This window comes from Euzebya rosea, from assembly GCF_003073135.1.
Taxonomy (GTDB): Bacteria; Actinomycetota; Nitriliruptoria; order Euzebyales; family Euzebyaceae; genus Euzebya; species Euzebya rosea.
The window spans coordinates 115344-171188 of sequence record NZ_PGDQ01000009.1 but is presented as its reverse complement, the minus strand read 5'-3'; the positions used below and the strand labels follow the sequence as shown (position 1 = coordinate 171188).

Genomic DNA, 55845 nt, shown 5'->3' with positions numbered 1-55845 from the left:
CGGAGGACCTGGTCATCCGCCTCGAGGACGAGGGAGTCCTCGCCCAGGCGTAGTCCAGACGCGGCGGCCTCTGGACCTGGGTCCCGGGGTCGTCGGTCGCCGTGTGACTTGGTCGGCCCCGAGGGTGGTCGATGCCACCCGGGGTTGGCCACCGTGTGCGATGCCCACCCCGTGCGGGCCGCCAACGCACACGAGGGTGCAGGGTGGGTGGGATGCTCCGCGCCCACAGGCGTCCATCGCACACACCCTCCCCGTCGCCGCTCAGGCGGGCCTCGCGAACGCTCCTCCGTCGCGGGCTCGGGTCCTCAGCGGAGTGCCAGCTTCCCCCAGGGGGTTGCGCTGACGCTCCACCCCCTTCGACCCCCACACTCCGCCTCCGGGCCTCGCGAACGCTCCTCCGTCGCGGGCTCGGGTCCTCAGCGGAGTGCCAGCAACCAGTTGCCGCGTTCGGCGAAGCCGGCGCCGCGGTAGGCGCGGATGGCGGGCTCGTTGTCGTCGCGGACGTGCAGGCTGATCACCGGCAGGCCACCGTGGAGCAGCTCGGCCGAGAGGCGCTGGACCATGCCGGTGGCGATCCCGCGGCCCCGCCACTCCGGGTCGACGTAGACGCCCGCGATCTGCGCACCCCGCCGAGTGGAGTACAGCGACAGGTCCAGCTTGGCGACGGGCCGACCGGCACGTTCGACGACCCAGGTCATCCCGCGATCCACCGACTCGCCCATCCGGTGACCCACAGCCACGCGTGCGCTGCCGCCGAGCGGCGGCCCCATCCGGTCCTCGACGTGCAGGCGGCAGGCGAACTCCTCCAGCCACGGCAGGTCCTGCCGGGCCCCGCGCCGGAACCCCTCCACGTCGGCGAAGCCGTCCATGCGCTCCACGGTCATGAAGCGCTGGATGCGCACCTGCGGCCGACGGCGCCACCACGACCGACCCATCGCCAGGTCCAGCAGGGCGCTGGTGATCGCCTCGTCCCCGATCATGATCCGCCAGCGGGACCGCTCGACGAACGGCGCGAGCTCCTCCGCCCCGTCGGGGTGGCCGGCCGGCAGCACCGTCCCGGTCAACCCGAGGTGCACCACGGACCGCGGCGCGTGATCGCCCCACACCACGAACCGCTGGCTCTCGTGGCGGTCCAGCGCATCGAGCAGGTAGTGGTGGCGGGGATCCCACATGCCCGCGGGCAGGCGACCGAAGTCGCGCTCCAGGGCGTCGACGACCGCGGGTACCCCCGACAACCGCAGGCGCACTGCGGTGGGACGGGCTGGGGTCGTCGTCACAGCACCACTTCTACCCGGCGAGCGGGACCAGCGGCAGGCCCGGGTCGGCATCGATCGTCAGCGGCGACCGTTCACCGGCCACGAGTCGGTTGTATCCCGCAGCGGCGATCATCGCCCCGTTGTCGGTGCAGAGGACCGGCTGGGGCAGCAGCAGGCGACGGTCCGTCCGCGCACAGCCGTCCGCCATCGCCTCGCGCAGCCGCCCGTTGGCGGCCACACCCCCGACCAGGGTGATGGTGCCCACGTCATGGGCCTCCGCCGCCCGCAGGGTCTTGGTGACCAGCACGTCGACGATCGCCTCGTTGAACGACGCGGCGACATCGGGCATGACGATCTCCTCCCCCACCGCCTCGCGTCGCCGCAGCTCGCGGATGACCGCGGTCTTCAGGCCCGACATCGAGAAGTCGAGGGTCCCGTCGTTCATCATCGCCCGGGGGAACGCGATCGCCGTCGGGTCACCCGTGCGGCCCAGCTTGTCGATCTCGGGCCCGCCGGGAAACGGCAGCCCCATGAACCGGGCGATCTTGTCGAACGCCTCGCCAGCCGCGTCGTCGATGGTCTGGCCGATCGTCTCGAAGCGCCCCTCGGCGTCCAGCAGCACCAGCGAGGTGTGCCCCCCGGAGACGATGAGGCTGATCATCGGCGGCTCGAGGTGGCCGAACTCCAGCTGCGTGGCGCAGACGTGCCCCTCGAGGTGGTTGACGCCGATGAACGGCAGGTCGTGGGCCAGCGCGATGGACTTGGCGGCGGCCACGCCGACCAGCAGCGCCCCGACCAGGCCCGGCCCCGCCGTGACGGCCACGCCCTCGACGTCGGCGTAGGTGGCCCCCGCCTCGACGAACGCGCGGTCGATCGCGGGCAGCATCATGTCCAGGTGCGCGCGGGCGGCGATCTCCGGGACGACCCCACCGAAGGGGCGGTGGTGCTCGAACTGGGTGCCGATGACGTTGGAGCGGACGGTGGTGCCGTCCTCGACCAGCGCCACGGCGGTTTCGTCGCAGGACGTCTCGATCCCGAGGACCAGCATCAGCGGACTCCTTCGAGGGTGGTGGTTCGGACGGGGGACAGGGCGGCCCTGAGGCGGTCCAGCCGGGCGGCGCACTCGGACCCGTCGAGGTCGTGGGCCCACATGATCAGGGCGTCCTCACCGGTGGCGGCGTAGTAGCCGGGACGCACCCCGACCGGGGCGAAGCCGAAGCGGGCGTACAGCCGCTGTGCCGGCTGGTTCTCGGTGCGGACCTCCAGCGTGGCGGCGGTGGCCCCACGCGTCCGCGCTTCCTCCATCAGGGCCACCATCAGGTGGGAGGCGATGCCACGGCGGAGGTGGTCGGCGGACGTGGCCAGCGTGGTGACGTGCATCTCGTCGACGGCCACGAGGATGCCCCCGAAGCCGAGCACCTGCCCGGCGTCGTCGACGGCGACCCGGTAGGCACGCGTCGGCTCGGCGAGCTCGGCCCGGAACAGGCCCTCGGTCCACGGCTGGGGCTGGACGGCGTGCTCGATGGTGAGCACCACCGGCAGGTCGTCGGCCTCCATCGGCCGTACGGTCACGGCGGTCACGCGCCGGCCGTCCCACCGTGCAGCGCCCCGCGCTTGGCCCAGTTGATCTGTGCATCGGCCTGGCGGATGTAGGTGGGGGTCAGCTCCTCGGGCCGGCGGGTCTCCTCCCGGAGGAACCGCGGCAGCGCGAGCTCCACCAGCGCCTGGGCGGACGGGTGGGCCGAGCCGACGCCACCGATCTCCGCGCCGACGCTGGCCAGCAGCCCGGCGTGGGCGATCGCGCCGTCACCGACGCACAGCACGTCCTCGCCGATGGCCTCGAGCTCGCCGGCCAGCGTCTCGGGCCGTCCCGTGCGGAACTCCGTCACCCGCTGGACGCCGCCCGGGGCGCAGCGGTACAGCGCCCAGAACAGCTCACCGCGCTTGGCGTCGATGACGCTGCAGATGACCCCGTGCGCGTGCCGGTGCGGGAAGGCGAGCAGGTCGAGGGACGCAAGCCCGACCACGGGCAGCTGGCGTGCGTGCGCGAACGCCTGCGCGGTGGCGATGCCGACGCGCATGCCGGTGAACAAACCGGGGCCGAGCGACACCGCGACGCCCTTGACGTCGTCGGGGACGAGCTCGGCGGACCGCAGGCACCAGCTGATGGCCTCGGTGACGAAGCGGCCGTGGGCACGCTGGAGGTGCGGCAGGCCGCTGCCGAGGGAGGTGGAGGCGACCACGCCCTGTTCGGTGGCCAGGCAGACGCTGGCGGCGGGAGTGGAGGTCTCGACGCCGAGGACGAGCATCAGGCGTCTCCTTCCTGCGGGGCCCAACGGCGCAGCCGCGGTTCGAGCTCGGCCAGCCGACGGGTCCACGACGGGCCGTGGGATCGCAGGACGATCCGACGGGGTTCGGGCTGCCAGTCGCCGGCCGAGGCAGCGCTGGCGGCGCCGACGGGGTCGAGCTCCGGCAGGTGCAGCTCGACCTCGAGGTGATCGGTCGGCAGCAGCGGGGCCATGGCGTCGCCCCACTCCACGAAGGTGACCCGCTGGTTGTCCAGCGCATCGCCGAAGCCCAGGTCGAGCACCTCCTGCAGGCTCTCCAGCCGGTAGACGTCGAGGTGCAGCAGCGGCAGCCGTCCCTCGTACTCCTTGCGGAGGATGAAGGAGGGGCTGGTCACCCGTTCGGTGACCCCGAGGGCCTTCGCCGCCCCCTGCACGAAGCAGGTCTTGCCGGCCCCGAGCTCACCGGTCAGCGCGATCACGTCCCCGACGACGGCGGCATCGGCGAGGATCCCGGCGACCTCGTGGGTCTGCGCAGGGGCGGTGGTGATCAGCTCGAGATGACGACTCAAGGGGAAGCGCGCATGGGGTCGAAGGCATGTGCATGCGGACGGTCAGTGTAGTCACCGCGTCTCGTGCGACCCTGCGGACAGCACGACCGACACGACACGGTCGCCCCACCATCCTTCCGCTGACATCCCCACACCCTCCGAGGAGCCTCCTGACATGTCCCTGCTCGAGCTGACCGAACCATCCCCCGGCGTCCGGCTGCTGACCCTGAACGATCCCGAGCGCCGCAACGCGATGGGCTTCGAGATGGCCGCGGAGATGATCGCGACCGCAGCCGAGCTCAAGGTGGACCGCGACGTCCGGACGCTCGTCGTGACCGGTGCCGGCAAGGGGTTCTGCGCCGGGGCGGACCTGCCCCAGCTGTTCGGGGAGTCCGACCGCTCGGTGCAGCAGGTCCATGCCGACCTGCAGGGCTACTACCGGGCGTTCCTGGCCATCCGCGAGCTGCCGTTCCCCACGATCGCCGCGGTCAACGGGGCAGCGGTCGGGGCCGGCCTGAACCTGGCGATGGCCTGCGACATCCGGCTGACCGGCCCGTACGGCAAGTTCGGTGCCACGTTCTCGCGGATCGGGCTGCACCCGGGCGGCGGCTGCACCTGGTTCCTGGTCAGGGCCATGGGCGCGTCGAAGGCGCTGCGGACCCTGCTGCTGGGCGACATGCTCGACGCCGAGGCCGCGGTTGCGCACGGGCTGGCCGAGGGGCCCCACGAGGACGTGGTCGCCGAGGCCCTGACCCTCGCAGGCCGGTTCGCCGAGGTCGACCCCCAGCTGGCACGACACATCACGAAGGCGGTCGACCTGGCGGTGGCCACCGACGACCTCGACGCGGTGCTGGAGTACGAGTCGTGGGCACAGGCCGCCTCGGCGTCCTCCGACCAGCTGAAGGCCTGGGTCGGTCAGTTCAGCTGAAGGCCCGGGTCGGTCAGTTCAGCTGAAGGCCCGGGTCGGTCAGTTCAGCTGACCGAGTCGGGGCCGGGCACAGGGGCCGGCGGGACCGCTCAGGCGTCCTGGCCGGCCTCGCGGGCGAGCGCGGCGTTGCGCATGCGCTTGCCGATGAAGGGCAGGAAGATGAGGGCGACGAACCCGATGAGGGTCAGCAGGCCTCCGGGCCCGATGCTCGGGGTGAGCAGCGCGAGGTAGAGGCCGACCAGCAGCATGCCGACCGACACGAACGAGATCACGGTCGTGACGGCCTTGATGCGTCGTTCGGCCTCGACGCTGGCGTAGGGGTAGTCCTCTGGGAAGTCACTCATCTGTCGTCCTTCTGCGCGGCCTGCATGGCCGCCAGCACGTCGTCGGGGACCGCCAGGGGCTGTCCGGCGGCGGCGCGGACGGCCGAGCGGATGGCCTCTGCCACAGCCCGGGCCGCCAGGGTGGCGACCAGGTCGGAGGCGTTGGGCACCTCGCGGGCCTGGGTGGTCAGCAGGAACAGGGCGTCACCGTCGAAGGCGGTGTGCGCCGGCTCGATGGTACGGGCGATCCCGTTGTGGGCCAGATCGGCCGCCCGTGAGGCCTGCGCCTTGGTCAGGGCCGCGTCGGTGACCAAGCACCCGATGACGGTGTTGGCGCGCGGGGGCGGGGCGAGGTCGGTGAAGGGGTACCCGTCGATGTCGTTCGGCGTTCCCCGTTCGGGACCGGCGAGGAACGTGCCGTCCTCGGCCAGCACGTTGCCGAGGGCGTTGACCGCCATCAGCGCGCCGACCGTGACGCCGCCCCCGCGGACGACGGCCCAGCCCTGCCCTCCCGGACGGATGTGCTGGAAGCCGCTGGACTTGGCGACGGTGCAGCCCGCACCCACGCCGACCCGGCCCTGGTCGGGGTCAGCGAACCTGGCCGCCTCGCAGGCCGCCCAGCCGCTGTCGGCGTCGGGACGGTCCGCGCCACGCCGGTGCAGGTCGAACACGATCGCCCCGCCGACGACGGGGACGGGGGTCACGAAGCGGTCGTAGCCCCGGCCATGGGCCTCGCACCAGCGCGCCACCCCGTCACCGACGGCGAGGCCGAACGCCGAGCCCCCGGACAGGAAGACGGCGTGGCACTCGGTGCCCTGCCCGCCGGGACCGAGCGCCGCAGCCTCACGCGTGCCGGGTGCCCCGCCGCGGACGGCGCAGGCACCCATCGACCCCTTGGGCGGCAGGACGACCGTGCAGCCGGTGTGGCCGTCGGGGTGTGTCCACGAACCCACGGCCACGTCGGGCAGGCCCAGGGCCATCAGCTCGTCCTCGAGGTCGTGCCGTGCGGCGTGATCCCGACCGGGATCAGTCGAACAGCGTCCTGACGCGGTCGGTGTCCTCGGTGCCGATCAGCGGGCCGAGCCACGCCGCAGCGCGTTCGGGGTCCGCAGCGATCTGCTCGAGGGTCTCCAGGCGGGCACCGGCCTGCAACGTCGTGAACGACGGGTGGGCTTCGGCGACCTGGCCGAGCTCGGCCTTCATGTGGGGGTGGAGGCGGGCCAGGTGGCCGACCAGCAGCCCGTACGCGCAGGCACGGGCGGCCTCGGCCTGGGGCTGTGCGGTCCATTCCGGGCTGATCCGGCTCAGGCGGGGGGCCACCTGTCCGGCGACCTCGTCCAGCCAGGCCTCGACGTCCTGGGCGACACCGGCGCGGCGGTTGGCGACCAGGTTGGTGTCGCCCGGCTCGTCCTCTCCGATCGTGGCCTGGTCGTCGGCGGCAGCCTCGGCAGGGGTCGAGTCGGCGGCAACCTGCTCGACGGGCGTCGCGCCGTCGCCCTCGGCCGACACCTCGGCGGCCGGCTCGGCGTCATCGGCGGCAGGTGCCCACGCGCTGTCGTCGGCACCCGCATCGGATGCCGCCGCGTCGTCGGCCTGCTCGGCGTCGCCGTCCCCGGGCGGGTCCCAGTCGGTCTTGCCGTCGGTGGACACGTGTCCGGTCCAGGCCTCGCCGTCCCAGTAGCGGAACTGGAAGCGACCGGAGGGGTCGGGATACCAGTCAGCGGCTGGCGCGTCTGACTCACTCACGCGGATCTCCTCGGGGGTGGTGGGGCTGGGCGTGCCCGCAGGCTAGCGCCTCGGGGCTCGGCGGGCGTCCGTGGGGACGCAGTCGGCTGACAGCGTATGGCACGGGCGCCGATCACAGACGTCGACGGCACGCGGTCCGGGCGAGCCGAGGCCATCATCGGCCGCGCCGCCGAATCATCAGCTCGCGGCTCAGCATGTCCCGCACGGGGTGGGCACGGCCGAAGGTCCAGTCGTCCACCCGCTGCACCGCGATGGCGTCGCGGATGGAGGAGGAGACGATCAACTCGTCGGCGTCGGCGAGCACGTCGACCGGCCAGGTCCCGTGCAGCACGTCCAGGCCGTGGGCCATGGCGATGTCGACGAGGGTCCGTCGGCTGATCGACGGGACGATGCCGAGGTCCTCCGACGGCACGTGCACGACCCCCCGCGCCACGAACACGACCCCGAACGTGGGGCCCTCCAGCACGTGGCGGTCGGGCACGGAGTACAGCAGGGCGTCGTCGGCTCCGGCTTCCCTGGCGCGACGTGTCGCGGCCATGTTGGGGCCGTAGGACATGGTCTTGGCGCCGGCAGCGGCGTAGCCGTCACGTGGGCTGATCCACGGGCCGGGCTGCAACGACAGCACGGTCGGATCGGGACGGACCGGTTGTGGGGCGAGGGTCAGCACCCGGGTGCCGCTCCCGGTCACGTAGATCCGCAGCGCGGCATCCCCCGGCGCGCGGGCGAGCAGCTGGTGGACCTCCTCGGCGATCAGCTCGAGGTCCGCGGCGGGCAGGGCGCTGGCCTCCAGCGACGCGGCCAGCCGGGCCAGGTGGTCCTCGAGGCGGAAGGCTCGACCGTCCCACACCCCGATGGTCTCGAACGCACCGTCGCCGCGGGCAACGCCGTCGTCGGTCAGGGCGAGGCGAGCGACGGCCAACGGCATGGCCACGCCGTCGACCACGGCACGACCCTCTGTGTCCCGCGTGTTCATGGTGGCAGAAGGCTACCCGGTGGTCACCCTCGGTCCGGAACCGGACGGATGATGGTGCCGACCCGTACCGACGCCGGCTGGGTGGGGAACGCGCTCAGCCCGACCCCGAAGTCCGCGGGAAGCGGCGCCATCAGCCCTGCGTCGGCGCCGTCCACCGTCAGGGCAGCCCAGGTCAGCGCCCGCCAGTCGTCGGCCCCGTAGAACTCCTGCTGGCCGCCGGGGGCCACGCCCGCCGCCCGGACCCCCTCGCCGCCGCCGATGACGTGCCCGACGAACGGCCGGGCAAGGCGGTCCTCCAGCGCGATCCACCGTGGGCTGCGACGCAGCACGCGGGGCCGCAGCGCGAACAGCCACGACCGCCAGTCCCGCGGCGCGAGGGTGGCCGAGAGCTGCAGCGGGCCCGCCGACACCCGCAGCGCGTCCCGCAGGAGGCGGCCCTCGAGGGGGACGACCCGAACGGTGTCGAAGGCGTACAGGCCTGCGACGTAGTCGGCGACGTCCTGCCGGGGGGCGAGGAGGATCCGCTCGCCGTCCGGCCGACGCCACATGACGTCGACGAACATGCCGAGGGGCGAACGGGCCCAGGCGCCGACGACGACGGACTCGCCTGACGCGAAGCCCGCGGCGGTGATGGCGCCCTCGAAGAGGTGGTCTCCAGGTGTGGTCACGAGGAGGACAGTCCTACCCCATCGGGGAGGAATCCGACCCCTCGCCGTCGAACCCCGCACCGACCCCCTCACCCCTGGAGCACCACCATGATCCGAAAGACGATCGCGACCGCGGCCAGCGCCTTGTTGGTGATCGGCCTGCTCGGCGCCGCCCCCGACACCGGCTTCGACCGCCAGCAGGCGCCCGGCGTGGGTGACACCGACCTGTTCAACTTCGAGCACGTCGGCAACATCACCCTGGCCAACATCCCCGAGACCCAGGCCAGCAGGAAGGTCGACAACCAGGGCACCGACGTGGAGTTCTTCACCACACCCGTCACCCTCGACGACGGCACGGTGGAGGAGCGCGACTTCGCCGTCGTCGGCGACCACTCCGACGGCATCGGCATCATCGACATCACCGACCCCGAGAACGCCGTGGTCGCCGACTACATCTCCTGCGCCAACCCGCGCAGCGACGTCGGCGTGTTCCAGTGGACCGAGGACGACGGCACCCTCCGGACCTTCGTCGGTTCCAGCCGCGAGTCCGGCGCGCTGTGCACCGAGGCCGGTCCCGAGACGACGTACGAGTCCGACGACGGCAACCCGCTGACCAGCGAGGCCGGCGGATTCTCGATGTTCGAGGTCACCGACCCCTACGACGCCCAGCCGTTCGCCCGCGTGCGCATCGGCGCCGGTGGCGCCCACAACTTCATGTTCCACCCCACCGCCCCCGTCGCCTACGCCTGGAACGGCGAGATCGGCGGCGCCGAGGTCACCTCCATCCAGATCGTCGACATGAGCCCGTACTTCGTCGACGGCGGCGACGTCACCGACATCCGCTCCTTCATCGGGCCCGAAACCATCGGCAGCCCCCACGACGGCGAGCTCAGTCCCGACGGCTCGATCATGTACGTCGCCAGCGAGGTCGACTACCTGATCTACGACAACACCGACCCGCTCGACCCCCAGCTGACGACGGCGTTCGCCCCCAACGAGGGCACGTACGCCCACGGCTACTTCCCCTCCCCCGACGGCGCCATCGCGGTGACCAACAACGAGTCCCTCGCGCTGGGCGGCTTCTTCGCGGACCGCTCGGGCGTGTGCCCCGGTGAGGGACTGGCCTTCTACGACACCTCCATCGCCGGTGCCGCGGTCGGCCCGCTCAGCTACTACGTGCCACCGGTGCAGGGTCAGACTCCCGACCACCGTGCCTGCACCAGCCACTTCGGCCGCGTCGCCCCCAACAACCAGGTGATGAGCGTCGCCTGGTACGTCCTCGGCGGCCGCGTCGTCGACTTCGCCGACCCGACCCTGCCGGTCGAGATCGGTGCCGCGACCATCTCCCTGGAGGACTCCGAGTCAGGCGCCTATGGGACCACGGCCGGCCGCACCGCCGGGACCGAGGCCTGGAGCGCCAAGTTCTACAAGGGCCCGTACATGTACGTGGGCGACCAGGGCCGCGGGTTCGACATCTTCAAGTGGACCGGCCCGGAGGAGTGCGGCAACCCCTTCGACGAGACGTGGGACTCCGACTGCTTCATCGAGAACGGTGACTTCCGCCTGATCATCGACCCGGCAGCCCCGACCGCTGCGCCGGAGGGGACGACCGTCTTCACCCCGGCGATGGTCTCCGAGGCGCTCGCCGTCGTCACCGACGAGGACGGGACCCTGCGGTTCTCCTGCCAGGTCCGCTGACCGGACCTGCCTCGACACCACGATCGTCCGGCCGCCCCTCGGGGCGGCCGGACACGTTTTCGGGACCGACCGCCGTCAGTCGGGAAGGACGATCGGGTCGAACGCGGCGGTCGGCATCTCGGCCCGACCGCTGTCGAAGCCATGCCACCAGCGCACCGACTCCGCGCTGATCGTCCGCCCGGAGATCCGGCCGCGAACGGCCACACCGGCGACCTCCGTCGGGCGGAACCCCGGGTCGTGGTCAGTGACGACAACCGCCGGCAGCCCGGTCGGCACCGACTCGCCCGCGGGGAGGTCCAGGGTGAAGCCCGGCCCCCAGATGGCCGGCAGGACGCGCAGGTGCTCACCGTCACGGACGCCGAGGACGACTCGTCGCTGTCCCGACAGCAGCCGCCGCACCTCCGGAGGGACGGCGGTCGGCAGGCCCGGCGCGATGCCCGGACCCATCGTCGGCGCGAGGATCGGCTCGGGATCGTCGACGGTGATCCGCAGCATCACCCGGCGGGCGGGCATCCAGCGGGAGGGGATCCGGGCCGCATCCACGACGTAGCCGGCGATCGACGGGGCCTGCTTGACCGCCAGGGCAGCCTGCGCAGCGGCGAGGGTCGCCCCGTGGGTGGCCATGGCGACCACGTCGGTCGGGCGGAAGATCCGGGCCCTGCCGCGCAGCACCGCGCCGGACGCGCCATCGTCGTCGGCCCCGACCAGCACGGCAACCTCCGGACGGTCCTCGATCCGCTCGACCTTGGCCGAGGAGCCGGAGGTCGAGCACCACAGGTGCCGACCGTCCCACCAGAAGGCCATCGGGGCCAGCACGGGTCCGGTACGGCCGTGCCAGGCCAGCGTCATTCGCTTCGCGTCGTCGAGCAGTCGTTGGTCCACGGCCCTACTCTGCCCGGTGAACCCTGACCCCTACCGCCCCCGCGGCGAGGAGACCCCCTCATGTCGGACCACCCGTTCGTTGCCTTCAACGTGCTGACCGTGCCCGAACCCATGCGAGAGACCCTCGAGGACCGCTTCGCCAAGCGTGCTGGCGAGGTCGAGAAGATGGACGGCTTCGAGCACTTCGAGCTGCTCCGCCCGGTCGGCGGCACCGACAAGTACTTGGTCTACACGCGCTGGAAGTCCAAGGAGCACTTCGACGCGTGGGTCAACAGCATGCAGTTCGGCAAGGGCCACGCGCAGGCGTCGCAGGACGGGCGCGAGGGTGGCCCCGCAGCGAGCGGCTCGGAGGTCTGGAGCTTCGAGGCGATACAAACCGCGGACGCCGCTGGCGTCACCCAGCCCGCGGACGCCGCTGGCATCACCCCGGACGCCTAGCGGGATGGCGATGGACGCCCTCACCGCCATCGCCACGCGCCGGTCGGTCCCCCGGCTGGTCGCGCCCGGCCCCGACGAGGTCACCCTCGAGCGGCTGCTGCAGGCAGCCGTGGCCGCACCGGACCACGGTCAGCTGCAGCCATGGCGCTTCGTGGTCATCGAGGGCGATGCCCGTGAACGCCTCGGCGAGGTGTTCGCACGAGCCCACGCGGCGCGCGAACCCGGCGCCGATCCGGGCGCGCTCGACAAGACGGCCTGCAAGCCGCTGCGTGCGCCCACGATCGTCGCCGCGGTGTCGACCCCCCTTGCCGCCGAGGAGGCGTGGAACGGCAAGTCGGTGCCCGCGTGGGAGCAGGAAGCCGCCGTCGCTGCCGCAGTGCAGAACCTGTGCCTGGCCGCGCACGCGATGGGGCTCGGGGCGATGTGGCGCACCGGCTGGTTCGGCGATGCCCCGGAAGTCCGTGAGGCGCTGGCGCTGCGCGAACAGGACCGCATCATCGGGTGGGTCTACCTGGGGACCATCCCGGCCAACAACCACCCGGCACCGCGCCGGCCGGCGGAGCTGGAGACGGTGGTGGAGCGATGGACCTGACCGGCCTGCCGCCCTCGAGCTGGGCCTACCGTGTCGACAGTCCGGACCTGGACGCCCTGAGCGACGCGCTCGACATCGCGGGGATCACCTGCGACGGGCTGACCGAGCAGGACGGGGTGTCCACCGCGTGGTTCGCCACCCGTCCCGATCCGGCGACCACGCCACCCATGCCGCTGGACGGGCGCTGGGAGGAAGTGCCCACGACCGACTGGTCGGAGTCGTGGAAGGAGGGGCTGGACCCGATCACCGTCGGTGCCCTGACCGTCGTCCCCCCATGGCTGGCCCCCGAGGGGCCGCAGCTGGACGAGCCGCCCTACCGCATCGTCATCGAACCCGGCATGGCGTTCGGCACCGGCCACCACGAGACGACCACCGCGGTCCTGCGCGCCATGCAGGACGTCGAGCTCACCGGTCGACGGGTGGCCGACATCGGCACCGGCACCGGCGTGCTCGCCCTGGCCGCCGTCGCGCTCGGTGCCCGCGAGGTGATCGCCGTCGACGTCGACGAGCTGGCCATCACGGTGGCGACGGAGAACGTGGCCGCCCACGGCACGGCCGACCGCATCGTCCTGCGGGTGGGATCCTGCGAGGTCGTCGACGGCACCGCCGACCTGGTGATCGCCAACATCATCACCGACAAGCTGCTGGCGATCGCCGAGGACCTCGTCGCCCTCGTCGCGCCCGGCGGCACGCTCCTGTGCTCCGGTGTCGCCGTCGACCGCAGCGACGAGGCCCGGTCGACCTTCGCCCGAGCCGGCCTGGAGCCATCGGTCTCCCCCGGTCGGGAGTGGTCCGTCCTCGTCGCGCACCGTCCCGCCGACGGCTGACGATCACGCGCGGGCCTGCCCGGACGGCCGCATCCCCACCGCGTTCCCGCCCGTGGAAGGACTCCGCCCCGGGGAAGGACTCCGCCCCGGGGAAAGACTCAAGGCCCCGGGCCGAAGCCCGGGGCCTTGAGGACGTGTCGGGCCGCCGCGCCCAACACGGCACCGAACATCGATGAGCCGCCGCGCCCATCAAGTCGGTGTCGGGATGATCTGTTGACATGGACTTTCGACATCGCCGCCGACTCTCCTGCCCGATTCCCGAAATTTCTTGGCTGATCCGACGAGCGGCGGTCCCGACGGTCACATGGGGCGCAGGATGGCACCGAGCCCGCCGTCGAGACCAGCAGAAACGGTGGGAACCGGGTCGGCCAGCCAGTCGACGTCCAGCAGCACCAGGTCCCCCTCGCTGATCGGCGCCCCCGGCCGCATCAGGGACGAGACGGCGAAGCCGCCGTCGAGGACCCCGGTGGCGACGCGCACCGAGAGGGCAACCGCATCGTCCTGCGTGGCGCCCGGCACGCGCAGCGCGACGGCCCCGTCGTCGGAGGACGTCGCAGTGATGGCGAACGCCTGCCACTCGGGCAGCTCGGCCGCGCTGCGGACCGGCCCCCGGCCCTCAACCGCCGCCGGCGTGCCGACGAGCGCGATGTCGGCCCCGTCCAGCAGCTCCACCGGGACGGGCGTGCGGCTGTCCGCCCCCTGGCGCGCGACAGCGACGACCTCGTCGGTCCCCCCGATGACGACCAGGTCGGGCCCCACACCGACAGCAGGGGCGCCGACCTGTGCCTCCTCGACCAGGGCCCCGCGCTCCAGCAGGGTCCACCCCGTCGCAGGCGGCTCCACCGTCCGGTACCCGCGCGCCTCGAGCTGAGCGGGCACGCCGCCGACGTCGTCGTGGGCGACCAGCACCACCGCCGGGGCGCCGGTGGTCACCGACCCCTCGACGCCGTCCGGCGTCAGTCCGGTCAACGCGAGGGCTTGCTCGACGCCGTCCGGGCCTGCCCGCCACACCGCACCGCGGTCCAGCAGGGACTCCGGAAGCGACGCCACCAGGTGGGGAGCGCTGGAACGGGCACACGAGGCCAGCAGCAGCGCCGCGGCCAGCACGAGGAACAGGGCGGTCGAGCCCGTCGGCCGGGATGACATCGCCAGCACGGTAACCCAGCCGCTGGTCCTCGCCGGCATGTCCCCTGACGGCGCCACGCGGCCACGGGCATCGTCGCGTCATACCCTCCGACAGCGTGAGCACCGACCAGCCCCGCACCGCCGCCGGCGACCTCGTCACCCTGTCCCTGGACGGCTGGGCCCATGGCGGCGAGGCCGTCGGCCGCCTGCCCGAGGGCATGGCCTGCTTCGTCGCCCACGCCCTGCCCGGCGAGACCGTCACTGCACGCATCACCGAGCGGAAGAAGCGGTGGGCACGGGCCGAGCTGGTCGAGGTGCTGCAGGCAAGTCCCCACCGCGTGGGCCCGCCCTGTCCCCACTACGGCCCCGACCGCTGCGGCGGGTGCCAGCTGCAGCACGCGGCGCCGGCACACCAGCTGGAGCTGAAGGCCCGGGTGCTGCGGGAGCAGCTGGTCCGGATCGGCCGTGTCGAGGACCCGCCGGAGATCGTCGTGGAGCCCGTCCCCGACGCCTGGCCGCAGGGGTACCGGGCCTGGGCGCGGATGGCCGTGGCTCCCGACGGGGCGTTGGGGTTCCGGCGTGCCAGCAGCCACGAGGTGCACCCGGTGGACCGGTGCCTGCTGATGACCGATGCCGCCGCGAGCCTTCGCGACGAGGCGGGCGACGGCTGGGACGGCGTCGACGAGGTGGCACTGATGGCCGGCACCGACGGTCGGCTGCTGACGATCCACCCGGGCACCGGCGGCGTGCCGGCCGCCCCCGAGGGCAGCTTCGGCGTCGCCCTGCAGTCCTCGGGTGCACCTGCGGTCCTTCGCGAACCCGGATCGGTGACGATGCGCGTCCGCGACGTCGACCTGCGCGTCTCGGCAGGGGCGTTCTTCCAGGCCGGCCCTGCCGCGGCCGCCGCGCTGGTCGACCTCGTCGTCGCCGCAGCCTCGCCGGCCGGCACCCCCTACCTGACCGGGATGCACGTCCTGGACCTGTACGGCGGCGTCGGGTTGTTCTCCACCTTCCTGGCCCGTGCCGGTGCCCGGGTGACCCTCGTGGAGTCCAGCCCACAGGCGACCACCGACGCACGCGCCAACCTGTCGGAGCTGGACGTCACCGTCGTGACCGCGGACGTCGCCGACGTCATGGACGAGCTGGCCGACGTCGACGTCGTCGTGCTGGACCCCCCTCGTTCGGGCGCCGGTCCCGACGTGTGCCGCGAGCTCGCCGCGCTCCGTCCCGACCGCCTGGTCTACGTCGCCTGTGATCCCGCCGCGCTGGCGCGGGACACCAAGGCCCTGCTCGCCGCGGGCATGCGGCTCGTCGCGGTCCGCGGGCTGGACGTCTTCGGACACACCGCCCACGTCGAGGCCGTCGCCACGTTCCTCCCGCCGGTCGGGGCGGAGGGCGCGTAGGTGGCGCGCCGTTCGCGTCGGGTCGTCCCGGCACTCGGGACGCTGGTGGTGCTGGCCCTGATCGCGGCAGCCATCGTGTCGGTCGCACAGCCACGGTTCGTCGTCGGCGACCCCCTGCCGCAGGTCGCCACGACCGGGTTCCTGGAGAAGCCCGACCCGCCGAAGCAGTGGCGCGTCGTCGCAGCCGCGAAGGCCGGCGCCGTCGACCTGGTCGACGTGCCGGCCCCGGTGGAGCTGGCCCCACCGGGTGATCCCGTGGCCCAGCAGGTCACCGCCGCCATGGTCGACGCCATCGCCCGGGCCGGCGACGCCGGGACCAGCGGGGTCTACGTGATGGACGCCGACGGGCGAGTGGTGTTCGACTCCGGGGGCACCGTGCCGTTGATCCCGGCCTCCACCGCCAAGCTCGTCACCGCGGCCGCCGCGCTGACGGCGTTCGGCCCGGACCACACCTTCACGACCACCGTGTCCAGCGACGTCCCGGTGGGACCCGACGGCGTGCTGGCCGGCGACCTGGTGCTGACGGGGGGCGGCGACCCGACGCTGGTCAGCCAGGACTGGATCGAGGGAGAGGTCGACACCGAACGTCCGCACACCCCCATCGCAGGGCTCGCGGACCAGCTGGTCGCTGCCGGCGTGCGACACATCGAGGGCGACGTCGTCGGGGACGGCAGCTACCTGGACGGCGACGTGCTGGCGATGGGGTGGCCGCCTCGCTACCTCGAGGACCTCGACGCCACCCCGATCGACGGCCTGACCGTCGACGAGGGGCTGGAGCTGTACCGCACCGACGCCGGCGCCCTGCGGTCGCGGGCCTCCACCGACCCGGTCGGCGACGCGGCGAGGGTGCTGGCGGCTGCGCTGGTCGAGCGGGGTGTCGTCATCACCGGTCGGGCGCGGGCGGCGGACGTGCCGACCCCACCCGGCAGCATCGAGCTCGGGCGGCTGCAGTCCCCACCGCTGGTGACGTTGCTGACCTCGATGGTCCAGCGCAGCGACAACCACCTCGCCGACGTCCTGTTCCGCGCTGTCGGTCGTCGGGTGGAGGGGGCCGGCAGCTTCGACGACGGGGCGGCCCAGGCCATCGCCGTCCTCGAGGAGCTCGAGCTGGACTGGAGCAGCACCTCCCTGGCCGACGGGTCGGGCCTGTCGCGCGACAGCCGCATCCCGGTCGCCCTGCTCGTGACCCTGAACTACCGGATGACCAGCTCGTCGGTGGGTGCCACGTGGCAGGACCTCATGGCCGTGTCGGGGGTGTCCGGCACCCTCCGACGGCGGCTGGTCGACACCATCGCCGAGCTGCGGCTCCGCGGAAAGACCGGGTCGCTCGGTGACGTCCGGGCGATCAGCGGGGCGGTCGTCGGTCCGGACGGACGGCCGTTCTGGTTCGGCGTGACGAGCAACGACCTGGAGGGGCCCCAGCTGTCCAACGCCCGGCGGCTGCAGGACCTCGTGGTGTTGGGGCTGGCCGCGACGCTCTACGGCTGCACCGAGATCCCGGTGCCGACACCGTCTCCCGAACCGACCGAACCCCCGCCCCTGCCGACGCACACCTGTGGCTGAAGCGGGCAGGCGCCGCCGTGGTTACGATCCCTTCCGTGGCGCAACCCCATGCAGACGATGACCTGTTGACCCTCCAGGAAGCAGCGGAGGCGCTCGACGTCCACTACATGACGGCCTACCGGTGGGTCCGGCAGGGTGACCTTCCGGCGATCAAGGACGGTGGACGGCTCCGTGTTCGCCGCGACGACCTCGACGCCTGTCGCCGTGCACGCGACGAGGGCACGGACGGACCGGTCGAGCGGGACGACGACACCGTCCGCGAGCGGCAGGTCCACGTCGACCGCCTGCTCCAGCAGCTGGTCAACGGCGAGGCCAGCGAGGCCAACGCAACCGTCCGCGAGCTGGTCAGGGACGGACTGAGCGTCGGCGACCTGTACACGCAGGTGCTGACCCCGGCCCTGCACCGCATCGGTGACATGTGGGAGGTCGGGGCGATCAGCGTCGCGGTCGAGCACCGCGCCACGGCCATCACCAGCGGCATCATGAGCCGGCTGTCGGAGCACTTCGAACGCCGGGGCCCCAGACGGGGCGTGGCGGCCACCGTCACCGCGCCGGGCGAGGCCCACGGGGTGGCCACGGCGATGATCGCCGACTTCCTCCGCGCCGCCGGATGGGAGGTGCACCACCTCGGTACCGACGTACCGATCGAGGACCTGAAGCTGTTCCTCGACATCGTGCCCGCGGACGTCGTCTGCGTCTCCGTCGCCAAGTCCATGGATCCCGAGGAGTACCGGGCGCTCGCCGACGCCTGCGAGGGACGTCAGCTCATCATGGGCGGGCAGGGCGTCGACCTTGCGATCGCGGAGCCGCTGGGCATCACCGTGCTCGAGGATCCTCGTCAGCTGGTCGAGCACCTCGAGGCGCATGCGCCCGACCGCACCTGATCCCGACCGCCTTCCGAGCGGTCTTCAGCTCAGGATCAGCGCCAGGCCCGACGTGGTCAGGAGGACGCCGGCCACCAGCTGGCCGTAGTGCGTCTTCGGCGTCCTCGCCGTCCGCATGCGCGAGAACGACGCGCCACCGGTCCCGAGGAGCCCTGCAGCTCCGAGGACGAGCATCAACACGCCGGCCATCAACACGATCGCACCCATAGGCTGGGAGTCTATGAGCGACGCCGACCGGTCTCAGTCCGACCCCGCCCGTTTGCCCACGCCCACCGCGGCCACCGACACCGCACGGTCCCTGCCACGGGCGGATGTGCCGACGGTCCAGCCCGCCCTGTCGGAGACCCCCGCCGATCCCGCCGCGTCGCTGTACGACCGGGTCGGCGGCGAGGCCTTCTTCACCGAGCTGATCGCCGCGTTCTACCGGCACGTCGCCGACGACGAGGTGCTGCGCCCCCTCTATCCCGACGCCGACCTCGGCCCTGCCGAGGAACGCCTGCGGCTGTTCTTCATCCAGTACTGGGGCGGGCCGACGACCTACTCCGAGCAACGTGGCCACCCGCGGCTGCGCATGCGCCATGCCCCCTTCCCCGTCGGCTCGGTCCAGATCGAGGCGTGGCTGGACTGCTTCCGCAGGGCCATCCGCGACGTGCAGCCCGCGCCCGAGGTGACCGTGGAGCTGTGGGCCTACGTCGAGCGCGCCGCCCACTTCATGCGCAACGTGCCCGAGCCCGCGTGACGGGGACCGGCCGCCTGTGGGTGGGCCTGGGCAGCACCTTCGGGGCCCTGGCGACCGCGCTCGTCGTCGGCGGCGGGTTCGTCTACACCGGCCAGCTGCTGCCGGCGTCCGCACGCGACCGAACGCTGGACACCACCGCGACCCTTGCCGACGACGGCACGGTCCGGCTGCCCGCAGAACGTCGGGCGTGCCTGGAGCACATCGGCCTGCTGCTTCCCGACGGCTACGTCCGCATCGGCGGGCCGGTCGAGGGCACCTGTGACGGCGATGGCACCGTGGTCCGGACGGTCCTCGCCATCGACGAGGGAGACCCCGCCACGGGGGTGACCCAGCCCGCACGGTTCGACGAGTACATCTGGCACGGCCCGCCCTCACGGGTCGGGTTGTCCTTCGAGGACGTCGTGGTCCCCACCGAGCGAGGGGACGCACCGGCGTGGCTGCTGCCCGGCGAGGGCGACCGCTGGGCGATCGTCGTGCACGGTCGCACGGGGACACGGGAGGAGTCGCTGCGGATCCTGCCCACCCTCGTCGCACACGGCCTGCATACGCTGGCGATCACCCACCGCAACGACTTCGCCGGCGGCCCTCCGGCCGCCGACGGCACCGGCAGGTACGGCGCGAGCGAGTGGCCGGACCTCGCCGCAGCGGTCGACTGGGCGCGGGCGAGGGGCGCTCGCGACATCGTCCTGGTCGGGTTCTCCCAGGGCGGCTCGCTGATCGGCTACCTCCTGAGGGAACGCGGCCCCGACCACATCGCCGGGATCGTCCTGGACTCCCCGCTGCTGTCGTTGCCCGAGACGTTGGTCCTGCAGGCGCGACGCCGCAACATCCCCGGCCCGATCGTCCCGCCGATCCTGTTCGGCACCCAGCAGGTGGCCCGCCTGCAGGCCGACTTCGACGTCGCCGATGTCGAGCACGTCGACACGTTCGCCGGCAGCGACGTGCCGCTGCTGCTGTTCCACGGTCCCGGCGACGACTTCGTCCCGGTGGGGCCCAGCGACCGCCTGGCCGCCGCCCGCACACGGGCCATGACCTACGAACGCCTCCCGACCGCAGGGCACGTCGAGGGCTTCAACGCCGACGCCGACCGCTACACCACCGCGGTGACACGCTTCCTCGAGGGCCTGTAACCCGGACCGGTCAGGCGCCGACGAAGCGTCGCAGGCGCTCGAGCTCCAGCTGGAGGGTCTCCACGTCGTCGCGCAGCTCGGCAACCTCCTGCTGCAGCGCGGCGACACGGCCGTCGTCCGCCGGCACCGAAGCCGTCGCCGCGGGTGTTCCGGAGGTGGTGGTCGTGGGTGCCGCCTCCCCGCCGAGCAGATGGCACCAACGGCCCTCCTTCTGACCGGGCTGGCGCGGCACCTCGGCCACGAGCGCCCCGAACGGGTGGGTCCGCAGGCGCTCCAGCGCCTCGTGCACGTCCGAAAGCTCCGGGAACCGGTGCAGCCGCTCGGTTCGGGTCCGCAGCTCGCCGATCGTCTGCGGGCCACGCAGCATCAGGACCGCCAGCAACGCCACCCCGTCGGTGTCCAGCTCGAGGTGGTCGCCGAGGGTGTGGGCGTACTTGGGCGTGTTGGACCCGTGGGCGTACCGGGTGACGACCAGGTCGCCACCGGACAGCTCGGTGAGGGCCTCGCGCAGCACCGGCTCGTCGTAGTCGGTGACCGGGTCACGGTTGGTCGACTGGTTGGTCGCGTTGCGCAGGGCGTTCAGCGACAGCGGGTATCCGTTGGGAGTGGCCAGCTCCTTCTCGATGAGCGCCCCGAGGACGCGCTGGGCCGGCGGGCTGAGCTCCATGGCCGTGCAGCCTAACGGGTCATCGTCCGCCTCAGGCCGCGGTGGGTCGGGCCACCGGGTCGATCAGCTCCCCGACGCGACCGAGCCACGCCTGCTCCTCGTGCCCCATGGCCGTGGTGGGGGCGCTCCCCTCGGCGATCTCGTGCATGATCCGGTTCCAGTTGGCCGTCGGCCGCAGGCGTGCCAGGAGGCTGTTCACCCCGAACTGAATGCGGTTGAGCAGGATGTACTCCGCCGGCATCGTCAGCTTGCGGAGGGTTGCCTCCATGCCTCGAGAGGGGTCGGTGGACGCCCCGATCAGCCGTCGGGCGTACTCCGTGGAGTAGGTCCACTCGCGGTCGCCGGCAAGTGGTTCGTAGGCCAGGGCGAACCATCGACGCACGACGTCGAAATCGATGTCCTGGTGGTCCTTGGGCAGCAGGCCGGCGTCGAGCATGGCGTGCTGCAGGGCCGTGGCCCCGGTGGGGTCGCCCTCGTCGTCGGCGGCGACGGCCAGGTGCAGCGCCCGCAGCTTGCGACGGACGTCGGAGGAGAAGGTCCGTGCCGATCCGTAGTCGATGAACGTGACCGGACCACCCGGGTCCAGCGGGAAGATGAAGTTCCCCGGGTGCGGGTCGGCGTTGAAGATCCGGAAGCGGTACAGGGAGGAGAAGACGAAGCGGAAGATCGCCTCGCCGTACCGGTCTCGTTCGTCCTGGGGCGCGTCGAGGATCTGATCGAAGCGGCGGCCCGCGACGTACTCGGTGACCAGCACCCGCGGCCGACACCATTCGTGGAACACACGCGGGACGGCGATGGCGGGGTGGCCGTCGAACCGGTCGTGGAACGCCTGCTGGTAGGCCCCCTCCTTCTGGTAGTCCAGCTCGTCGCGGATGCGCTCGCGCACCTCGTCGATCAGCGGGCCGGTGTCAAGGTTGGGGTGCGTCATCGACAGCACGGGTCGCAGCGCCGACAGGTTGCCCATGTCGGCCTGCACGGCCTCGGCGATGCCCGGGTGCTGGACCTTGACGGCGACCTCGGTGCCGTCGGGCAGCTGTGCCCGGTGGACCTGGCCGATGGAGGCCACAGCGATGGGGTCCCTGTCCCACCGGGCGAAGACGTCGGTGGCCGGGGCGCCGTACTGCTCCGCGATGGCCGCCTCGATGGCGGCGGTGTCGGTCGCCGGCGCGCTGTCGAGCAGCCCGTTGAGCCTGCTGCGGTAGATGTCGCCGGTCGCGTCGTCGATGTCGAGGTCCACGAAGGCCAGCATCTGGCCGAGCTTCATGGCCGCGCCCTTCATCGATCCGAGGGTCTCGAAGACGGCATCGGCGACCTGCTCGTGACCGGCCTCGACCGCGGCGGTGTCGCCGCGACGGGCGGCTCGACGGGCCCCGACCAACCCGGAACCGGCCTTCGCACCGAGCTTGGCGAGGGAGGCAGCGCGCTTGACGCGTCCGCCGAGGGGAAGGGAGGAGTCAGCCATGGTGACGGCCATTGTCCCCCGTTCGGGGCCCCGTACACCCCGCAACACCGGCCGGGGAGGACGGCCCGACTACTCCAGGATCTCCCAGGAGGTGTCCTCGATGTCGTTGGCGGTCACCTGGATCGTGGCCGTGCCCCCGCCGGCGTCGGTCGCCGAGCACTGGAAGCCGTCACCGATGGGCACGACGGTGATGCCCTGACCGCAGTTGAGGTTGACCGGCACGCCGATGGCCTCGGAGATGTCGGCCGCCAGCAGCTCGGCGGTGTCGGTCAGCTCGTAGACCACGTCGAGGGTGTTGAAGGTGACGTTGAAGTCCTCGTCCTCGACCGTGGCCTGAACCCGGACGGCCTGGCCCTCCAGGGTGGCGGTGCACACGAGCTGGTCACCGACGCCGGGGTCCTCGTCCGGTTCGGGACAGTCGACCCCTTCCACGCTGCGGCCGATCGAGGCGTAGCTGGCGTTCAGCTCCTCGGCGATGCCCTCCTCGAGCGCCTCGTAGTCCAGCCCCCCGATGGAGAAGCTGAACGAGCACGCGGAGGTGACGACGGCGAGCAGCAGCACGACAGCGGCACGGGTGGTGGTGGGACGGTGCATGGTGGAGTTCCCCTCGGATGATCAGGCGCCGACACGGCGTGACCGGAAGCCTTCCACACCCGTCCGCAGCAGGGGAACTCCGTCCTCGATCGTTCAGGAACTACGCGAAGCCGCCACTCTCGAAGACCGCCAGCACGCCCTGCTGGCCGAGCGCACCGAACCGCGTGGTCGCCTCACCCGTCTCGCCGTTCACGAAGACCCACGTGGGCTGGCCGAACACCCCGAAGCGGTCCCAGACCACGTTGTCGGGGTCGGCGATGGTGACCACGTCGGACAGGCCGTGGCGGTCCACGAACGCCTCCATCTCCTCGATGGAGTCGCGTCCAGCGACGCCCACGATGCGCTGGTCCTCGTCAAGCAGCTGCGCAACCTGCACAACCTCGGGAGCCTCCCGGTTGCAGGTGCTTCACCAGGGCGCCCAGAACCACAGCAGCAGGTCGTTGCCGACCGCGCTCGCCCCCTCGAAGGTGCCACCACCGAGGGTCGCTGCGCTGAAGGCCAGCGCCTCGGGGACGTCACCGGCCGGAGTCACCGGGCCGGTGGTCGCGGCGCTCGTGCCGGCAGCCGGCACGGAGGTCGCAGCGGGGGCCGCCACCGACGACTCCGGCGCCGAGGACCCACACGCCGCGGCGAGCAACGCCAGGGCCACCAGCAGCAGTCGGGAGATCCGGAACACGCGGCGAGCCTAGCGCGACGTGGTGCCCGGCACGAGGCGGGTTCAGCCGAACAGTCCCGCCCGATGCGCTTCGGCTGCCGCTTGTCCGCGGCTGGCGACCCCCATCTTGGCGAGGATGTTGGAGACGTGGACGCTGGCGGTCTTGCCGGTGATGAACAGCTCCGCGCCGATCTGGGCGTTGGACAGCCCGTCGGCGACCAGCCGGAGGACCTCCATCTCGCGGTTCGTCAGCTCGTAGGGATCCTCGACCCTGTCCGGGTCGAGGAACCCGCCGCGGCGCCCGAGCGTGGTGGCGGCCATCACGAGCCGGCCGGCCCCGATGTCGTCGGCGATGCGCGTCGCGGCCTTCCAGGCCGCCAGCGCGGCAGCGCGGTCCCCCGCCTCCAGCTCTGCCTCGGCCAGGGAGAGCAGGCAACGGGCGTGTCCCGGCGCGAGGTCCATCTCGTCGTGGACCGTCGCCGCCGCTGTCCACGCCTCGCGTGTGTCCACCCCCTCGAGCTGCGCCGACAACGCCCCCAACCGAGCCACATCGGCGACGTGCAACGCCGTCTGGCCACGGGCCGTGGCCGCATCCACCGCCGCGACGACGTCCTCGACGACCTGGTTCGGCACGGGTGCGGACGCCGCGAGCGCCATCACGGCCTCGAGCACGTTGCAGGCCAGCGACGCCTCGTACCGGGCCGGGCCCTGCCCGTTGCGCAGCGCGACGAGCGCTGATCGTGACTCCTCCAGCGCGGCCCCGTGATTCCCCAGCGCCTGCTGGACCCCCGCCGAGACCACCGCCGCCCTCGCCGCGAAGTGCGGCTCGGCCGTCCCTCCCATGTGGCGATACGCCGAAGCCACGGCGGCCGAGGCGCCGTCGACGTCGCCGAGGAGCAGCCGGGCCTCGGCCTGACCGAGGTAGGCGTGGGCCCCTGCCAGCCCGTCGGGCGAGAGCGCGACGTTCTCCTCCGCCAGCTCCTCGGCCTCCGCCAACCGACCCAGGGGGACGAGCGCCTCGACCATGTTGGCCTGCTGGTAGACGCCGTGGCTGCGGAGCAACCCGTTGGCCCGAGCCAGCGGCACGCCCCGCTGGGCGACGGCGATGGAGGCCTCGAGCTGACCGGCAACCATCAGGCTGTGCGACAGGTTCGTGTGGCCCCGCAGGACGTAGTCGATCCGGTTGATGTCGGCAGCAAGACGCGTTCCCTCCTCCAGGTGCGTGCGACCGACGTCGTGATCCCCTCGTGCCATCTCGATCGTGCCGAGCGTGATCAACGAGTAGGCCTCGTCGCGAACGGACCCCACCTGCCGCGCGACGACGATGGATTCCGTGGCGACGTCCTCGGCCTCCACGGCCTGGTTGGTGACCATGAGCCCCTTGGCGAGCGCCGCCAGCACCCTGGCCCGCTCCTCGGTCGGTTCCTCGCCGACCGTCGCGACCGCAGTCCGGTACGCATCGACGCCGCCGGGGTCACCGAGGTGCTGCATGGCGTGGCCGATCCACATCTGGATCAGCGCGGCCCGTCGTGGGTCGGCGTCGGGATCGAGCTGGGTCAGCGCCTGTCGAGCCAACGACAGGCCCCGACGTCTGTCGTGGCCCGAGACCGTGCACAGGGCCGCCTTCTTCAGGACCTCCGCCAGGTCGGTTCCGGTTCGTTCTCCGGCGTCCGGCACGTCGGGCCACAGCTTGGCAACCCGCTCGAAGTGCCATTGGGCTTCGACGTAGGCCACGGCGTCGAGGGCGGACACCCCTGCGGCGAAGGACGCCTCCAGGCAGCGGGCGACGTCCCCCGCGATCAGGTGGTGGCGAGCAAGGGCTGCCGCGTGTCGACCGCGCAGGCCACCGTCGGCCTCGAGCGCCGCCGCCAGCGCCTGGTGCAGGCGCCGCGCCTCGCCGGGCAGCAGCATGTCGTGCACCACCTCCTGCAGCAGGGCGTGGCGGAACCGATAGGCACCGTCCCCCGTGACCACCAGCAGGCGGTGGTCGACGGCCTCGCGCAGCGCGCGGGTGACCGCCGTCTCCTCCATGCCGGTCATGCGCCGCAGCAGGTCGTGGTCGATCGAATCGCCGGCGGCCGCCACCAACCGGAGCACCTCTCGGGTGGGCTCGGCCAGCTCGTCGAAGCGGTCCAGCAGCAGGTCACCGAGGTGGTCGGGGACCCGGCGGCCCGACCGGGCCAGCTCCAGCCCGAAGAAGGGGTTGCCGTCGGCCCGCTCGAGCACCTCGTCGACGGCGTGCTGGTCGGGCAGGTGCTCGCACAGCGGCCTCAGGAGCTGGGTCATCGCGACCGTTCCGAGCGGCCCCAGCGTGACCTCGGTGGTCCGGGAGCCGCGCCGAAGCGCCGTCAGCAGCCGGGACACCGGGTGCCGCCGGGTGACCTCGCCGCCCCGGACGGTCGCGACCAGCAGGACCGGCGCGCCGGTCAGGTTCTGGCTGAGGAAGGCCAGCAGGTCACGGGTGGACGGTTCGCTGAAGTGCAGGTCCTCGATCACGAGCACCAGCAGGCCGGTCCGTCGGCCGAGCCGTTCGAGCAGCGCCAGCAGGTGCTCGTAGAGCTGGGTCTGGCCGACGTCGATGTCAGCGACGCCCTGCGCCCGCTCCGGCGGGGGACCGAGCTCCGGGACGAGCCGGCTGAGCGCCGCACGGGCAGGGGCGTCGAGGTCCACGTCGATGTCGGCCGTCGACTCGCGCAGGACCGGACGCAACGCCTGGACGAGCGGGGCGTACGGCAGGGTGGCCCCGCCGAGGTCGAGGCACTCGCCGACCATGACCAACGCGTCCTCGATCCCCGCGGCGAACGCGGCCACGAGGTGGGACTTGCCCATGCCGGCGTCGCCGGAGACCAGCGCGACGCGCAGGTCCGCGTCGCGCCGGGCCGCCGCGGCCAGCCGGCTGAGGATGGCCAGCTCGTCGGCCCGGCCGACAGGGGGTTCGGGATGACGGGGCAGGGTCACGGACGCCATTGTGGCGGTCAGCGCCCCCCGCGAACAGGCAGGACCGACAGCAGCCGGTGCACCGCTGCCATGCGGTGGGACACCAGCGTGCGGTCCCGTGCGCCGTCGTGGTGGAGGCGACGGTCGGCAGCACGGATGCGGTCCTGGAGGTGGATCAGGGTCAGGTGCTCGTAGTCGTTCATGGCTCGACCATGCGCCCGAGGCCCCCTCCCCCACATCGGGAAGGTGCCGTATCTCGACAACGCCCGTCACGGGCATCGGTCTGAGGTAGCGAGGTCCGTCTGGGGAGTGGCCGGCGCGGGCCTCAGAACGGGGGATGGAGGTGCGCGCCGACCCAGGCCAGGCCCAGTCCGCACAGCACGGTGCCGGCGACGTAGCCGTAGCGGATCCCGGTCGGCGAGGCGGCCTCGACCGCGAACGTCGAGAAGGTCGTCAGGCCCCCGAGCAGCCCGGCCGCGATCCCGGTGGGAAGGGGACGTGGGACCAGCAGCACTCCCGCGGGGTCGACGGCCAGGAGCAGGCCGAGCGCGAGGCACCCGAGCATGTTGGCCGCGAACGTCCCCCGGGGCCACGATCCGTTCAGCCGCGACAGCCACCAGCGCAGCACCGCGCCGAGGGCCCCGCCTGCCGCCACCGCCAGTGCCGTCACGACGGCGCTCCCGGACGGGGCCGGGACGCCCGTTGCCCCAGCCGTGCGGCGGCCAACCCGACCCCCAGCGTCACCCCCACGTAGGCGATGCCCTCCAGCGGGCTGCGCCGACCGACCAGGACCGCCTCGACGGCGAACGCGCTGAAGGTCGTGAACGCCCCCAGCACCCCGGTGCCGAGGAACGCCCGTCGCATCGGGTCGACCTGTCGGCCGGCGACCCATCCCAGCAGCAACGCGCCGACCACGTTGACCAGCAGCGTGCCCCACGGGAACGCCGGCTGTGTCGCCACGCAGCTGGCGGTGGCCGGGCACGCGCCGACGACGAGGCCGTTCATCACACCCGCCAGCTGCCAGCGCAGCAGCGCCCCGACCGCACCTCCGGCCGCGACGACCAGCGCGGTGCGTCCGCCCGAGGCACCCGCTGCGGTCGGGGTCACGTCGTCGCCTGGCGTTCGGCCACGCGGGTCCAGGCCGCACCGCGGAGGCGCCACAGCTGGGCGCCCACGCGGATGACCATCAGGGCGACGACTGACCACCACAGCCCGGGGAGGCCCCAGCCACGGGAGAGGGCCAGCGCGATCACCGGCAGCAACCCGACGACGACGGCCGTCACCGTCGACCCCATGAGGAACGTGAAGTCGCCGGCGCCCATGAAGACGCCGTCGAGGACGAACGTCACCCCGCCGATCGGCTGCAGGAGGGCCACGAGCAGCCAGACGCTGCCGACGGTCTCGATGACCGCAGGGTCAGTGGTGAAGATGCCGGGCAGCACCCCACCCAGCGGCAGGTAGACCAGCATCGCCACGACACCCGCCCCCAGCCCCCAGCGGGTCAGGGACCAGGCGTCCGCCCGTGCCCGTGCCCGATCGCCCTCTCCCAGCGCCGTCCCCACCATCGCCTGTCCGGCGATCGCGAAACCGTCGAGCATCAGGGTGGACAGCAGCCACAGCTCGCGCGCGACCTGGTGACCGGCCACCGCGACCGTGTCGATCCGCGCAGCGGCGGCGGTCAGCACCGCCAGCCCGACCACGAGGGAGACGGTGCGGACGAAGAGGTCGCGGCTGATCCGCGCGAGGGTGGCCAGCTGCGACGGCACGGGTCGCAGCGACGGGGCCGGCAACCGGCGCCGCACGATCACCATGAACACGACCGCGGCCATGCCCTGGGCGATGACGGTGCCGAGCGCCGCACCGGCCACCCCGAGCCCGACGGGATGGATGAGGATCACGCTGAGGATGGCGTTGGCCACGTTGGCGACGACGGTGACCACCAGCGGCGTACGGGTGTCCTTGAGCCCGCGCAGCGCCCCGTGGCCGACCTGGACGAGCAGCACGGGCACGGCGGCGAACGCCCGGATCCGCAGATACGTCGTCGCCGGTTCGGTGACGTCGCCGCTGGCCCCCATCAGGTCGAGGACGGGACCGGTCGCGGTGACGAGGACCGTCGTGACCAGCAAACCGGCGGCAAGTGACGCCCAGATGGCCTGGACGGTGAACGTGGCGGCATCCGCCGGTCGGCGTGCGCCCACCAGCTGCGCGACCCGGGCCGTGGTCCCGTAGGTCAGCACGTTGAAGACCACGAACGCCGTCGTGAACACCGCCGTGGCCACACCCAGCGCCGCGAGCTCGTCGGTGCCCAGCCGGCCCACGAGGGCGGTGTCGACCAGGCCGAGGAGCGGGTCGGCGGCCAGCGCAACGGTGGCCGGCAGGGCCAGCCCGAGGATCTCCCTGCGTCGTGCGGCGGTGTCCATGGGTTGTGAAGCAGACCACTCGGGACGGCGGATCGCACGTTCATCCGGCGTCCGACACGCTACGGTCGATGCCGATGCAGGACGGCCTCCACGTGCGTGGGGTGCACATCCCCGACGCCGAGCTCGACTGGCGGTTCGTCACCTCCGGCGGACCGGGTGGCCAGCATGCCAACAGGTCCAACACGGCCGTCGAGCTGCGGTTCGACGTCGAGGCCTCGCAGGCCCTGCCCGGTCGGCTCAAGGACCGCATCACCCGGCGGCTCGCCGACCGCCTGACCACGTCGGGCGAGGTCATCGTGCAGGTCGCGGAGACCCGCTCGCAGACGCGCAACCGGCAGGTTGCCCTCACCCGGCTGCGCGACCTGCTCGTGGAGGCCACGTCGCCGCCGGCCAAGCCACGGCGCCCGACCAAGCCGTCCCGTCGCGCTCGCCAGCGCCGGCTGGACAACAAGAAGCGTCGGGGCGAGCTCAAGCGCACCCGCAAGGAGCCCGACTGGCGCTGAGCCGGACGCGTCCCCGTCCAGCGACTCAGGTCGGCCGAGCAGGCGCCGATGGGAGGTCCGTCACCAGCACGGAACACCCGGAAGGCCTCGCACGTGGACGAGATGGATGAGATCATCGAGGAGTTCCTCGTGGAGAGCCGCGAGAACCTCGATCGGCTCGACGAGGAGCTCGTCAGGCTCGAGGACGACCCCGACGACGTCGACGTGCTCGCGGGGATCTTCCGCGACATCCACACGATCAAGGGCACGTCGGGCTTCCTCGGCTTCGGCAAGCTCGAGTCCGTCGCGCACGTGGGCGAGAACCTGCTGTCCAAGCTGCGCGACCGCGAGCTGGTCCTCGACGCCGCCCGCACGAGCGTGCTGCTGGCCATGGTCGACGCGCTCCGCGAGATCCTGACGTCGATCGAAGCCGACGGCACCGAGGGCACCGGCGTCTACGGTCCCCTGGTGGCACGCCTGGACGCGGCCGCACACGACCCGACGTCGGATGACCCCGACGCAGCCAACGGCGGCCATCGGCTCGGGGACATCCTCCGAAGCACCGCAGGCCTGCCCGACGAGGTGATCGAGGACGCCGCATCCGCACAGGCCGACGGGGACCCCCGTCAGCTCGGCGAGATCCTCGTGGAGCGTGGCGCCGTCCCGCACGAGGCGGTCACGGAGGCCCTGGAGGTGCAGGACGCGCAGCGTCGGACCGCCCCGGCCGACGCCACCATCCGTGTCGACGTCGACCTGCTCGACAACCTGATGAACCTGGTGGGTGAGCTCGTCCTCGCACGCAACCAGATCATGCAGGTGACCGCCCGAACCGGGTCGTCGGTCCTGGCTGACACCTCCCAACGGCTCAACCTCATCACGACCGAGCTGCAGGAGGGCGTCATGAAGACGCGCATGCAGCCCATCGGGAATGTCTTCAGCAAGTTCCCACGAGTCGTGCGTGACATCGCGTTGTCCCTCGGCAAGCAGGTCACCATCGAGATGGAGGGCAAGGAGACCGAGCTCGACAAGACCATCATCGAGGCGATCAAGGATCCGCTGACCCACATGGTCCGCAACTCCGTGGACCACGGCATCGAGACCCCCGACGTGCGCCGGGCCGCCGGGAAGCCCGAGGCAGGCACGGTGACGCTGAGGGCCTACCACGAAGGTGGACAGGTCAACATCGAGATCGCCGACGACGGCGCAGGCATCGACGCCGGTGCGGTTGCGGTGAAGGCGGTCACCAAGGGCATCGTCACCGCTGAGCGCGCCCAGCAGATGACCGAACGCGAGATCATCGACCTCGTCTTCGCGCCAGGTTTCTCCACTGCCGATTCGGTGTCCAACCTGTCCGGACGCGGTGTCGGCATGGACGTGGTACGCACCTCGATCGAGCGCATCGGCGGCAGCGTCGACGTGACCTCGACCCCGGGCGCGGGCACCACGACGAAGCTGAAGATCCCGCTGACGCTGGCGATCATCCCGGCCCTCGTCGTCACCTCCGGCGGCCAGCGCTTCGCCATTCCCCAGGTCAGCCTGCTCGAGCTCGTCCGCGTCGAGGCCGCCGACGCGGCCACGGCCATCGAGCACGTGCACGGCACCCCGGTGTACCGGCTCCGCGATCGGCTGCTGCCGCTGGTGGGACTGGCCGATGTCCTGGGAATCGAGACGACGCCGACCGGCGCGTCCAACATCGTCGTGCTCCAGGCCGACAACCATCAGTTCGGGCTCGTCGTCGACGCGGTCAGCGACACCGCGGAGATCGTGGTCAAGCCGCTCGGACACGCGCTGAACAACCTGTCGGTCTACGCGGGCGCAACGATCATGGGCGACGGCCGTGTTGCCTTGATCCTCGACGTCATGGGCATCGCCGCCAGCGTGGGAATCGGCACGGGGACAACGCGGCTGCAGTCCACCGACGACGACGGCGACGCCACCGATCACGGGGCCGGGGCCGAGTCCCTCCTGGTCTTCGGCCTCGGTGCCGGTCCCAGCGGCACGGACGTCCGGATGGTCGTCCCGCTCCGCCAGGTCGCGCGACTGGAGGAGATCGACGCGGCGCACATCGAGTACGCCTCGGGGCAGCCCGTCGTGCAGTACCGCGACGCGATCCTCCCGCTGGTGGACCTGTCCGGCGTCCTCGGACTCCGACAGCGGGACCACGCAGCAGCAACCCTTCAGGTCATCGTGCAGGAGCGCGGGGCGCGCCGTGTGGGTCTCGTCGTCCATCGCATCCACGACGTCCTCGACGAACCCCTGGTCCTCCAGAGCCCGTCCTCGCGCCACGGTGTGCTCGGCTCCGCCGTGGTCGGTGGCCAGGTGACGGACGTCCTCGACGTCGAGGCCGTCATCGCCACCGTTTCTCCCGACCTCCCCGACCACGAGCTGGTGACCGCCTGATGACCACGAACACCGTCCTCGACAGGACCCCTGCCACGCGGACGCCTGTCCGCCAGCTGTGCACCTTCGCCGTGGACGACCTGGTCTTCGGCGTGGACGTGCTCGACGTCCAGGAGGTCATCCGCCACCAGGAGCTGACCCCGGTGCCGTTGGCACCCGATGATGTCCGGGGGCTGATCAACCTTCGCGGGCAGATCGTCACCGCGGTCGACCTGCGGTCGCGCCTCGGGCTCCCCGCACGACCGGACGGCATGGGCGACGACCTCGGCGACCACCCGCTCAACGTCGTCGTCCACACCCCCGACGGCCCCACGAGCCTGCTCGTGGATCGGATCGGTGACGTGACCAACGTCACCCGCGACCTGCTCGAGGAACCGCCGTCGACGCTGCCTGCCGGCGCCGCCGCGGTCATCGACGGGATCTACAAGCTCGACGGTCAGCTGCTGCTGGCCCTGGACCTTGCCGCCGTGCTGCGGCTGACGTCCTGACCGACCCCAGGAGACCTGCCATGCCACGAGCCCTCGTCATCGATGACTCCCGCGCGATGCGAAGCCTGCTGACCCGTCTGATGACGGGCCTCGGCTTCGACACCGACAGCGCCGAACACGGACAGGCTGCCCTCGACCTGCTGGGTGCCGACGGCCCGGTGGACGTTGCCCTCGTCGACTGGAACATGCCCGTCATGGACGGGCTGTCGTTCGTCCGCACCGTGCGCGACGACCGCCGGTGGGACCGGATCAAGCTGCTGATGGTGACGTCGGAGGCCAGCCCCCGCAACGTCTACGAGGCGATGAAGGCCGGGGCCGACGAGTACGCCATGAAGCCCGTCACCGCGGACGTCGTCGCGCAGAAGCTCGCCCTGATGGGTGTCCCGCTGCCGGCTGCCGCCGGGGTCGACGCGTGATCGTCCCTCGACACGTTCGGAGGCCCCTGTGAGCTCCCTCACCACCGTCCCTGCGGCCGACATCGCGCCCGCCGACTTCTCGTGGATCCGCGAGTTCGTGCGGCGGGAATCGGCGATCACGATCGACGAGGGCAAGGAGTACCTCGTGGTCTCGCGCCTGACCCCGGTCGCTGCCGCCCACGGCATCGGCGACATCGGCCAGCTCGTGGAACGCGTCCGGTCCCGGCCGAGCGGACAGCTCTCCCGTGACGTGATCGACGCGCTCACCATCAACGAGACGTCGTTCTTCCGCGACATCCACCCCTTCCAGAGCCTCGTCACCGACGTCCTGCCGGAGCTGATGCGCACCAACGCGGCCAGCCGCCGCCTGCGCATCTGGTGCGCCGCAGCCTCCTCCGGCCAGGAGCCCTACTCCGTGGCCATGGCGATCCGTGAACACCTACCGACGCTGCTCGGCTGGGACCTGGAGATCCTGGCCACCGACATCTCCCGCGCCGTGCTGGCCCGTGCCGCGCACGGGGAGTACTCCCAGCTCGACGTCAACCGGGGACTGCCCGCACCGATGCTGGTCAAGTACTTCGACCGGCAGGGGGCACGGTGGCGGATCAGCGAGGAGGTCCGGCGCATGGTCCGGTTCGAGCACACCAACCTCATCGGACCGTGGGCTGCACAGCCGGGCACCGACCTTGTGCTGCTCCGCAACGTGCTGATCTACTTCGACGACGAGACCAAGCAGGACATCCTGCGCCGGATGCGCCAGACGCTCGCGCCGGGGGGGTACCTGAGCCTCGGCGGCGCGGAGACCACCGTCGGCGCACCGACCGACTACGACCGCGTGACACTGGGGCGTTCCGTGTGGTTCCGCTCCGTCCGACGACCCTCGCTGTGACACGCTGCGCACTACCTTCCTGGAGGAAGAGATGGAACTGAGTCATCACGACATCCGGGCCCTCGTGGCCGAGATCTGGCAGTCGGTGCTGGGCATGGACATCGACGAGAGCGGGCCGCAGGCCGACGACGTCCCCTCGTTGTCCAGCCTCATCCACGTGCACGGGACGTGGGAGGGCACGATCGTCCTCCACGGCACGCACGCGCTGGCGACCGCCGTCGCCGAGTCCATGTTCGGGATGGAGGCCGACGAGCTGTCGGAGGACGACATCGGGGACGCCTTCGGCGAGATCGCCAACATGCTCGGCGGCAGCGTGAAGGCGATGGTCGACGGGCCCTCCAGCCTGTCGCTTCCCACCGTGATCGGCGGGACGCAGTACACGCTGTCGGTCCCCGGCTCAACGGTGCTCAACGAGTCGTGGTTCGCGTCCGCCGGCCAGTCGTTGGCCGTTCGAGTCCTCGAACGGGCGTCCGCCGACGTGCCGGTGTTCGCCTGAGACCGCGTCTCTTCACGCCTTCGTCCAGCTGCCCGCTCAGCTCCAGCCGTCTCGGGCCGACTGGGAACACGACCCACCACATCACAGGAGACCAGCACCATGAAGATCGTTGTGTGCGACGATTCCAAGGCGATGCGCATGATCGTCATGCGCATGCTGAAGCAGACCGAGTTCGCCGGCGCCGAGTTCATCCAGGCCGAGGACGGTGTGCAGGGCCTCGCCGCCGTGCGCGAACACCACCCGGACCTGATCGTGTCGGACTGGAACATGCCCAACATGTCGGGTATCGAGTTCCTCCAGGCGCTGCGCGCGGAGGGCAACCCCACGACCTTCGGGTTCGTCACCTCCGAGACGACCCCGGAGATGCGTGAGGTGGCCATCACCAACGGCGCGTCGTTCACCATCGCCAAGCCCTTCACGGCCGAGACCTTCGCCAGCGTGATGGCCGGCACGGTGTCCTGACCGACGGTCCCGACTCCGGACCCCGACGAGAAGACGTGTGACCCCATGGCCGACGTTCCCCTGCCCGACCGCGAGGCGCTCCGCGACCTCTTCTCCGACCTGCTGTCCAAGACCTGCGCGGTCGACCGGGTCGATGACGGGCTGGCCCTGTCCCCCGGCACCGTCGGTGTGGTCGCCGAGTACGTCGACGCCGACGGCGAGGCCGCCGGTGCCGCGATCGCGGACCTGTCCTTCGCGTGCCGATCGGGCTCCGCGCTGGTCATGATGCCGCCCTCGGTCGCCGACGAGGCCCTCGTCGCCGGTGAGATCGACGGGGACATGTTCGACTGCTTCAAGGAAGTGGTGAACGTCCTGTCACGGGTCCTGAACTCCCCCGACAGCCCGCACGTGAAGCTGCGCGGCATGTACCGGGTCGGCGAACTGCTGCCCGGAGGTGTGCGCACGCTGCTGCGGGACGGCACCCGCCGTCGCCACTTCACCGTGGACATCGAGGAGTACGGCGAGGGTGTGCTGACGGTGGTCTCGCGCGCCGAGGCCGACGTCGCCCTGGCTGCCTGAGCGCGTTCAGCGCCGCTGGGCGTTGAAGGCCCGTTCCGCCCGGCCGAACGCGTGACCCAACGGTTCGTCCACGTCCTCGACCGCGCCGAGCAGCTCCTCGAGCTCCGTGGACTCGCGGGCCACCCGGTGGGCCTCGGCGATGGTCCCCCGCGACTCGGCGATCGCCTCGACGCAGCCCTGCCAGGCCTCCTCCAGCGGTGGGCAACGCCACGCCTCCAGCTCGGCCGACAGCTCCTCGAGGGTGTCGGCCACGAGGTCGAGGCCCACCTCGACCGGTGCCGGGTCGACCCTGCCGACGGGCAGGCACGACATCAGCGCGCGCCGGGCGGCCTCGAGGCGCTCGACCTGGTCGTCGAAGGCCCTGCGTGGTTCGACCAGCTCGTCTGGCAGTCGTTTCCGGCGGAAGATCACGGCGCCCGATGATGCCTGTCCACCCTTCGAAGCCCAAGACGGGTTCTCGGCTCGTGCCCGACCCGGGCGGGGCACCCCGGGTCTACCATCCGTCGCGATGCCGACCTTCGACCCTGCCGACCTGTCGCCGGACGCCACCTACCACCTGCTGAGCGCCCTGGTGGTCCCACGACCGATCGCCTGGGTCGGCAGCATCGGTCGCGACGGCGTGCCGAACCTCGCGCCCCACTCGTTCTTCAACGTGGTCTCCAGCGACCCCCCGATCGTGCACTTCACCTCGACGGGGACCAAGGACACGTTGGCCAACGTGCGTGCCCACCCCGAGTTCACCGTGTCGCTGGTCACCCCTGCCCTCCTGGCGGCCATGAACACCACCGCTGTGGACGCCCCGCCCGACACCGACGAGTTCGCCCTCGCTGGCCTCGAACCGGTCGGGTCCGTCACGGTTGCGCCACCTCGCGTCGCGGCATCCCCGGCAGCGCTGGAGTGCACGGTCCGCACCGTCCTGTCGATGGGCAGCGGGCACATGGTCTTCGGTGACGTCACCCACCTGCACGTGGACGATGCGGTGTGGCGCGACGGCCGGGTCGACCACGAGGCGCTCGCGCCCGTCGGCCGCCTCAGCGGCAGCCGCTACGCGATGCCCGGCACGATCACCGAGCTGAAGCGTCCGTCGTGGACCGACCTCGAGGCCGGCACGGCATGACCATCCCGGATCCCGTCGACTACACCGGCGACATCGTCCTGACCGACGGGCAGACGGTCCGCGTCCGGCCGATCCGCCCCGACGACTTCGAGGCGATGAAGGCGATGTGGCAGCGCCTGTCGCCGGAGACCATCCGGCTGCGGTTCTTCGCGCCCCAGCAGCTGAGCGAAGCCCAGATCCGCTACCTGACCGACGTCGACGGGCACGATCGGTTCGCGCTCGTGGCCGAGGTCCGCGACCGCATCATCGCCGTGGCCCGCTTCGATCGCCTGCCCGAGTCACCCGACAGCGCCGAGTTCGCCGTCACCGTCGAGGACGCCGAACAGGGACGCGGGCTGGGCACCGCGCTGCTGCGCCAGCTGCTGCAGCCCGCCCGGGACCGCGGCATCACCCAGTTCCACGGCGAGATCCTGAAGCTCAACCGGTCGATGATGGCCGTCATGCAGGCTGCCGGGTTCGAGCCGGCGTTCAAGGACTACGGCGACGTGGTCACGGCCACCTTCACGACCACGCCGACCGAGGCCCTGCTGGAGAAGGCCGGTGAGCTGGATCGGCGTGCGGCCCGGAAGGCCCTCGAGGCAGTCTTCAGCCCCGCCGCGGTGGCCGTGATCGGTGCCAGCCGCGACCCCGGGTCCATCGGTGGGGTGGTCCTGTCCAGCCTGCTGCACGGCGGGTACAGCGGGGCGGTCTACCCGGTCAACCCGCACACCCCCCACGTCCAGTCCGTGGCTGCCTACCCGACACTCGAGGCCTGCCCCACCGTCCCCGACACCGTCTTCGTCTGCGTACCCGCCCCGCTGGTCGAGTCCGTGGTCGACCAGGCCGGTGAGCTCGGCGTCCGGGCCGCCGTGCTGATCGGGACGGGGTTCTCGGAGTCCGGCGACGAGGGCGCCGCGATGGAGGCCGAGGTCCTGCGCACCGCCCGGCGGCACGGGATCCGCCTGATCGGCCCCAACTGCATGGGGGTGCTCAACGCGGCGGAGGACGTCCGCCTCAACGGGACGTTCGCGCCGTCGCTGCCCCCGGCGGGCCGTGTCGGGGTGTCCAGCCAGTCGGGCACCCTCGGCATGGCGATCCTGGACGCCAGCGAGCGGTTGGGGCTCGGCCTGTCGACGTTCGCGTCCATCGGCAACAAGAGCGACATCTCCTCCAACGACCTGCTGCAGTACTGGGAGGCCGACGACGCAACCGACGTGATCGTGCTGTACCTGGAGTCCTTCGGCAATCCACGCACGTTCGCCCGCATCGCCCGGCGCATCGGTCGCCGCAAGCCCGTCGTGGTGGTCAAGGCCGATCGCCGAGGCAGCGACGACGCCATCGTCCAGGCGATGTTCGACCAGACCGGCGTCGTCCGCGTTCCGACGCTCGACCAGATGTTCGCCGTGACGTCGCTGCTGTCCAGCCAGCCCCTGCCGTCGGGGCACCGGGTCGGCATCGTGTCCAACGGCGTGGGGCCTGCCATCCTCGCCGCCGACGCCTGCGAGGCCAACGGCCTGGAGGTCACCGCACCGGAGGACGACGTGGTCCAGCGGCTCGCAGCGGAGCTGCCCGTCCTGGGCGAGCCGTCCAACCCGCTGGTCCTGCGCGGCGACGCCACCGCCGCCGACATGGCCGCCGCCGTCCGCGCGCTGGGGGCCTCGGGTGCCGTCGATGCGTTGCTGGTGATCGACGCCCCGCCCCTTCGCCGTGGACAGTCGGTGCTGGCCGAGGAGCTGGCCGAGGCGTCCGCGGACGTCACGGTGCCGATGATCACCGTCCTGATGAGCACCGACCAGACGCCGACGGCCCTGCGCCGGGCCGGCCTGCCGACCGTCCCGTTCCCCGAGGGGGCGGCCGAGGCGCTGGCCCACGTGGCCGACCACGCCCGCTGGCGACGCCAGCCGCTGGGCAACGTGGTGGCCTTCGACGACGCCGACATCGACGCAGCCGGCGCGATCGTTGAGGCCGCCCTCGGCTCGTCCGACGATGTCTGGCTGCCCGCAGGACAGGCCAACGCCCTCCTGCGGGCCCACGCCATCCCCTGCGCGGACCACCGGATCGTCGCCGACGGCGCCGCCGCGGCGGCCGCGCAGGAGGAGCTCGGCGGACCGGTCGTGCTCAAGCCGGCCGCGCCGGTGGAGAAGACCGAGCTCGGTGTGGTCAGGCTGGGCCTCTCCCGACCGGGTCAGATCGCCGATGCGGTCGAGGCCATGGAACGCGACCTGCGACGCCGAGGACGCGAGGATGCGCTGGCGGAGGGCTGGCTGGTCCAGCAGATGGTTCCCGACGGGGTCGAGACGACCATCGCGATCGTCTCCGATCCCACGTTCGGACCGACCCTCCAGCTGGGCCTCGGCGGCACCCTCGCCGAGCTGCTGTCGGACCGCACCGTGAAGGTGCTCCCGCTGACCGACCTCGACGTCGACGACATGCTGCAGCGCATGCGCGGCTTCCCCCTGCTGACCGGATACCGGGGATCGAGTCCGGTCGACGTCGGCGCCCTGCGCACCGTTCTGCTGCGGCTGGGTGCCATGGCCGAGGCACACCCCGAGATCGTCGACCTGGAGCTGAACCCGGTGTTCGTCCGTCGGCACGGCACGAGCGTGGTCGACGCACGGATCCACCTCCGTGCGTCGGGGCTGTCCCGGCGCTGACCTGCGTCGGGCGTACGCATCCGGCACGGGCGAAAATGGTCACGAGCGGCCATGGCGCCGGTCGGCTGCAACCCCGACGATGGAATCGCTCTCGGACGGCTGCTGCCTGCCGATCAAGGACGCACGCCCGTCTCCCCCCACGGATCCGAATGCCAACCCCCCCGCCTGCGTACCTGCCGACCGCCGTCGGCGACCTTGCCGCGCGCCGGATCCTGGCGTTGATCCGGGTCCTCGCGGCGCTCGTCGTCACCGCGGTCCTGTCGGTGGAGACGGTCGCGGCACCGGCATGGGTCGTCTGGGGCGCCGGGCTGATCTGGGTGCCGGCGGCTGCGGGGCTGTGGTTCGCCGAGGAGGGGCCGGCCGACACCCGGACCCTCCGGGCCGGCATGGCCCTGGACCTGGTCGTGGCCAGCGTGCTGATGGGAATCGACCCGGCGTCGGCATCGACCGTGATGGTGCTGCTGGTGCCGTTCGCGGCGGGTGTGGCCTACCGCTCCGGCGTCGTCCCGGGCGTGGCGTTCGGCACGGCGTTGCTGGCCGTGCGATGGATCGTCACGCTCCTGGCCGGTGGTGGACCCATCGACCCGCTCAGGGAGGTCGTGGACACCCTGGCCCTCGTCGGGGTCCTGCTCGTGGTCGGTCGCGCGCTGACGGTGCAGAAGCGTGATGCCCGCAGCGTCGCCGAGTCCGTCCAGCGGTCCGACCACATCCTGGCGCGGTCCAGCGAGGGCATCGTCGTGACCGGCGAGGGTGGGGTCATCCGCCAGGTCAACCCTGCGGCGGAGCGATCGCTGGGCGTCACGACCGCAGACGAGCTGATCGGCGGCACGTGCAACGACCGCCTGTCGCTGCACCAGGACAGCGAGGCGCTGGACTGCCGGCGGACCTGCGCCCTCGCCGCGCTCTGCCACGACGACCAGGGCGTGCAGGTCTGGCGCGACACCGACGGGGTCAGGCAGCCGCTGCTGGCAACGGCCTCGCGCCTGTCGGGCCCCGGCGAGGAGACGCAGTTCCTGCACTCGTTCCGCGACATCACTCGGCTGCGCCAGGCAGACGAGGCCAAGACCATGTTCCTGGCGACCGCGTCCCACGAGCTGAAGACCCCGCTGACGGTGATCCGGGGGTTCGCGCAGGTCCTCCGTCGGACCGTGCCCGACACCGAGGCGCAGGTTGCGCTTGCCGCCATCGAGACGCGCAGCGCCGAGCTCGCCAACATCGTGGACCGGTTGCTGCTCAGCTCACGAATCGAAGCCGGCCGGGTGGACCTGGAGATCGAACCCATCGACGTCAGCGACATCCTGCGAACCCGCATGCGTGGCCTCAGCAACTCCCTCGGCCGCACCATCGAGGTCGACGTCGAGGACGACCTGCTCGCCCTCGGGAGCGGCGACGCGCTGGTCACGACGCTGGACCACCTCCTGGACAACGCCGCCAAGTACTCCCCCGGCGGGCAGGACCTGCGGATCACCGCTGTCCGCGCTGATGGCGAGATCAGCATCTCGGTCATCGACCGGGGCATCGGCATGACCCAGGAACAGCTCGACCAGTGCTTCGACCGGTTCTGGCAGGCCGAGGCGACCGACGTTCGTCGGTTCGGCGGCACCGGCATCGGCCTGTACATCGTGGAGTCGCTGGTCAACGGCATGCACGGCCGGGTCGAGGCACGGTCCACGCTGGGGCAGGGCTCGACGTTCACGGTGGTCCTGCCGGTGGCCGACGACCTCGACCACGTCGTCGACATCTCCGGTACCGCCGCGGCAGCCCACACCAGCGTCGACGAGTTCATGCGCCAGCTCGGCCTACCGGCACGGAGCAACGGATGATCCTGGCCACCGCCCTGCTCAACCTGCTGCTGGCCGTGATCTACATGGCCATCGGCACCATGATCGCCATGGACCTGGAACGCGCGATCAGGCGCCGCGGCTGGTCCCATTTCGGGGTCGCGTGGCTGAGCATCATGTACACCTGCGGCGCCCACCACCTGGTGCACGGCATCCACGTGCTGGCGGAGGGCCGGGAGGTCGGGCCGGCAGACCTCGTCGCGGTGGCCATGGGGGTCCCGGCCGGCGGGATCTGGGCGCTGCTGCGGATCGAGGCCAGCCGCGGCGGCCGAGGCGATCGGTACCTCCGGGGGACCCCGGCGTGGCTCCGGCTCGTGGCCGGTGCGCACCTCATCGCCGCCGTGGCCACCCTCGCCGTCGGCCTGCGCCTGCTCACCGGGGCGACCGCGATGGACACGCGCCTGATCCCCAACATCCTGCTCGTCGGGTTGTACCTCGGGATCGGGGCAGCCCTGATGCGGGGCCAGCTGCACAACCGCCGCGAGCACGGGGGCTGGTCATTGTCCGGCCTCTCCCTGATGATGATCTTCCCGACGTGTGCGGTCATGCATGCCTCCTACGTCGTCTACGCAGGGTCGGCGCTGTTCGCCCCGGACTTCCACGGACTGTGGGTCGACTGGTTGGGTGTCCCGGCAGCCCTGTACTTCTTCTGGGTGGTTCGCGGGTTGGAGACTGGCACGGTGAAGGACTGGAACGAACGCTTCGAGGCCATCGAGGACCTCGGGGACCGCGCGGCGGCGGCGTCCGCCGCGGCGCCCGACGATCACGTCCTCCAGGAGGTGCTCGGGTGAGCCACGTCCTCGTGTGCGACGACGCCGCCGACCTGCGCCTGCTGATGCAGATCACGCTGGAGTCGGCGGGGCACAGGGTGACCAGCGCCGACGGCGGCATCGACGCGCTGCAGCTGCTCGGCGATCTCACCGACATCGACGTGATCGTGCTCGACGTCCAGATGCCGGCCGTCGATGGCTGGCACGTGCTCGAAGCCGTTCGCAACCACCCCCGCCACCAGCACGTCCCCGTGCTGATGTGCACCGTGAAGTTCTCCCACGAGGACCTCGTGCACGCGTGGACGCTTGGCTGTGACGCCTACCTCAACAAGCCCTTCGACCTCGACGCCCTCATCTCCACCGTCGAGGAGCTGCACGCCAGCGACCTCCAGAGCCGTATTGCCCGCCGCCACGACGAGCTGAAGGCCCTCGCCTCCAGCCAGCACTCCTGATCGAGGACTCGATGTCGACAGCCACCACGACCATCGTCGTCGACGACCAGGAGGACATCCGGTTCCTGATCCGCCACCTGATCGAGCTGTCGGACGGCAACCTCGAGGTCGTCGCCGAAGCCGAGGACGGCGAGTCCTGCCTGAAGGTGCTCGAGGGGCTCCCGCCCCACGATCCGCAGGTCATCGTGATCGACTGGATGATGCCGGGGCTCAACGGCATCGAGACGGCGCTGCGGATCCGGGAGACCCGACCGAACGCCCGCATCATCCTGTGCTCGGCGTTCGGTGATCCGACCCTGGAGGCCGAGGCACGGGCGGCCGGCATCGATCGGTTCCTCTCCAAGGAGCGGATGAGCGAGATCCCCGATGCCATCGCCCGCCTGGTCGAGGACACCTGATCCCGACGTCGCCGGGCGCTTTCCACTGTCCGGACACCATGACAGCTCGGCCGGTGTGCGTACGCTTGGCGGGCCATGAGCAGCTTCCTCGATGAACTCGCCCGCCGCGTCCTCGTGTTCGACGGCGCCATGGGGGTCTCGCTGCAGGAACGCACCCTGACCCTCGAGGACTTCGACGGGCTGGAGGGCTGCAACGAGATCCTCGTCCGAACCCGCCCGGACGTCCTGCAGGACCTCCACGCCGCGTTCCTCGACGTCGGGGTCGACGCCGTGGAGACCGACAGCTTCGGCGGGGCGCCGTGGGTGCTCGACGAGTACGGCCTCGGCGCGGACACCGAGGAGCTGAACCGGCTGTCCGCGGAGATCGCGCGTCGGGCCTGCGACGAGGCGTCCGGACAGCGGTGGGTCATCGGCTCGATCGGCCCCGGGACCCGCTCGCCCACCCTCTCGCTGACCAAGGGACCGGAGGCCGGCGACTGGATCGACTTCGACACGATGGTCGCCGGCTACATCCGCCAGGCGCGTGGCCTGCTCGCCGGTGGCAGCGACGTGCTGATCATCGAGACGGCCTTCGACCTGCTGCAGGTCAAGGCCGCCGTCGCCGCCTGCCACGACGCGATGCAGGCCGAGGGCGTCACTGTCCCCCTCATCGCGTCGGTCACGATCGAGCAGGGCATCAACACGATGCTGCTCGGCTCGGAGATCAGCGCGGCCGTCACGTCGCTGGACCCCCTCGGCATCGACGTCATCGGCCTGAACTGCGCGACCGGCCCCGACGACATGCGGGAACAGGTTCGTTACCTGTCGGCCAACTCCCGCAAGCCGATCTCGGTCATCCCCAACGCCGGCATCCCCGAGATGATCGACGGCGAGACGTGCTATCCGCTGTCCCCCGAAGCGCTGGCCGCAGCGCACGTGGAGTTCGTGCGCGACCTCGGCGTCCAGCTCGTCGGTGGATGCTGCGGGACCACCCCCGAGCACCTGCGCCAGGTCGTCGAGGCGGTGCGTGGCCTGACCCCGGCCCCGCGGCAGGTCACCTGGACGCCGTCCCTGTCGTCGCTGTACAGCGCCGTGCCGCTCGAGCAGGAGCTCAGCTTCCACATCATCGGCGAACGGTTGAACGCCAACGGTTCCCGCAAGTTCAAGGAGACGATGCTCGACGGGGACCTCGAGCAGATGTTGACCATCGCCAGGACCCAGACCGCGGAGGGCGCCAACTCCCTCGACGTCTGCGTGGACTACGTGGGCCGCGACGGCACCGCGGACATGGTCAACCTGGTCAGCCACCTGGCGACGAAGTCGACCCTGCCGTTGGTGATCGACTCCACCGAGGTCGAGGTCGTCGAGTCGGCCCTGAAGCGGCTCGGCGGTCGTGCCGTGATCAACTCCGTCAACCTCGAGGACGGGCGTCGCAAGGCCGACGTGCTGTTCCCGATGGCCAAGCGCTACGGTGCCGCGCTGATCGCCCTTGCCATCGACGAGGAGGGGCAGGCCCGCACGGCCGACTGGAAGGTCGACGTCTGCAAGCGGATCGCCGACATCGGCATCGGCGACTTCGGCCTCGAGGCCTCCGACCTCATCTTCGACACCCTCACCTTCCCGCTCGGCTCGGGCCAGGAGGACCTCCGCAAGGACGGCCTCGCCACGCTGGAGGCGATCGAGCGGGTCAAGGCCGAGATCCCCGGCTGCTTCACCACCCTCGGTGTCTCCAACGTTTCCTTCGGCCTGTCGCCCGCCGCACGCCAGGCCCTCAACAGCGTGTTCCTGCACGAGGCGGTCGAGCGGGGGCTGGACTCCGCGATCGTGCATGCCAGCAAGATCCTGCCCCTGTCGCGCCTGGACGACGAGACCCTGATGGTCTGCACCGACCTCGTGTACGACCGCCGCGGCAAGGCGGGGCTGAACGGCACCGGCGGCGCGGACTACGACCCCCTGCACCGCCTCATGGCGCTGTTCGAGGGCGTCACCGGGACCCAGTCGACCAAGGAGTCCCTGGCCGAGCTGCCGCTGACCGAGCGGCTCGAGCAGCGGATCATCGACGGGGAGCGCGACGGGCTCGCCGCCGACCTCGACGCCGCGATGGCCGAGGGGATCGCCCCGCTCGACATCATCAACGTGCACCTGCTGGCCGGCATGAAGGTCGTCGGCGAGCGGTTCGGATCCGGCGAGATGCAGCTGCCGTTCGTGCTGCAGTCCGCCGAGACCATGAAGGCCGCCGTCGCCCACCTCGAGCCCTACATGGAGGCCGCCGACGCCACCGGCAAGGCGAAGGTCGTGCTGGCCACCGTCAAGGGCGACGTGCACGACATCGGCAAGAACCTCGTCGACATCATCCTCACCAACAACGGGTTCGAGGTCCGCAACATCGGCATCAAGCAGCCGATCGACGCGATCATCACCGCCGCCGAGGAGTTCGGCGCCGACGCCATCGGTCTGTCCGGCCTCCTGGTCAAGTCCACCGTCGTCATGCGCGACGACCTCGACGAGCTCGCCCGCCGTCGGCTGGACCACTACCCCGTGCTGCTCGGCGGTGCCGCTCTGACCCGCAACTACGTCGAGATCGACCTCCGCGAGCGCTACGAGGGTCCGCTGTTCTACTGCAAGGACGCCTTCAGCGGCTTGCGGGTGATGGACGAGGTCGCCGCCCGCAAGAAGGGCGAGGACCCCGGGCCGTCCTGGGGCCGTCAGATCGGGGAACGTCGCGTCAAGGCGACCGGCGGGGCCGGTGAGGAGGGCGACACCAGCGAGGTCGTCGCCCCCACCGTCGCCACCGACGTGCCCGTGCCGACCCCGCCGTTCTGGGGCAGCCGCGTGACCCGCGGCATCTCGCTGGACGAGATCGCCGCCTTCCTGAACAAGACCACGCTGTTCCGCAACCAGTGGGGCTTCGACCGCGACCAGGCCGAGAAGGGCGAGGAAGCCCTCCGGCACGTCATGGCCACCGCACGCGCCGAGTCGTTGCTGGTCCCCGAGGCCGTGCACGGGTACTTCGCCTGCCAGTCGGAGGGCAACGACCTCATCGTGTACGCCGACCCCGAGGGCGACGAGGTCGCCGCGCGGTTCACGTTCCCCCGGCAGACCCGTGGTCGCCGCCTGTGCATCCCCGACTTCTTCCGGTCCGTCGCGTCCGGCGAACGGGACGTGATCGCCTTCCACGCCGTCACGATGGGCAGCCGGGTCAGCGAACGCGCCGCCGAGCTGTTCGCGGCCGACGCCTACACCGACTACCTGTACCTGCACGGGCTCGGGGTCGAGATGGCCGAGGCCCTGGCCGAGATGTGGCATGCCCGCATCCGGCGCGAGCTCGGGATCGACGGCGACGACGCGGCGGAGGTCACCGGGCTGTTCAAGCAGGGCTACCAGGGGTCGCGGTACTCCTTCGGCTACGCCGCCTGCCCGGACCTGGAGTCACGCAAGCCCCTGTTCGAGCTGCTCGGCGCCGAACGCATCGGCCTGGAGCTGTCGGAGGAGTTCCAGCTGGTCCCCGAGCAGTCCACCGACGCCCTCGTCGTCCACCACCCCGAGGCGAAGTATTTCAACGCGCGCTGACGCCCCCTGACGCCCGTTCGGGGTCAGTGGTGTGTGGGCGGGTGGTCCAGGGAGATCCGGACGTCGGCGGGGACGGGCAGGGACAGCACGATCGTGGTGCCGAGCCCGTCCGGCCCGTCCTCCACCCAGACCCGGCCACCGTTGGCCTGCACGACGTTGCGGACCGAGGGCAGGCCCAGTCCGATGCCCTGTGAGCCGGGGGTCAGCTGGACCCCCATCTCGAAGACCTGCTCGCGAGCACGGGCGGGGATGCCCACGCCGTTGTCGGACACCGCCACGCGCACGCGGTCCCCGTCGAGGACGCCGCTGATCCGCACGACCGGTGGGCGTTCCGGGTGGGCGTACTTCAGGGCGTTGGCGACGAGGTTGTGCATCGCATGCCGCAGGGCTGCCTCGTCGGCCATCACGTCGGGGATCTCGGACACCTCGATGCGACCGCCGTGCTGCTGGAGGATCGGGTCGAACGCGATGTGGAGGTCCTCGGTCAGCGCGGCCATGTCGACCCGCTCCGGAACCCCGGCCGAGGAGAACCGGGCGAAGTCCAGCAGCGTGTCGATGGTGCTGGCCAGCTCGTTGGCCGACGCCCCGGCCCGGTCCAGCATCATGGTCACCGTCTCGTCGGTCGACTGGCGGCTGGCGAGCCTGAGGTAGCCGACGATCCCCGCGAGCGGCGCCTTCAGGTCGTGGGCCACCACGCCGGCGAACTCGCTGAGGCGCCGGTTGGCCCGACGGAGCTCACCGCGGATTCGGTGGCGGTCGATCGCGTACCGGATGGCGCGGGCCAGCGCATCGGGGTCGAGGTCCGCCGCCTTCACGATGTAGTCCTGCGCCCCCGCGGCCAGCGCCGCCACGGCCACCTCGGCACCGCGCTGCCCGGTGAGGACGATCACCGGCACGTCGGGATGGGCGTCGACCAGCGCCCCCACCGCGTCGGTGCCCTGGACGCCCGGAAGCCCGAGATCGCAGAGGATGCACGCGACGTCGTGGGCGTCGAGGGCATCGAGACCCTCGGCCAGCGTCTCGGCGACGATGCAGACCACCCCGCCGTGGACGCCGTCCTCGAGCGCTTCCTCGACGATCAGGGCGTCGCCGGGGTTGTCCTCGATCAGCAGGATCCTCGTGCTCACGGCATCACGTCTTCGGCAGCTGGGCGATGCGCAGCCAGAAGGCGTCGAGGCTGCGGAGGGCCTCGGTCATCTCCGCTGGCCGCTGGGGTTTGGTGACGAAGCTGGAGGCGTAGTGGCGATAGGCCTCGACAACCTCCTCCTCCGCGGCGGTGGACGTCATGATGATGATCGGGAGGTGGCGAAGGCCGTCGCTGGCCCGCACGGCCTGCAGGACCTCGATGCCGTTCATGCCGGGCATGTTCAGGTCGAGGACCACGAGGTCGGGCAACCGACCGTCGGCCATACCGCGTTCCAACGTGTCCAGTGCCTCGACACCGTCGCCCGCGGTGAGCACCTCGACCCCGACGTGCAGCTCCTCGAACGTCTCCTGCATCAGCAGGACGTCACCGGGGTTGTCGTCCACCAGCAGTACCTGCAACGGCGGTTCCTTCGTGACCATCGGTGTCCTCTGCTGCGTGCTCGTCGGGTGCCGAACGGGGGGGTGCGGTCGGCAGGGTGATGCGGAAGCTGGCGCCTCCCAGATCGCTGTCGTCGACCTCCACGGTGCCACCGTGCCGGCCGACGATCCGGGCCACGAGGGCCAAGCCTATGCCCGTGCCCTCGTAGGCGTCGCGCTTGTGCAGCCGCTGGAACATCTGGAAGATGCGCTCACGGTGCTTCGGGGGGACGCCGATGCCGTTGTCGGCGACCTCCAGCACCGTGCCGCCCGGGCCCTCCCAGCCACGGATCGCGATCACCGGAGGACGCTCGGGGTGCCGGAACTTGGCGGCGTTGCCGATGAGGTTCTGCAGGACGTGCCCGAACAGGTCGTGGTCCACCACGACGTCGGGAAGGTCCGGGGACACCCGTACGTCGACATCGCCGAGCGGGGCTCCGAGGCGCCGCACGACCTCGGCGGCCATCGTGGCGAGGTCCACCCGCTCGACCTCGATGGACTCACGACCGACACGGCTGTAGCGCAGCAGTGCATCGATCATGTCCTGCATCCGGTCGGCCGCCTCGACGGCGAGGTCGACGTAGGTCTGGCCGCGGTCGTCCAGATCCTCGCGGTACCGCTCCCCCAGGCGGGTGCAGTACGCCGACACCATCCGCAGGGGTTCCTTCAGGTCGTGGGAGGCGACGTAGGCGAACTGCGCCAGATCGGCGTTGGAGCGTTCGAGCTCGTCGTTGGTGGTCGCCAGCTCCGCGGTGCGGAGGGCGACACGTCGCTCGAGGTCCTCGTTGAGCGTCGCCAGCCGGAGATGCGCCTTCTCCAGCGCCTCGAGCGCCTCCTCCTCGGCGACAGCAACCCGTTCGAGCCTGCTGGCCATCAGCTGCACGAGCGCAGCCACCATGACCAGCGTCAGCGTCGTCACCAGCGCCAGCTGGAGGTCGAGGTCGGCCAGGAGTCCGGCGGACTCCACCCGGTCGACGATGACCCCGATCCCGAGGACCACAGTGGTCACCGGGGCCAGGAGGCCGCGGAGCAAGCGACCGCCGGCCCTGTTGGACCACCCGATCCGCAACGGCCCGCGGTCCGAGGTGGCGATGGCCAGCCCGACGGTCGCCACCACCAGCGACACCGAGGTGTGTACCGCCATCTCCGTGGCACGGCCGATCCCCCGGGTGCTGGCCGACTCCAGCGCATACCCCACGAGGGCGAACAACGCGAGGAAGCCACCGACGGACGCCAGCGCCTGTCCGGCGACGTGGACGATGCCGTTGGACGGCCTGGCGGCCAGGACCACCCATGCCGACCCGAGGGACACGAAGGCGATGGCCGTGTTGGCCCCCATGCGGCCGGGGAAGTCGCCGATCTCGGTGTCGACGACCACGAGCTGGTCGATGCCGAGGTCGACCCCGGCGAGGTACTGCACCAGGGTGAGGGCCCCGAGCAACAGGACCAGGAGCCCGCAAGCACCGGCAACGACCTGACCCCGGTGTCCTCGGCCGTGCGCCAGCGTCGCGCCGCCGAGCGCCGCCACGCCGAGCGCGGTGTTCACCTTCATCGACGCGAGGCCCGGGACCACACGGGTCACGATGTCGACCCCCATGCCCCAGCCGACCACGAGCACGATCACGCCGGCCGCCAGCAGGAACAGTCCCGGCTTGGCCGCGAGCTCGAGGCGCTCGGCCTCGATCCGCGAGCGTGGACCCGTGGCTGGGGCGGTCATCCCGGCTTCCGGACCAGGAGGGTGCACTCCTCGATCTCGCGGTGCGCACGCAGGGCCCGCAGGAGATCCTCCAGCTCCAGCCACTGGGAGCTGTTTCCGCCCACGGCGGTCCAGTCCGGGCCCTCACCCATGGGACGGCCGGCGTCCAGGGCCCGTTCGGCGAGGCGTCGCAGGATGGCTGGGTGGAAGCGTTCGACCACTTCCTCGTGGCCCCACGCCCAGATCGATCCGTGGTCGGCGTTGTCGTTGGACAGCCGCGCCCACTCGATGTCGAGTCGCAGGAGCACGTCCTTCCACACCTGGTAGGTGAGCGCGCTCAACCCGACATCGATGCCGTCCATCGGACTCAGTGTGTCACTGTCGGACACCCGGAACGAGGTAGCGGCTACTCGCCGGGACTGCCTGTCCGCCGAGCGATGACCTCCGAGGGCCCCGCTGGATCGTCCTGTGATGTGCTCGGCTCCGGCTCGGGGTCGGACGGGGCGGGCGACGCCGAGGACCCCGTCGGGGCGGGCTCCGGCTCTGCGCTGGCCGTGGGCTGGGGGTCGACGCCGTCGCCGTCCTCGTCGTCGGAACGCGAGTCGCCGACCTCACCCTCGGAGGGCTGCGGGCGTGCGGTCACGACGGGACCGGCCGGCTGGCTGGGGGGCGTGCTCGGCCCGGTGCTCGGCTGCCCCGTGGACGGACTGGAGGGCCCGGGACTCGCCGACGGGTTCGGCGAGCCGCTGGGGGCCGGCTCGCTGGCCGAGTCCGTGGGCGTGGGGGTCGGGGTGGCCGACCCGGACTCCGTCGGCTGGGGTGACGCGGAGGGGCTGGCCGTGCCGGTGGGCGTCGGGAACGCGGCTGCGACGTCGTCGGCGATGCCGTCCCCGTCGAGGTCGACGATCACCACGGGTGAGTCGGGGATGCCGTCGCCGTCGGTGTCCTTCGGCTCGGCCGTCGCCTGCGGGGTCTTGGACTCCGAGGGTGCCGTCGCGGGCGTGTTGGTGCTGGGCACCGGTGTTGCGGTCGCCGTTCCCGGGGCAGCCGTGGGGGTCATCGCGACCTCGACGGCCTGGTTGACGTCGACGGGCAGCTGCAGCTGCGCGATGGACTCCGTGGTCTCGCGCCTGATGCTCTCGCTGACCGGCTGGACGCGAGCCGCGACCTCCGGGGCGCCGTGCTCGACCTCGACCAGGGTCACCGCGATCTGCTCCACCAGCTCCGGCACGTGCTGCGGCCTGCTGACGGCGATCTGCTGGATCTCGTCGAGCCTTGTACGGGCGAACGACAGCTGCAGCTCGGCACGGGTCACGGGATCGCGGACGAAGATCAGCTGCGCCCGTTCGGTCCCGCGCTTGACGTGGTACAGGGCGTCACCCGGGAGGGACCCCTGGCTTGCGGCGACAGCCACCCCCGACATGGACATGAGCATGACGAGCGCCAGGACCGGGACCGCTGCCCGAGGCAGGCGACGGTTGGCCAGCGACACCGGGATGTCCACCTCGTCCTCGGTCTCCAGCGCCATGCGCTGGGCCTCGGAGTGGATGACCCAGAGGTGTCGCGAGGCCGTGTCCAGGTCGACCGGCTCGACGAACGCATCGTCCAGCAGCTCGGCAAGCGCCGGGTTGCGGTCGGAGCGATCGGTGTAGTCCATCGTCAGGTGTCGTCTCGGGGAGGTGGGGAGGGGGGAAGTGGTAACGCGAACGGAGCCGGCGATCGTGCCGACCCGGGGCTAGGACGTTTCGGGAGGCGTGGACCGTTCGCCTTTTTCTCGACCGTCCGAAACGGGGTCGTGAACCTGGTCCCGACCCTCCGCAGGACGCCGGTCACGCGCAGCGATCATCTCGGCGGCCATCTCGGTGTCGGCGAGCAGCCTGGCAAGCGCCCGTTCCCCCCGATGCTGCAGGCTCCGGATGGCGCCTTCGGTCTTGCCGAGGATGTCGGCCACCTCGGGCGCCGACAGCTCCGCGACGTACCTGAGCTGCAGGACGGCTCGTTGGTCCTCCGACAGGTGTGCCATCGCGGCGCGAACCGTGCGACGGCGTTCGTTGCGGATCGCCAGCTCCCCGGGACCCGCGGACTCGTCCTCGACGTCGAGCCGTTCGACGTCGTCGAGCGCGTCCTCTGCCCGCCGCTTGACCTTCCGAATGTGGTCGAGCGCGTTGAAGTACGCCGACCGGAACAACCAGACCTTGATCGCCGCGGGACCCCCGTTGATCGTGTTCCCCTTCCGGAGCAGCTCCACGAAGGTCGCCTCGACCAGGTCCTCGGCAGTGGCCCGATCACGGACGCGCGCGATCAGGTAACCGAGGAGCCGATCAGCGAGGTGCACGTACACCTCACCGACAGCGTCGGGGTCACCACGCCGCACGCCCTCGGCGACGGACTCACTGAACAGGGTCATCGGTACGATCCAGAATCCTCGTTTCGGCCCCGACCATAACTGTCCGTCCGACCAGCATCATCGGGGATTCGCGAAACGTCACAGGTCTGCGACCACAGATTCCCCGTGCTGCTCCAAGGACCGAAACGATGAGCGCAGACCCGTCCCCCACCGCTCCGGACTACACCCCCGCGTCGGCGATGTCGTTGCGAGACCTCAGGGCCGAGATGCTGCAGCGGGCAGCCGCTGCCGCCGCCAGGGCCCGACGAGCCAGGCGACGGGGACAGCTTCGCGAGGCCAGGGTGTTGGAACAGCGAGCCGAGCAGCTGATCGAGGTCGCGCGATCGGTCAATGTGACGTAACACGTCGTTGAGACTCCCCACGGGGTCGAATGGTTTCACATCACTCCAGGTTTTCTCCGGCACCTGTGATGCTGACTTGTTCGGGTGCCGTACAGTTCCTTGGGTAATTCCACATCTTCCACCCCCCAGGGAGCACCGAGTGAGCCAACCAGAAACCATCGTCCGGAAATACCTCACTGCACTGCAGGATCCTTCGACGTTGCGTGACGACGACGCCATCGAAGAAGCGCAATCAGCGCTCGATGCCGAGGAGGACCCGATCGAGCGACTGAAGCTGCAGCAGACGCTTGCCGAGCTCAACGCGCCGTCGATGACCGCCATCGAGGACGAGTTCGTCGTCCACGCCAAGGCATGGGCCGACGAGGCAGGCCTGACCGGCAAGGCGTTCGAGGCAGAGGGTGTGCCCAGCGCCACGTTGCGACGGGCCGGATTCGATGTTGCGAAGGGCCGCAAGCGCGGGGGATCGAGCAGCACGCCCCGCAAGCGCTCCTCTCGCACGACGCAGGAAGACGTCATCAACGCGATGCCGAAGTCATTCACGCTCAAGTCGCTTCGCGAGACCACCGGCGGATCGCCGGCAGTGGTGCGAAAGGCAGTGGATGCCGAGATCGAGGCAGGTCGTGTCGTCGACGCAGGCCCGGACCCCGATCACTCCGGACCGGGTCGCGCCGCAACCCTGTATCGCAGGACCTGACCGGACAGAACCGGTCGCCGTGGGGGAATCATGTCGATCGACCTCGATCGGCCAGCTAGATCGCAGTGACCGACAGCACACCGACGGCGGTGAAGGTGCCGATGGCCCACATGGCAGGGCGAACGGCACGGGGGCACCGCCGTCGGGATGCTCGACCGGCCAGCGTTGCGGTCACCACCAACACCACCAGCTGCACGATGACCGTCGGTGTCTCACCGATCAGCTCGTTGGTCGGGACGAGTGACGCCGTACCGAAGAGGTCCATGTCCCCGCCCAGGGGATTGCTCAGCCGGGCGACGAACAGGACCGCGGCCTTGAGCAGGCGTTCGCGGACCATGGCCTGGGCCAACCCGATGCCGACCGCCACGACGGCCACCGCGCCGGTGACCACGCCCGGAGGTGCGCCCGACCGCACGGCCCACCTGTCGGCCGCCCGCACTCCGAGGACCGACAGGCCCGCGACGACCAGCAGGCCGGTCAGCGTCGCGGCCGCCGACAGCGGGTCGATGCCCCACGCGAGCAGCTGCTGGATCCACAACGTGCTGATGCGCAACGTGGCGAAGGCCAGGCCGCCGGCCAGGACCGCGACCACCACGGCGCTTCCGCCGTCCCCTGCCACGCGCGGCTGTCGCTGTCGCATGTCGTCGACGATGCCGAGGAAGACCGTCAGCAGCTCGCCCGCCTCCAGCCATCGCCGACGCCCGACGGCAAGGCACCCCGCCAGCGTCAGGATGGTGTAGCCGGCCGCGACTGCGCCGATCACCCGCGGTTCCAGCGGTTGTCGGTGGACCCCGAGGTAGAACGTCCACCCCAGCGCAGCCGGGACGGCCCACCATCGCCCTCCCGGCAAGGGGGCCTCGCCGGGAGGCTCGACCTGACCACCCAGGGCCTGGAGTCCCCTGGCAAGGGTGTCGAATGGATCCAGCCGCGCCCACCAGTCCCGGCCGATCACGCCGACGACGAGGAGCGCCGGCCACGCCAGGCCGATCGCCAGCGAGGGGGCGATGTTGTCCAGCTGGGAGTCCCGACCCAGTCGACCGGCGACGATGACGAGCAGCAGCACCCCGACGCCGACCGCACGGGCCACTCGTTCGCCCGGCCCCATCGTGGAGGGCGTCGGGACCGCTGCGTCGCCGTTGGCCTGCGCCGCCGGCGACGAGGTCCGGTCGGGGAGGCGCAGCACGAGGATCGTGGCGCACGCCACGACCACGGCGGCCAGGAACAGGGGCGGCAGGCCCAGGCCGCCCGGTTCGGTCAGTGGGTGGGCGAGAACGACGGTTTCGAGGGGAGGCACGTGGAGGGGGAACCTTCGGTGGCAGACTCGGTCGACTGATGCGCGGGAGCATCAGGCGTAACCGTACGGCCAGCCCGTACGTAGGACGGGACGACGGGTCCGGGCGGACCCACCCCCCATCTCGGAAGGATCCCTGGTGTCGCGACGATCGTTTGTGCCCCTGACCGTGCTGGCCTTGCTGCTGGCCCTACCCGTTCCGGCGCTGGCCGACCATCCGGCCAGCTTCGACGCGCTCGTCGGCCCCGGTACTCCCGGAAACTCCGGCGGGGTGGACGGCATCGAGTGGGAGCCGCTGGCGACCATCGAGACCGGCAACACCCACACCGACCTCGACTTCTTCACCCAGAACGGAGAGACCTACGTGGCGGTGGGCACGCTCGCCGTCGGCGCCAACGACGGTGGCCAGGCGATCGTGCAGCTGACCGACGGCGGCGAGACCATCGACCCCACCTTCGTTTCGGCGTTCCCCTCCGCGTCCTGCGTCACCGACGCGTCCGGCGCGCTCGGCCTGCAGCACGACGTCGAGGCCACGCCCAAGGGCACGGTCCTGCTGAACGAGACCAACCCGCTGGCCGACACCAGCGACGCACAGCTGCTGATCGACGCGACCGACGCCCCGGGACGTTGCCACGACCAGGGCGCCGGCGGGCTGTCCGGTGTCCCCCAGGGTGGGCTGGAGATCGTCGACATCACCGACGTCACCGCCCCCACGGAGCTGGCGCTGATCAGCCACATCGGCGAGTCCCACACCGTCAACATCGACCCGAAGCGTCCGCACATCGCGTTCTCGGTGACCTCCGATGCGATCACGGTGGCTGTTGACGAGACCGACTGCGACGGCGACGGCGACGTCGAGGAGCTGATCCGCGAGAACGAGTGCGAGGGCGACTCCGACGCCTTCGACCTCGACGGGTTCGAGATGGTCGACCTGTCGTCGTGCATGAACTTCCCCGAGGGCACCTCGATCGAGGACAAGCGGGCGCAGTGCCAGCCCGAGACGTTCCGCTTCCGCTTCGGCGACCTCGACACCCAGCTGGGACACTCGGTCCTCGGGACCGTCTACGGCTGTCACGAGCTGGAGATCTACCCCGACGATCGCCTGACCTGCGGGTCGGGGCAGGCGCTGCACGTGTTCGACATGTCCGGTGCGTTCGACGACAACGGCACACCCGACGACTACTCCGACGACTCCATCAACGGCGACGCCCTGCCGTGCGCGGCGCGTCCGACCACCACCAGCGCACCGCTGCCGCCGGGCATCGCGACCGGGGCCACCGTGTACGACTGCGTCGTCGGCGCCGACGACGTCGACCTGACGATCCCGAGCTGGCTGGCCATGGGCGCGCCCAGCGTCGAGGGTGTCGAGCACCTGGGATCCATCTTCCACTCGGGGCGGGCGGCGACGGGCCAGCTGCCGACGCCGTTCGGCTCCGCGCTGGACATCGACTTCGACCACGAGGCCGAGCTGACCCATTCCGGACGGCACCTGATCGCCTCCGACGAGCGGGGCGGCGGCGTGGTGCCCCCCGGTGCGAGCTGTGCCCCGGGGGTGGACAACCCCGAGGGCAACGGCGGCCTGCACGCCTACTCCGTGGATGCCCTGACCCGCGTCAACCCGGGCAGCCCCGAGGCCGCCCAGTCCGCCTACGCGTTGACCCCCGACGGCGACCGCGCGGTGTACCGCACCTCGGTGCAGACCCAGCCGCAATCGGCGTTCTGCACCGCCCACGTCTTCCACCAGATCCCCGGTCAGAACCGCATCTTCATGGCCTGGTACACCCAGGGCACCCGGGTCGTGGACTACATCGAGTACCCCGACGGCACCTTCGAGTGGGTCGAGACGGGCTACTTCATCCAGCCGTCCACCGACCAGTGGGTCTCGGCGATCTTTGATGTCATCGACAACGAGGACGGCACCTTCACCTACATCGGCGTGTCCGCGGACACGTTGGCCGGCCGCGGCTCGATCGACGTCTACCAGGTCACCCTGCCCGCTCCTGCGCAGATGGGTGACCAGGTCCCGTTCGACCCCGACTTCGCCCGGATCTCCGGGGACGGCTACACGGGCACCGCAGCCCGGGTCAGCCGCGAGCTGGGGGCCGCCGACACCGTCGTGATCGGCCGCGACGACGTCTACGCCGACAACCTGACCGGTGGGGTGGTCGCCGCCATGG

General features: G+C 71.4%; 60 protein-coding genes (2 of these 60 running past the window's edge). 29 read left to right on the top strand and 31 right to left on the bottom strand.

What is annotated here, in order from left to right; genetic code table 11:
• On the top strand, nt 1-53 hold the final stretch of the coding sequence (locus tag CUC05_RS14005) for a transcriptional regulator (protein WP_108666733.1). 427 nt of this gene lie to the left of the window's left edge; the window shows 53 of its 480 coding nt (coding positions 428-480); the start codon falls outside the window, past its left edge; it ends in the stop codon at nt 51-53.
• Nucleotides 54-416: 363 nt separating this feature from the next.
• Here the strand turns inward: CUC05_RS14005 and CUC05_RS14000 are convergent, their stop codons facing one another.
• Genes CUC05_RS14000 through tsaE form a run of 5 tightly spaced genes read right to left on the bottom strand, consistent with a single transcriptional unit; the run spans nt 417 to nt 4113 of the window.
• Nucleotides 417-1277: a GNAT family N-acetyltransferase gene (locus tag CUC05_RS14000; RefSeq protein WP_157965556.1), complete on the bottom strand. Its 861-nt coding sequence runs from the start codon at nt 1275-1277 to the stop codon at nt 417-419.
• A 10-nt stretch (nt 1278-1287) separates the two neighbouring features.
• A complete protein-coding gene (gene tsaD / locus CUC05_RS13995) occupies nt 1288-2304 on the bottom strand; it encodes a tRNA (adenosine(37)-N6)-threonylcarbamoyltransferase complex transferase subunit TsaD (RefSeq protein ID WP_108666731.1) in 1017 nt (338 codons plus the stop codon).
• Nucleotides 2304-2837, bottom strand: coding sequence for a ribosomal protein S18-alanine N-acetyltransferase (gene rimI / locus CUC05_RS25355; protein ID WP_205712335.1), 534 nt, complete (start codon nt 2835-2837; stop codon nt 2304-2306). The genes tsaD and rimI overlap by 1 nt, the downstream gene beginning before the upstream one ends.
• Nucleotides 2834-3565, bottom strand: a complete 732-nt coding sequence (tsaB, locus tag CUC05_RS13985; RefSeq protein WP_108666730.1) for a tRNA (adenosine(37)-N6)-threonylcarbamoyltransferase complex dimerization subunit type 1 TsaB — start codon at nt 3563-3565, stop codon at nt 2834-2836. The genes rimI and tsaB overlap by 4 nt, the downstream gene beginning before the upstream one ends.
• Nucleotides 3565-4113, bottom strand: coding sequence for a tRNA (adenosine(37)-N6)-threonylcarbamoyltransferase complex ATPase subunit type 1 TsaE (tsaE, locus tag CUC05_RS13980; protein WP_205712334.1), 549 nt, complete (start codon nt 4111-4113; stop codon nt 3565-3567). The genes tsaB and tsaE overlap by 1 nt, the downstream gene beginning before the upstream one ends.
• Before the next feature lie 154 nt (nt 4114-4267).
• Here tsaE and CUC05_RS13975 point away from each other — a divergent pair, with 154 nt between their 5' ends.
• Nucleotides 4268-5020 (top strand): enoyl-CoA hydratase-related protein, encoded by a 753-nt coding sequence (locus tag CUC05_RS13975; RefSeq protein WP_108666729.1) that lies wholly within the window; start codon nt 4268-4270, stop codon nt 5018-5020.
• Nucleotides 5021-5109: 89 nt separating this feature from the next.
• Here CUC05_RS13975 and CUC05_RS13970 read toward each other — a convergent pair whose 3' ends face one another.
• The 5 genes from CUC05_RS13970 to CUC05_RS13950 all read right to left on the bottom strand — a co-directional run bounded on the left by CUC05_RS13970 (nt 5110) and on the right by CUC05_RS13950 (nt 8730).
• Nucleotides 5110-5364, bottom strand: a complete 255-nt coding sequence (locus CUC05_RS13970; RefSeq protein WP_108666728.1) for a hypothetical protein — start codon at nt 5362-5364, stop codon at nt 5110-5112.
• Complete coding sequence (locus tag CUC05_RS13965) at nt 5361-6323, bottom strand: P1 family peptidase (protein WP_108666727.1); 963 nt, start codon at nt 6321-6323, stop codon at nt 5361-5363. The genes CUC05_RS13970 and CUC05_RS13965 overlap by 4 nt, the downstream gene beginning before the upstream one ends.
• Before the next feature lie 46 nt (nt 6324-6369).
• Nucleotides 6370-7089 carry a DUF2510 domain-containing protein gene (locus tag CUC05_RS25350; protein ID WP_205712333.1) on the bottom strand — a complete coding sequence of 240 codons (720 nt, stop codon included), beginning with the start codon at nt 7087-7089 and terminating at the stop codon, nt 6370-6372.
• Between the two features lie 154 nt (nt 7090-7243).
• Nucleotides 7244-8062, bottom strand: a complete 819-nt coding sequence (locus tag CUC05_RS13955; protein WP_108666726.1) for an aminotransferase class IV — start codon at nt 8060-8062, stop codon at nt 7244-7246.
• 23 nt (nt 8063-8085) lie between these two features.
• A complete protein-coding gene (locus CUC05_RS13950; RefSeq protein ID WP_108666725.1) occupies nt 8086-8730 on the bottom strand; it encodes a hypothetical protein in 645 nt (214 codons plus the stop codon).
• 87 nt (nt 8731-8817) lie between these two features.
• Here CUC05_RS13950 and CUC05_RS13945 point away from each other — a divergent pair, with 87 nt between their 5' ends.
• Nucleotides 8818-10407: an LVIVD repeat-containing protein gene (locus CUC05_RS13945; RefSeq protein WP_108666724.1), complete on the top strand. Its 1590-nt coding sequence runs from the start codon at nt 8818-8820 to the stop codon at nt 10405-10407.
• Nucleotides 10408-10482: 75 nt separating this feature from the next.
• Here the strand turns inward: CUC05_RS13945 and CUC05_RS13940 are convergent, their stop codons facing one another.
• Entirely contained in the window at nt 10483-11289 is an 807-nt protein-coding gene (locus tag CUC05_RS13940) for a pyridoxamine 5'-phosphate oxidase family protein (protein ID WP_157965555.1), read from the bottom strand.
• Nucleotides 11290-11349: 60 nt separating this feature from the next.
• Between CUC05_RS13940 and CUC05_RS13935 the strand changes: the two genes are divergently transcribed.
• Genes CUC05_RS13935 through CUC05_RS13925 form a run of 3 tightly spaced genes read left to right on the top strand, consistent with a single transcriptional unit; the run spans nt 11350 to nt 13146 of the window.
• Nucleotides 11350-11727: an antibiotic biosynthesis monooxygenase family protein gene (locus tag CUC05_RS13935; protein ID WP_108666722.1), complete on the top strand. Its 378-nt coding sequence runs from the start codon at nt 11350-11352 to the stop codon at nt 11725-11727.
• A 10-nt stretch (nt 11728-11737) separates the two neighbouring features.
• A complete protein-coding gene (locus CUC05_RS13930; RefSeq protein WP_157965554.1) occupies nt 11738-12319 on the top strand; it encodes a nitroreductase family protein in 582 nt (193 codons plus the stop codon).
• Nucleotides 12310-13146 (top strand): 50S ribosomal protein L11 methyltransferase, encoded by an 837-nt coding sequence (locus tag CUC05_RS13925; protein ID WP_108666720.1) that lies wholly within the window; start codon nt 12310-12312, stop codon nt 13144-13146. The genes CUC05_RS13930 and CUC05_RS13925 overlap by 10 nt, the downstream gene beginning before the upstream one ends.
• A gap of 300 nt (nt 13147-13446) precedes the next feature.
• Here CUC05_RS13925 and CUC05_RS13920 read toward each other — a convergent pair whose 3' ends face one another.
• On the bottom strand, nt 13447-14292 hold the full coding sequence (locus tag CUC05_RS13920) for a hypothetical protein (protein ID WP_157965553.1): 846 nt from the start codon (nt 14290-14292) through the stop codon (nt 13447-13449).
• A gap of 95 nt (nt 14293-14387) precedes the next feature.
• On the opposite strand from CUC05_RS13920, the gene CUC05_RS13915 reads away from it, so the two are divergent.
• The 3 genes from CUC05_RS13915 to CUC05_RS13905 are packed head-to-tail and all read left to right on the top strand — an operon-like array spanning nt 14388 to nt 18121.
• Nucleotides 14388-15674, top strand: coding sequence for a class I SAM-dependent RNA methyltransferase (locus CUC05_RS13915; RefSeq protein ID WP_108666718.1), 1287 nt, complete (start codon nt 14388-14390; stop codon nt 15672-15674).
• Entirely contained in the window at nt 15675-17237 is a 1563-nt protein-coding gene (gene dacB / locus CUC05_RS13910; RefSeq protein WP_108666717.1) for a D-alanyl-D-alanine carboxypeptidase/D-alanyl-D-alanine endopeptidase, read from the top strand.
• Between the two features lie 35 nt (nt 17238-17272).
• On the top strand, nt 17273-18121 hold the full coding sequence (locus CUC05_RS13905) for a helix-turn-helix domain-containing protein (protein ID WP_157965552.1): 849 nt from the start codon (nt 17273-17275) through the stop codon (nt 18119-18121).
• Nucleotides 18122-18145: 24 nt separating this feature from the next.
• On the opposite strand, the gene CUC05_RS13900 is transcribed toward CUC05_RS13905, so the two are convergent.
• Entirely contained in the window at nt 18146-18328 is a 183-nt protein-coding gene (locus CUC05_RS13900; protein WP_108666715.1) for a hypothetical protein, read from the bottom strand.
• Nucleotides 18329-18341: 13 nt separating this feature from the next.
• On the opposite strand from CUC05_RS13900, the gene CUC05_RS13895 reads away from it, so the two are divergent.
• Complete coding sequence (locus CUC05_RS13895) at nt 18342-18860, top strand: globin (protein ID WP_108666714.1); 519 nt, start codon at nt 18342-18344, stop codon at nt 18858-18860.
• Nucleotides 18857-19990 carry an alpha/beta hydrolase gene (locus tag CUC05_RS13890; RefSeq protein ID WP_157965551.1) on the top strand — a complete coding sequence of 378 codons (1134 nt, stop codon included), beginning with the start codon at nt 18857-18859 and terminating at the stop codon, nt 19988-19990. Before CUC05_RS13895 ends, CUC05_RS13890 begins: the two co-directional genes overlap by 4 nt.
• A gap of 10 nt (nt 19991-20000) precedes the next feature.
• On the opposite strand, the gene CUC05_RS13885 is transcribed toward CUC05_RS13890, so the two are convergent.
• The 10 genes from CUC05_RS13885 to CUC05_RS13845 form a co-directional block, all read right to left on the bottom strand.
• Complete coding sequence (locus CUC05_RS13885; RefSeq protein WP_108666712.1) at nt 20001-20657, bottom strand: YceH family protein; 657 nt, start codon at nt 20655-20657, stop codon at nt 20001-20003.
• 31 nt (nt 20658-20688) lie between these two features.
• Nucleotides 20689-22119: an ABC1 kinase family protein gene (locus CUC05_RS13880; RefSeq protein WP_157965550.1), complete on the bottom strand. Its 1431-nt coding sequence runs from the start codon at nt 22117-22119 to the stop codon at nt 20689-20691.
• Nucleotides 22120-22188: 69 nt separating this feature from the next.
• The gene (locus CUC05_RS13875; protein ID WP_108666710.1) at nt 22189-22713 is read right to left on the bottom strand and encodes a DUF4333 domain-containing protein; all 525 of its coding nucleotides are present in this window, start codon (nt 22711-22713) and stop codon (nt 22189-22191) included.
• Between the two features lie 100 nt (nt 22714-22813).
• A complete protein-coding gene (locus CUC05_RS13870) occupies nt 22814-23089 on the bottom strand; it encodes a TlpA family protein disulfide reductase (RefSeq protein WP_108666709.1) in 276 nt (91 codons plus the stop codon).
• 30 nt (nt 23090-23119) lie between these two features.
• Nucleotides 23120-23389, bottom strand: a complete 270-nt coding sequence (locus CUC05_RS13865; protein ID WP_108666708.1) for a thioredoxin domain-containing protein — start codon at nt 23387-23389, stop codon at nt 23120-23122.
• Between the two features lie 42 nt (nt 23390-23431).
• Complete coding sequence (locus CUC05_RS13860; protein WP_170128014.1) at nt 23432-26326, bottom strand: helix-turn-helix transcriptional regulator; 2895 nt, start codon at nt 26324-26326, stop codon at nt 23432-23434.
• A 17-nt stretch (nt 26327-26343) separates the two neighbouring features.
• Nucleotides 26344-26508 carry a hypothetical protein gene (locus CUC05_RS25130; RefSeq protein ID WP_170128013.1) on the bottom strand — a complete coding sequence of 55 codons (165 nt, stop codon included), beginning with the start codon at nt 26506-26508 and terminating at the stop codon, nt 26344-26346.
• Nucleotides 26509-26630: 122 nt separating this feature from the next.
• The gene (locus CUC05_RS13855; protein ID WP_108666706.1) at nt 26631-26975 is read right to left on the bottom strand and encodes a FluC/FEX family fluoride channel; all 345 of its coding nucleotides are present in this window, start codon (nt 26973-26975) and stop codon (nt 26631-26633) included.
• A complete protein-coding gene (locus tag CUC05_RS13850) occupies nt 26972-27412 on the bottom strand; it encodes a fluoride efflux transporter FluC (protein ID WP_205712332.1) in 441 nt (146 codons plus the stop codon). Before CUC05_RS13850 ends, CUC05_RS13855 begins: the two co-directional genes overlap by 4 nt.
• Nucleotides 27409-28725, bottom strand: coding sequence for an MATE family efflux transporter (locus CUC05_RS13845; protein WP_108666705.1), 1317 nt, complete (start codon nt 28723-28725; stop codon nt 27409-27411). Before CUC05_RS13845 ends, CUC05_RS13850 begins: the two co-directional genes overlap by 4 nt.
• A 68-nt stretch (nt 28726-28793) precedes the next feature.
• On the opposite strand from CUC05_RS13845, the gene arfB reads away from it, so the two are divergent.
• From arfB to CUC05_RS13805, 8 genes are all read left to right on the top strand, one after another.
• Nucleotides 28794-29228 (top strand): alternative ribosome rescue aminoacyl-tRNA hydrolase ArfB, encoded by a 435-nt coding sequence (gene arfB / locus CUC05_RS13840; protein WP_205712331.1) that lies wholly within the window; start codon nt 28794-28796, stop codon nt 29226-29228.
• Between the two features lie 102 nt (nt 29229-29330).
• Nucleotides 29331-31607 (top strand): chemotaxis protein CheW, encoded by a 2277-nt coding sequence (locus CUC05_RS13835; protein ID WP_240606262.1) that lies wholly within the window; start codon nt 29331-29333, stop codon nt 31605-31607.
• The gene (locus tag CUC05_RS13830) at nt 31607-32095 is read left to right on the top strand and encodes a chemotaxis protein CheW (protein ID WP_108666703.1); all 489 of its coding nucleotides are present in this window, start codon (nt 31607-31609) and stop codon (nt 32093-32095) included. Before CUC05_RS13835 ends, CUC05_RS13830 begins: the two co-directional genes overlap by 1 nt.
• A 20-nt stretch (nt 32096-32115) precedes the next feature.
• On the top strand, nt 32116-32511 hold the full coding sequence (locus tag CUC05_RS13825; RefSeq protein WP_108666702.1) for a response regulator: 396 nt from the start codon (nt 32116-32118) through the stop codon (nt 32509-32511).
• Nucleotides 32512-32539: 28 nt separating this feature from the next.
• A complete protein-coding gene (locus CUC05_RS13820) occupies nt 32540-33400 on the top strand; it encodes a CheR family methyltransferase (RefSeq protein ID WP_205712329.1) in 861 nt (286 codons plus the stop codon).
• A 31-nt stretch (nt 33401-33431) separates the two neighbouring features.
• Entirely contained in the window at nt 33432-33896 is a 465-nt protein-coding gene (locus tag CUC05_RS13815) for a chemotaxis protein CheX (protein WP_108666701.1), read from the top strand.
• 99 nt (nt 33897-33995) lie between these two features.
• Nucleotides 33996-34358, top strand: a complete 363-nt coding sequence (locus CUC05_RS13810) for a response regulator (protein ID WP_108666700.1) — start codon at nt 33996-33998, stop codon at nt 34356-34358.
• A gap of 45 nt (nt 34359-34403) precedes the next feature.
• On the top strand, nt 34404-34916 hold the full coding sequence (locus CUC05_RS13805; protein ID WP_108666699.1) for a hypothetical protein: 513 nt from the start codon (nt 34404-34406) through the stop codon (nt 34914-34916).
• 6 nt (nt 34917-34922) lie between these two features.
• On the opposite strand, the gene CUC05_RS13800 is transcribed toward CUC05_RS13805, so the two are convergent.
• Nucleotides 34923-35327 (bottom strand): hypothetical protein, encoded by a 405-nt coding sequence (locus CUC05_RS13800; RefSeq protein WP_108666698.1) that lies wholly within the window; start codon nt 35325-35327, stop codon nt 34923-34925.
• Between the two features lie 97 nt (nt 35328-35424).
• On the opposite strand from CUC05_RS13800, the gene CUC05_RS13795 reads away from it, so the two are divergent.
• From CUC05_RS13795 to metH, 7 genes are all read left to right on the top strand, one after another.
• Nucleotides 35425-36033, top strand: a complete 609-nt coding sequence (locus CUC05_RS13795) for a flavin reductase family protein (RefSeq protein ID WP_170128012.1) — start codon at nt 35425-35427, stop codon at nt 36031-36033.
• The gene (locus CUC05_RS13790; RefSeq protein ID WP_108666697.1) at nt 36030-38666 is read left to right on the top strand and encodes a bifunctional acetate--CoA ligase family protein/GNAT family N-acetyltransferase; all 2637 of its coding nucleotides are present in this window, start codon (nt 36030-36032) and stop codon (nt 38664-38666) included. Before CUC05_RS13795 ends, CUC05_RS13790 begins: the two co-directional genes overlap by 4 nt.
• Nucleotides 38667-38815: 149 nt before the next feature.
• Nucleotides 38816-40489, top strand: coding sequence for a sensor histidine kinase (locus tag CUC05_RS13785; RefSeq protein WP_170128011.1), 1674 nt, complete (start codon nt 38816-38818; stop codon nt 40487-40489).
• Entirely contained in the window at nt 40486-41298 is an 813-nt protein-coding gene (locus tag CUC05_RS13780; protein ID WP_108666695.1) for a hypothetical protein, read from the top strand. The genes CUC05_RS13785 and CUC05_RS13780 overlap by 4 nt, the downstream gene beginning before the upstream one ends.
• Nucleotides 41295-41729, top strand: coding sequence for a response regulator transcription factor (locus CUC05_RS13775; RefSeq protein WP_108666694.1), 435 nt, complete (start codon nt 41295-41297; stop codon nt 41727-41729). Before CUC05_RS13780 ends, CUC05_RS13775 begins: the two co-directional genes overlap by 4 nt.
• An 11-nt stretch (nt 41730-41740) precedes the next feature.
• The gene (locus CUC05_RS13770) at nt 41741-42127 is read left to right on the top strand and encodes a response regulator transcription factor (RefSeq protein ID WP_108666693.1); all 387 of its coding nucleotides are present in this window, start codon (nt 41741-41743) and stop codon (nt 42125-42127) included.
• A 75-nt stretch (nt 42128-42202) separates the two neighbouring features.
• Nucleotides 42203-45676, top strand: coding sequence for a methionine synthase (metH, locus tag CUC05_RS13765; RefSeq protein WP_108666692.1), 3474 nt, complete (start codon nt 42203-42205; stop codon nt 45674-45676).
• Nucleotides 45677-45699: 23 nt separating this feature from the next.
• Here metH and CUC05_RS13760 read toward each other — a convergent pair whose 3' ends face one another.
• The 6 genes from CUC05_RS13760 to CUC05_RS13735 form a co-directional block, all read right to left on the bottom strand.
• Entirely contained in the window at nt 45700-46803 is a 1104-nt protein-coding gene (locus tag CUC05_RS13760) for a sensor histidine kinase (protein WP_108666691.1), read from the bottom strand.
• Nucleotides 46804-46807: 4 nt separating this feature from the next.
• Nucleotides 46808-47221, bottom strand: a complete 414-nt coding sequence (locus CUC05_RS13755) for a response regulator (protein WP_157965549.1) — start codon at nt 47219-47221, stop codon at nt 46808-46810.
• Nucleotides 47187-48956 (bottom strand): sensor histidine kinase, encoded by a 1770-nt coding sequence (locus CUC05_RS13750; protein WP_108666689.1) that lies wholly within the window; start codon nt 48954-48956, stop codon nt 47187-47189. The genes CUC05_RS13755 and CUC05_RS13750 overlap by 35 nt, the downstream gene beginning before the upstream one ends.
• On the bottom strand, nt 48953-49297 hold the full coding sequence (locus tag CUC05_RS13745) for a hypothetical protein (protein WP_108666688.1): 345 nt from the start codon (nt 49295-49297) through the stop codon (nt 48953-48955). Before CUC05_RS13745 ends, CUC05_RS13750 begins: the two co-directional genes overlap by 4 nt.
• Before the next feature lie 44 nt (nt 49298-49341).
• On the bottom strand, nt 49342-50592 hold the full coding sequence (locus CUC05_RS13740) for a DUF5667 domain-containing protein (RefSeq protein WP_108666687.1): 1251 nt from the start codon (nt 50590-50592) through the stop codon (nt 49342-49344).
• 78 nt (nt 50593-50670) lie between these two features.
• A complete protein-coding gene (locus CUC05_RS13735; protein ID WP_108666686.1) occupies nt 50671-51342 on the bottom strand; it encodes an RNA polymerase sigma factor in 672 nt (223 codons plus the stop codon).
• Between the two features lie 128 nt (nt 51343-51470).
• On the opposite strand from CUC05_RS13735, the gene CUC05_RS13730 reads away from it, so the two are divergent.
• Nucleotides 51471-51683, top strand: coding sequence for a hypothetical protein (locus tag CUC05_RS13730; protein ID WP_108666685.1), 213 nt, complete (start codon nt 51471-51473; stop codon nt 51681-51683).
• Between the two features lie 139 nt (nt 51684-51822).
• Complete coding sequence (locus CUC05_RS13725) at nt 51823-52377, top strand: hypothetical protein (protein ID WP_157965548.1); 555 nt, start codon at nt 51823-51825, stop codon at nt 52375-52377.
• A 55-nt stretch (nt 52378-52432) separates the two neighbouring features.
• Here the strand turns inward: CUC05_RS13725 and CUC05_RS13720 are convergent, their stop codons facing one another.
• Nucleotides 52433-53671, bottom strand: coding sequence for a hypothetical protein (locus tag CUC05_RS13720; RefSeq protein ID WP_108666683.1), 1239 nt, complete (start codon nt 53669-53671; stop codon nt 52433-52435).
• Between the two features lie 136 nt (nt 53672-53807).
• On the opposite strand from CUC05_RS13720, the gene CUC05_RS13715 reads away from it, so the two are divergent.
• On the top strand, nt 53808-55845 hold the 5' portion of the coding sequence (locus CUC05_RS13715) for a cell wall-binding repeat-containing protein (protein WP_157965547.1). It continues 935 nt past the right edge of the window; only the first 2038 of its 2973 coding nucleotides appear in the window; the start codon lies at nt 53808-53810; the stop codon falls past the right edge of the window.

Excerpts from the sequence above, each read along its gene's own strand:
- tsaD (WP_108666731.1), bottom strand. The coding sequence starts at position 2,304 with ATGCTGGTCCTCGGGATCGAGACGTCCTGCGACGAAACCGCCGTGGCG.
- tsaB (WP_108666730.1), bottom strand. The coding sequence starts at position 3,565 with ATGCTCGTCCTCGGCGTCGAGACCTCCACTCCCGCCGCCAGCGTCTGC.
- CUC05_RS13975 (WP_108666729.1), top strand. The coding sequence starts at position 4,268 with ATGTCCCTGCTCGAGCTGACCGAACCATCCCCCGGCGTCCGGCTGCTG.
- CUC05_RS13970 (WP_108666728.1), bottom strand. The coding sequence starts at position 5,364 with ATGAGTGACTTCCCAGAGGACTACCCCTACGCCAGCGTCGAGGCCGAA.
- CUC05_RS13965 (WP_108666727.1), bottom strand. The coding sequence starts at position 6,323 with ATGGCCCTGGGCCTGCCCGACGTGGCCGTGGGTTCGTGGACACACCCC.
- CUC05_RS13955 (WP_108666726.1), bottom strand. The coding sequence starts at position 8,062 with ATGAACACGCGGGACACAGAGGGTCGTGCCGTGGTCGACGGCGTGGCC.
- CUC05_RS13945 (WP_108666724.1), top strand. The coding sequence starts at position 8,818 with ATGATCCGAAAGACGATCGCGACCGCGGCCAGCGCCTTGTTGGTGATC.
- CUC05_RS13935 (WP_108666722.1), top strand. The coding sequence starts at position 11,350 with ATGTCGGACCACCCGTTCGTTGCCTTCAACGTGCTGACCGTGCCCGAA.
- CUC05_RS13930 (WP_157965554.1), top strand. The coding sequence starts at position 11,738 with ATGGACGCCCTCACCGCCATCGCCACGCGCCGGTCGGTCCCCCGGCTG.
- CUC05_RS13925 (WP_108666720.1), top strand. The coding sequence starts at position 12,310 with ATGGACCTGACCGGCCTGCCGCCCTCGAGCTGGGCCTACCGTGTCGAC.
- CUC05_RS13920 (WP_157965553.1), bottom strand. The coding sequence starts at position 14,292 with ATGTCATCCCGGCCGACGGGCTCGACCGCCCTGTTCCTCGTGCTGGCC.
- CUC05_RS13900 (WP_108666715.1), bottom strand. The coding sequence starts at position 18,328 with ATGGGTGCGATCGTGTTGATGGCCGGCGTGTTGATGCTCGTCCTCGGA.
- CUC05_RS13895 (WP_108666714.1), top strand. The coding sequence starts at position 18,342 with ATGAGCGACGCCGACCGGTCTCAGTCCGACCCCGCCCGTTTGCCCACG.
- CUC05_RS13885 (WP_108666712.1), bottom strand. The coding sequence starts at position 20,657 with ATGGAGCTCAGCCCGCCGGCCCAGCGCGTCCTCGGGGCGCTCATCGAG.
- CUC05_RS13880 (WP_157965550.1), bottom strand. The coding sequence starts at position 22,119 with ATGGCTGACTCCTCCCTTCCCCTCGGCGGACGCGTCAAGCGCGCTGCC.
- CUC05_RS13875 (WP_108666710.1), bottom strand. The coding sequence starts at position 22,713 with ATGCACCGTCCCACCACCACCCGTGCCGCTGTCGTGCTGCTGCTCGCC.
- CUC05_RS25130 (WP_170128013.1), bottom strand. The coding sequence starts at position 26,508 with ATGAACGACTACGAGCACCTGACCCTGATCCACCTCCAGGACCGCATC.
- CUC05_RS13845 (WP_108666705.1), bottom strand. The coding sequence starts at position 28,725 with ATGGACACCGCCGCACGACGCAGGGAGATCCTCGGGCTGGCCCTGCCG.
- arfB (WP_205712331.1), top strand. The coding sequence starts at position 28,794 with ATGCCGATGCAGGACGGCCTCCACGTGCGTGGGGTGCACATCCCCGAC.
- CUC05_RS13835 (WP_240606262.1), top strand. The coding sequence starts at position 29,331 with ATGGATGAGATCATCGAGGAGTTCCTCGTGGAGAGCCGCGAGAACCTC.
- CUC05_RS13830 (WP_108666703.1), top strand. The coding sequence starts at position 31,607 with ATGACCACGAACACCGTCCTCGACAGGACCCCTGCCACGCGGACGCCT.
- CUC05_RS13825 (WP_108666702.1), top strand. The coding sequence starts at position 32,116 with ATGCCACGAGCCCTCGTCATCGATGACTCCCGCGCGATGCGAAGCCTG.
- CUC05_RS13815 (WP_108666701.1), top strand. The coding sequence starts at position 33,432 with ATGGAACTGAGTCATCACGACATCCGGGCCCTCGTGGCCGAGATCTGG.
- CUC05_RS13810 (WP_108666700.1), top strand. The coding sequence starts at position 33,996 with ATGAAGATCGTTGTGTGCGACGATTCCAAGGCGATGCGCATGATCGTC.
- CUC05_RS13805 (WP_108666699.1), top strand. The coding sequence starts at position 34,404 with ATGGCCGACGTTCCCCTGCCCGACCGCGAGGCGCTCCGCGACCTCTTC.
- CUC05_RS13795 (WP_170128012.1), top strand. The coding sequence starts at position 35,425 with ATGCCGACCTTCGACCCTGCCGACCTGTCGCCGGACGCCACCTACCAC.
- CUC05_RS13790 (WP_108666697.1), top strand. The coding sequence starts at position 36,030 with ATGACCATCCCGGATCCCGTCGACTACACCGGCGACATCGTCCTGACC.
- CUC05_RS13785 (WP_170128011.1), top strand. The coding sequence starts at position 38,816 with ATGCCAACCCCCCCGCCTGCGTACCTGCCGACCGCCGTCGGCGACCTT.
- CUC05_RS13780 (WP_108666695.1), top strand. The coding sequence starts at position 40,486 with ATGATCCTGGCCACCGCCCTGCTCAACCTGCTGCTGGCCGTGATCTAC.
- CUC05_RS13770 (WP_108666693.1), top strand. The coding sequence starts at position 41,741 with ATGTCGACAGCCACCACGACCATCGTCGTCGACGACCAGGAGGACATC.
- metH (WP_108666692.1), top strand. The coding sequence starts at position 42,203 with ATGAGCAGCTTCCTCGATGAACTCGCCCGCCGCGTCCTCGTGTTCGAC.
- CUC05_RS13750 (WP_108666689.1), bottom strand. The coding sequence starts at position 48,956 with ATGACCGCCCCAGCCACGGGTCCACGCTCGCGGATCGAGGCCGAGCGC.
- CUC05_RS13745 (WP_108666688.1), bottom strand. The coding sequence starts at position 49,297 with ATGGACGGCATCGATGTCGGGTTGAGCGCGCTCACCTACCAGGTGTGG.
- CUC05_RS13740 (WP_108666687.1), bottom strand. The coding sequence starts at position 50,592 with ATGGACTACACCGATCGCTCCGACCGCAACCCGGCGCTTGCCGAGCTG.
- CUC05_RS13735 (WP_108666686.1), bottom strand. The coding sequence starts at position 51,342 with ATGACCCTGTTCAGTGAGTCCGTCGCCGAGGGCGTGCGGCGTGGTGAC.
- CUC05_RS13730 (WP_108666685.1), top strand. The coding sequence starts at position 51,471 with ATGAGCGCAGACCCGTCCCCCACCGCTCCGGACTACACCCCCGCGTCG.